50 protein-coding genes, 1 tRNA gene and 1 pseudogene (1 of these 52 running past the window's edge) are annotated in these 57,671 nt (G+C 72.9%); 22 read left to right on the top strand and 30 right to left on the bottom strand.

Annotated elements, in window-relative coordinates; all coding sequences use genetic code 11:
- A protein-coding gene (locus V6U82_RS21640; protein ID WP_334463978.1) for an ABC transporter ATP-binding protein crosses the window boundary here: on the bottom strand, window positions 1-707 show its 5' portion. The gene continues 10 nt to the left of window position 1, outside the view; 707 of the gene's 717 nt are visible here — the first part of the coding sequence; the start codon lies at window positions 705-707; the stop codon falls past the left edge of the window.
- Between the two features lie 132 nt (window positions 708-839).
- Here V6U82_RS21640 and V6U82_RS21635 point away from each other — a divergent pair, with 132 nt between their 5' ends.
- Both V6U82_RS21635 and V6U82_RS21630 read left to right on the top strand, forming a co-directional pair.
- Entirely contained in the window at window positions 840-1,694 is an 855-nt protein-coding gene (locus tag V6U82_RS21635) for a sensor histidine kinase (RefSeq protein ID WP_334463976.1), read from the top strand.
- Window positions 1,691-2,356 (top strand): response regulator, encoded by a 666-nt coding sequence (locus tag V6U82_RS21630; RefSeq protein ID WP_128137510.1) that lies wholly within the window; start codon window positions 1,691-1,693, stop codon window positions 2,354-2,356. Before V6U82_RS21635 ends, V6U82_RS21630 begins: the two co-directional genes overlap by 4 nt.
- Before the next feature lie 263 nt (window positions 2,357-2,619).
- Here V6U82_RS21630 and V6U82_RS21625 read toward each other — a convergent pair.
- Window positions 2,620-2,693, bottom strand: a tRNA-Thr gene (locus tag V6U82_RS21625).
- A 133-nt stretch (window positions 2,694-2,826) separates the two neighbouring features.
- On the opposite strand from V6U82_RS21625, the gene V6U82_RS21620 reads away from it, so the two are divergent.
- Window positions 2,827-4,557, top strand: coding sequence for a metallophosphoesterase family protein (locus V6U82_RS21620; protein WP_128137509.1), 1,731 nt, complete (start codon window positions 2,827-2,829; stop codon window positions 4,555-4,557).
- Window positions 4,558-4,674: 117 nt separating this feature from the next.
- Here the strand turns inward: V6U82_RS21620 and V6U82_RS21615 are convergent, their stop codons facing one another.
- From V6U82_RS21615 to tmk, 6 genes are all read right to left on the bottom strand, one after another.
- The gene (locus V6U82_RS21615; RefSeq protein ID WP_128139275.1) at window positions 4,675-5,517 is read right to left on the bottom strand and encodes a PSP1 domain-containing protein; all 843 of its coding nucleotides are present in this window, start codon (window positions 5,515-5,517) and stop codon (window positions 4,675-4,677) included.
- 260 nt (window positions 5,518-5,777) lie between these two features.
- A complete protein-coding gene (locus V6U82_RS21610; protein WP_334463974.1) occupies window positions 5,778-6,446 on the bottom strand; it encodes a hypothetical protein in 669 nt (222 codons plus the stop codon).
- Window positions 6,446-6,751 carry a hypothetical protein gene (locus tag V6U82_RS21605; protein WP_120572036.1) on the bottom strand — a complete coding sequence of 102 codons (306 nt, stop codon included), beginning with the start codon at window positions 6,749-6,751 and terminating at the stop codon, window positions 6,446-6,448. The genes V6U82_RS21610 and V6U82_RS21605 overlap by 1 nt, the downstream gene beginning before the upstream one ends.
- 1 nt (window position 6,752) lies before the next feature.
- Window positions 6,753-7,082 carry a YbaB/EbfC family nucleoid-associated protein gene (locus tag V6U82_RS21600; protein WP_013473591.1) on the bottom strand — a complete coding sequence of 110 codons (330 nt, stop codon included), beginning with the start codon at window positions 7,080-7,082 and terminating at the stop codon, window positions 6,753-6,755.
- A 133-nt stretch (window positions 7,083-7,215) separates the two neighbouring features.
- Complete coding sequence (locus V6U82_RS21595; RefSeq protein WP_334463971.1) at window positions 7,216-8,484, bottom strand: DNA polymerase III subunit delta'; 1,269 nt, start codon at window positions 8,482-8,484, stop codon at window positions 7,216-7,218.
- A complete protein-coding gene (gene tmk, locus V6U82_RS21590; RefSeq protein WP_334463968.1) occupies window positions 8,481-10,706 on the bottom strand; it encodes a dTMP kinase in 2,226 nt (741 codons plus the stop codon). Before tmk ends, V6U82_RS21595 begins: the two co-directional genes overlap by 4 nt.
- A 148-nt stretch (window positions 10,707-10,854) precedes the next feature.
- Between tmk and V6U82_RS21585 the strand changes: the two genes are divergently transcribed.
- The gene (locus V6U82_RS21585) at window positions 10,855-12,063 is read left to right on the top strand and encodes an amino acid deaminase/aldolase (RefSeq protein ID WP_334463966.1); all 1,209 of its coding nucleotides are present in this window, start codon (window positions 10,855-10,857) and stop codon (window positions 12,061-12,063) included.
- 80 nt (window positions 12,064-12,143) lie between these two features.
- Here V6U82_RS21585 and V6U82_RS21580 read toward each other — a convergent pair whose 3' ends face one another.
- Complete coding sequence (locus tag V6U82_RS21580) at window positions 12,144-12,719, bottom strand: TetR family transcriptional regulator (protein WP_030274442.1); 576 nt, start codon at window positions 12,717-12,719, stop codon at window positions 12,144-12,146.
- Between the two features lie 219 nt (window positions 12,720-12,938).
- On the opposite strand from V6U82_RS21580, the gene V6U82_RS21575 reads away from it, so the two are divergent.
- A complete protein-coding gene (locus V6U82_RS21575) occupies window positions 12,939-14,255 on the top strand; it encodes a D-arabinono-1,4-lactone oxidase (RefSeq protein ID WP_334463964.1) in 1,317 nt (438 codons plus the stop codon).
- A 60-nt stretch (window positions 14,256-14,315) separates the two neighbouring features.
- On the opposite strand, the gene V6U82_RS21570 is transcribed toward V6U82_RS21575, so the two are convergent.
- The 7 genes from V6U82_RS21570 to V6U82_RS21540 all read right to left on the bottom strand — a co-directional run bounded on the left by V6U82_RS21570 (window position 14,316) and on the right by V6U82_RS21540 (window position 23,169).
- A complete protein-coding gene (locus tag V6U82_RS21570) occupies window positions 14,316-15,269 on the bottom strand; it encodes an endonuclease domain-containing protein (RefSeq protein ID WP_334463962.1) in 954 nt (317 codons plus the stop codon).
- Between the two features lie 113 nt (window positions 15,270-15,382).
- Window positions 15,383-18,199 carry a type I DNA topoisomerase gene (gene topA, locus V6U82_RS21565; RefSeq protein ID WP_128137549.1) on the bottom strand — a complete coding sequence of 939 codons (2,817 nt, stop codon included), beginning with the start codon at window positions 18,197-18,199 and terminating at the stop codon, window positions 15,383-15,385.
- Window positions 18,200-18,465: 266 nt separating this feature from the next.
- The gene (locus V6U82_RS21560; protein ID WP_334463959.1) at window positions 18,466-19,074 is read right to left on the bottom strand and encodes a hypothetical protein; all 609 of its coding nucleotides are present in this window, start codon (window positions 19,072-19,074) and stop codon (window positions 18,466-18,468) included.
- The gene (locus V6U82_RS21555; protein WP_091414621.1) at window positions 19,065-19,607 is read right to left on the bottom strand and encodes a hypothetical protein; all 543 of its coding nucleotides are present in this window, start codon (window positions 19,605-19,607) and stop codon (window positions 19,065-19,067) included. Before V6U82_RS21555 ends, V6U82_RS21560 begins: the two co-directional genes overlap by 10 nt.
- 101 nt (window positions 19,608-19,708) lie before the next feature.
- A complete protein-coding gene (locus V6U82_RS21550; protein WP_334463957.1) occupies window positions 19,709-22,060 on the bottom strand; it encodes a sodium-translocating pyrophosphatase in 2,352 nt (783 codons plus the stop codon).
- 321 nt (window positions 22,061-22,381) lie between these two features.
- On the bottom strand, window positions 22,382-22,819 hold the full coding sequence (locus V6U82_RS21545) for an ATP-binding protein (RefSeq protein WP_128138513.1): 438 nt from the start codon (window positions 22,817-22,819) through the stop codon (window positions 22,382-22,384).
- Complete coding sequence (locus tag V6U82_RS21540; protein ID WP_334463954.1) at window positions 22,819-23,169, bottom strand: STAS domain-containing protein; 351 nt, start codon at window positions 23,167-23,169, stop codon at window positions 22,819-22,821. Before V6U82_RS21540 ends, V6U82_RS21545 begins: the two co-directional genes overlap by 1 nt.
- A gap of 91 nt (window positions 23,170-23,260) precedes the next feature.
- Between V6U82_RS21540 and V6U82_RS21535 the strand changes: the two genes are divergently transcribed.
- The 3 genes from V6U82_RS21535 to V6U82_RS21525 all read left to right on the top strand — a co-directional run bounded on the left by V6U82_RS21535 (window position 23,261) and on the right by V6U82_RS21525 (window position 26,782).
- Window positions 23,261-25,738, top strand: a complete 2,478-nt coding sequence (locus tag V6U82_RS21535) for a DEAD/DEAH box helicase (protein WP_442933454.1) — start codon at window positions 23,261-23,263, stop codon at window positions 25,736-25,738.
- A 143-nt stretch (window positions 25,739-25,881) separates the two neighbouring features.
- Entirely contained in the window at window positions 25,882-26,088 is a 207-nt protein-coding gene (locus tag V6U82_RS21530) for a hypothetical protein (RefSeq protein ID WP_013283647.1), read from the top strand.
- 115 nt (window positions 26,089-26,203) lie between these two features.
- Window positions 26,204-26,782, top strand: coding sequence for a hypothetical protein (locus V6U82_RS21525; protein ID WP_091414614.1), 579 nt, complete (start codon window positions 26,204-26,206; stop codon window positions 26,780-26,782).
- A 186-nt stretch (window positions 26,783-26,968) separates the two neighbouring features.
- Here V6U82_RS21525 and V6U82_RS21520 read toward each other — a convergent pair whose 3' ends face one another.
- From V6U82_RS21520 to ssd, 7 genes are all read right to left on the bottom strand, one after another.
- Window positions 26,969-27,355, bottom strand: a complete 387-nt coding sequence (locus V6U82_RS21520) for an Rv3654c family TadE-like protein (RefSeq protein WP_334463944.1) — start codon at window positions 27,353-27,355, stop codon at window positions 26,969-26,971.
- A 212-nt stretch (window positions 27,356-27,567) separates the two neighbouring features.
- Window positions 27,568-27,942 carry a TadE family type IV pilus minor pilin gene (locus V6U82_RS21515; protein WP_334464070.1) on the bottom strand — a complete coding sequence of 125 codons (375 nt, stop codon included), beginning with the start codon at window positions 27,940-27,942 and terminating at the stop codon, window positions 27,568-27,570.
- 116 nt (window positions 27,943-28,058) lie between these two features.
- Window positions 28,059-28,226, bottom strand: coding sequence for a DUF4244 domain-containing protein (locus tag V6U82_RS21510; RefSeq protein ID WP_013283643.1), 168 nt, complete (start codon window positions 28,224-28,226; stop codon window positions 28,059-28,061).
- A 22-nt stretch (window positions 28,227-28,248) separates the two neighbouring features.
- The gene (locus V6U82_RS21505; RefSeq protein WP_334463933.1) at window positions 28,249-28,977 is read right to left on the bottom strand and encodes a type II secretion system F family protein; all 729 of its coding nucleotides are present in this window, start codon (window positions 28,975-28,977) and stop codon (window positions 28,249-28,251) included.
- Window positions 28,977-29,960 (bottom strand): hypothetical protein, encoded by a 984-nt coding sequence (locus tag V6U82_RS21500; protein WP_334463931.1) that lies wholly within the window; start codon window positions 29,958-29,960, stop codon window positions 28,977-28,979. Before V6U82_RS21500 ends, V6U82_RS21505 begins: the two co-directional genes overlap by 1 nt.
- Entirely contained in the window at window positions 29,957-31,168 is a 1,212-nt protein-coding gene (locus V6U82_RS21495; RefSeq protein ID WP_128139163.1) for a TadA family conjugal transfer-associated ATPase, read from the bottom strand. The genes V6U82_RS21500 and V6U82_RS21495 overlap by 4 nt, the downstream gene beginning before the upstream one ends.
- Window positions 31,165-32,268, bottom strand: coding sequence for a septum site-determining protein Ssd (ssd, locus tag V6U82_RS21490; protein WP_334463929.1), 1,104 nt, complete (start codon window positions 32,266-32,268; stop codon window positions 31,165-31,167). The genes V6U82_RS21495 and ssd overlap by 4 nt, the downstream gene beginning before the upstream one ends.
- Window positions 32,269-32,514: 246 nt before the next feature.
- Here ssd and V6U82_RS21485 point away from each other — a divergent pair, with 246 nt between their 5' ends.
- The 3 genes from V6U82_RS21485 to V6U82_RS21475 all read left to right on the top strand — a co-directional run bounded on the left by V6U82_RS21485 (window position 32,515) and on the right by V6U82_RS21475 (window position 35,889).
- Window positions 32,515-33,210, top strand: a complete 696-nt coding sequence (locus V6U82_RS21485) for a VHL beta domain-containing protein (protein ID WP_334463927.1) — start codon at window positions 32,515-32,517, stop codon at window positions 33,208-33,210.
- A 42-nt stretch (window positions 33,211-33,252) separates the two neighbouring features.
- Window positions 33,253-34,221 (top strand): phosphotransferase enzyme family protein, encoded by a 969-nt coding sequence (locus tag V6U82_RS21480; RefSeq protein ID WP_334463925.1) that lies wholly within the window; start codon window positions 33,253-33,255, stop codon window positions 34,219-34,221.
- An 861-nt stretch (window positions 34,222-35,082) separates the two neighbouring features.
- Window positions 35,083-35,889, top strand: a complete 807-nt coding sequence (locus tag V6U82_RS21475) for an HAD family hydrolase (protein ID WP_120572053.1) — start codon at window positions 35,083-35,085, stop codon at window positions 35,887-35,889.
- A 12-nt stretch (window positions 35,890-35,901) separates the two neighbouring features.
- On the opposite strand, the gene V6U82_RS21470 is transcribed toward V6U82_RS21475, so the two are convergent.
- Window positions 35,902-36,648 (bottom strand): oxidoreductase, encoded by a 747-nt coding sequence (locus tag V6U82_RS21470; RefSeq protein ID WP_334463921.1) that lies wholly within the window; start codon window positions 36,646-36,648, stop codon window positions 35,902-35,904.
- Window positions 36,649-36,837: 189 nt separating this feature from the next.
- On the opposite strand from V6U82_RS21470, the gene acs reads away from it, so the two are divergent.
- The 5 genes from acs (at window position 36,838) to V6U82_RS21445 (ending at window position 46,180) form a co-directional block, all read left to right on the top strand.
- On the top strand, window positions 36,838-38,826 hold the full coding sequence (acs, locus tag V6U82_RS21465; protein ID WP_128136835.1) for an acetate--CoA ligase: 1,989 nt from the start codon (window positions 36,838-36,840) through the stop codon (window positions 38,824-38,826).
- A gap of 233 nt (window positions 38,827-39,059) precedes the next feature.
- Window positions 39,060-41,843, top strand: a complete 2,784-nt coding sequence (locus tag V6U82_RS21460; RefSeq protein ID WP_258544747.1) for an immune inhibitor A — start codon at window positions 39,060-39,062, stop codon at window positions 41,841-41,843.
- Window positions 41,844-42,199: 356 nt separating this feature from the next.
- The gene (locus tag V6U82_RS21455; protein ID WP_334464069.1) at window positions 42,200-44,602 is read left to right on the top strand and encodes an immune inhibitor A domain-containing protein; all 2,403 of its coding nucleotides are present in this window, start codon (window positions 42,200-42,202) and stop codon (window positions 44,600-44,602) included.
- Between the two features lie 175 nt (window positions 44,603-44,777).
- Window positions 44,778-45,119 (top strand): hypothetical protein, encoded by a 342-nt coding sequence (locus V6U82_RS21450; protein WP_128136833.1) that lies wholly within the window; start codon window positions 44,778-44,780, stop codon window positions 45,117-45,119.
- Between the two features lie 128 nt (window positions 45,120-45,247).
- A complete protein-coding gene (locus V6U82_RS21445) occupies window positions 45,248-46,180 on the top strand; it encodes an alpha/beta fold hydrolase (protein WP_128136832.1) in 933 nt (310 codons plus the stop codon).
- A gap of 1 nt (window position 46,181) precedes the next feature.
- Here the strand turns inward: V6U82_RS21445 and V6U82_RS21440 are convergent, their stop codons facing one another.
- Window positions 46,182-46,547 (bottom strand): hypothetical protein, encoded by a 366-nt coding sequence (locus V6U82_RS21440; RefSeq protein WP_128136831.1) that lies wholly within the window; start codon window positions 46,545-46,547, stop codon window positions 46,182-46,184.
- Window positions 46,544-49,771 (bottom strand): SseB family protein, encoded by a 3,228-nt coding sequence (locus tag V6U82_RS21435; protein WP_334463917.1) that lies wholly within the window; start codon window positions 49,769-49,771, stop codon window positions 46,544-46,546. Before V6U82_RS21435 ends, V6U82_RS21440 begins: the two co-directional genes overlap by 4 nt.
- Window positions 49,772-49,923: 152 nt before the next feature.
- On the opposite strand from V6U82_RS21435, the gene mycP reads away from it, so the two are divergent.
- On the top strand, window positions 49,924-51,147 hold the full coding sequence (mycP, locus tag V6U82_RS21430; RefSeq protein WP_334463916.1) for a type VII secretion-associated serine protease mycosin: 1,224 nt from the start codon (window positions 49,924-49,926) through the stop codon (window positions 51,145-51,147).
- Window positions 51,148-51,208: 61 nt separating this feature from the next.
- Here the strand turns inward: mycP and V6U82_RS21425 are convergent, their stop codons facing one another.
- On the bottom strand, window positions 51,209-51,502 hold the full coding sequence (locus V6U82_RS21425) for a WXG100 family type VII secretion target (RefSeq protein ID WP_013473567.1): 294 nt from the start codon (window positions 51,500-51,502) through the stop codon (window positions 51,209-51,211).
- A 20-nt stretch (window positions 51,503-51,522) separates the two neighbouring features.
- Window positions 51,523-51,840, bottom strand: a complete 318-nt coding sequence (locus tag V6U82_RS21420) for a WXG100 family type VII secretion target (RefSeq protein WP_091322065.1) — start codon at window positions 51,838-51,840, stop codon at window positions 51,523-51,525.
- 244 nt (window positions 51,841-52,084) lie between these two features.
- Between V6U82_RS21420 and eccE the strand changes: the two genes are divergently transcribed.
- The 4 genes from eccE (at window position 52,085) to rarD (ending at window position 55,877) form a co-directional block, all read left to right on the top strand.
- Window positions 52,085-53,887 carry a type VII secretion protein EccE gene (gene eccE / locus V6U82_RS21415; RefSeq protein WP_334463910.1) on the top strand — a complete coding sequence of 601 codons (1,803 nt, stop codon included), beginning with the start codon at window positions 52,085-52,087 and terminating at the stop codon, window positions 53,885-53,887.
- Window positions 53,888-53,974: 87 nt separating this feature from the next.
- A complete protein-coding gene (locus V6U82_RS21410; RefSeq protein WP_013283623.1) occupies window positions 53,975-54,361 on the top strand; it encodes a phage holin family protein in 387 nt (128 codons plus the stop codon).
- Window positions 54,362-54,465: 104 nt separating this feature from the next.
- Window positions 54,466-54,954: a GNAT family N-acetyltransferase gene (locus V6U82_RS21405; protein WP_128138946.1), complete on the top strand. Its 489-nt coding sequence runs from the start codon at window positions 54,466-54,468 to the stop codon at window positions 54,952-54,954.
- Entirely contained in the window at window positions 54,951-55,877 is a 927-nt protein-coding gene (rarD, locus tag V6U82_RS21400) for an EamA family transporter RarD (RefSeq protein WP_334463908.1), read from the top strand. The genes V6U82_RS21405 and rarD overlap by 4 nt, the downstream gene beginning before the upstream one ends.
- A gap of 105 nt (window positions 55,878-55,982) precedes the next feature.
- On the opposite strand, the gene V6U82_RS21395 is transcribed toward rarD, so the two are convergent.
- Together V6U82_RS21395 and V6U82_RS21390 are read right to left on the bottom strand one after the other, a co-directional pair.
- A complete protein-coding gene (locus V6U82_RS21395; RefSeq protein WP_013473563.1) occupies window positions 55,983-56,672 on the bottom strand; it encodes an anti-sigma factor family protein in 690 nt (229 codons plus the stop codon).
- A complete protein-coding gene (locus tag V6U82_RS21390; protein ID WP_013283619.1) occupies window positions 56,669-57,238 on the bottom strand; it encodes a sigma-70 family RNA polymerase sigma factor in 570 nt (189 codons plus the stop codon). The genes V6U82_RS21395 and V6U82_RS21390 overlap by 4 nt, the downstream gene beginning before the upstream one ends.
- A gap of 169 nt (window positions 57,239-57,407) precedes the next feature.
- On the opposite strand from V6U82_RS21390, the pseudogene V6U82_RS21385 reads away from it, so the two are divergent.
- A pseudogene (locus V6U82_RS21385) lies at window positions 57,408-57,671 on the top strand (phosphatase); the annotation flags it as partial.

Here is a 57,671-nt window from a genome sequence, read left to right as displayed (position 1 = left end):
TCCCCGTCTCGATCGGTTCCGGTGAGGGCGAAGAACGTGTCTTCCAGCGAGGCGTGGCCGGCGGTCACGTCAGCGATCGGGCCGTAGGCGACGATGCGGCCGCCGACGATGACGGCGATGTCATCGGCAATTTCCGAGACCTCACCCATCAGATGGCTGGACAGCAGGACGGTTCCCCCGTTGTCCGCATGAGAGCGAAGCAAACCGCGTATCCAGCGGATGCCCTCGGGATCGAGGCCGTTCACCGGCTCGTCCAGCACCAGTGCCTCCGGCTCGCCCAACAACGCGGCGGCAAGACCGAGACGTTGCCCCATCCCGAGCGAGAACCGGCCGACCCGTGTGCGGCCCGCCGTCGTGAGTCCGACCTGCTCGAGCACCTCGTCCGTCCGGCGCCGACCGATTCCGTTGCTGCGGGCGATCCACGCCAGATGGTTCCGCGCGGTGCGGGAACGGTGCGCACCGGAGCCGTCGAGCATCGCCCCGACTGTGTGCAGCGGGGCGCGCAGGCTCCGGTACGGGCGGTCGTTGATCAGGGCGGTACCCGCGGACGCGTGGTCCAGGCCGAGCAGGATGCGCAGGGTCGAGGACTTCCCGGCCCCGTTGGGTCCAAGGAACGCGGTCACCCGGCCCGGATGTGCCTGGAATGTGATGTCAGTGAGGACCGTGCGGCTCCCACGCCGCTTGGTGACGCCATCGAACGAGATCATGCCTCCATGCCAGCCCACCCCCCGTGGGCGGGGCATCGGGCTCCGGGCCGGTCTTCTTCCGGCTTCTCGGTCCCTGGTCTGTCGGACCCGGGACCGATGCCGCTCGGAACGGGTGTTCCTAGATTGGACGGGGTGGAGACCGACCGGCCGAGATGGCGTTCGCGCGACTGGATCATCGCGGTGAGCGTGCTCGTCGTTGCCGTGCTGATGTTGGTCGGCTTCGGCGTCGACTCGGGGCCAGGGCGCTGGATCGCGATTGTCCTGGACACCGCGGTCACCGTTTCGGTCCTGGTCTGGGCGCTGCGGCGCACGCGGGCACAGCGCAAGCGGTACGAGGACGACCTGACGGCCTGGGCCACGGAACGGGCGGCCGCTGCCGAACGCCTGCGGATCGCTGGCGACCTGCACGATCTGGTCTCTCACGGCCTCGGGTTGATCACCGTCCGTGCCGCCGCCGCCCGCGGAATGACCGGTGCCGACGCGGAGGCCGAACGCATTGACGCGCTGGCCGACATCGAACGCGTCGGACGAGACACGACAACCGAACTGCGTCGCATGCTCAACGTGCTGCGCACTTCGAACAGCGCACCCTTGCATCCGGCCGACACACTGGACGACCTCCCGGCGATCATCGACGCCGCGAATGCGGCCGGGCTCACCGCCAGCCTCGATGTCAGCAACCTGTCGGCCGTCTCGCCCGGCGTGCAACTGACCGTCTGCGCGGTCGTGCGCGAGGCGATGAACAACATCATCCGGCACGCCGGCCCCACCCGGGCCCACGTCTCGATACGACGGGACGGCGACGCCCTGCTGGTGGACATCGCCGACTCCGGGCCGACTACTCGGTGGAGACCGCACCCCGGCGCAGGACACGGCATCGCCGGGTTACGCGAACGCGTCACTGCCCTCGGCGGAACCCTCTCCACCCGATCAACAGTCGACGGGTTCCATCTCACCGCACTCATCCCGGATCGGATCGCGTCATGAGTCCGCACGCCCCAGGGCAACCGATCCGCGTCCTCATCGCCGATGACCAGTCCCTGCTGCGTCGCAGCCTTGCGATCATCATCGACGGGGCATCAGACCTCACGACCGTCGGAGAGGCAACCACCGGCAGCCAGGCCGTCAACCTTGCTCGCGAGCTCGTCCCCGACGTGATCCTGATGGACCTGCGCATGCCCGGCGGCGACGGCATCGAGGCGACCCGGGCCATCACCGCCGACCCGGGCCTCTCCACCTGCCGGGTGCTCGTGCTGACCATGTTCGAACTCGATGAGTACGTTCAGAATGCACTACGCGCTGGTGCCAGCGGCTTCCTGCTCAAAGACACCGCTCCCGATCAACTCCTCGATGCTATCCGTCGCACCCACATCGGTGAGTCGTTGTTCGCGCCAACGATCCTGACCCGCCTCATCGAGCACTACGTCCATCGACCGCCGCGTCAAACGCAGCGACTCGGCGCTCTCACCGAACGCGAAACCGAAGTGCTCGGCCTCGTCGGCCAGGGACTGTCGAACGACGAGATCGCCACGAACCTCACCATCTCGATCAAGACCGTGAAGACACACATCGGTAGCCTCCTGGCCAAACTCGGTGCCCGCGACCGAGCCCAACTCGTCATCACGGCATACGAGAACGGCCTGATCTAGGAGGACTGTAAACAGCTCCTCTGTCTCAAGGCTCGGGCAGGCAGTCGGTGCGTAGGCCCTGGTGAAAGACGTCGGACAGGCGTCGTTTCAGCACGCGGAGGGCTTCGAGGCCGCCGTCGCCGGAGTTCCTCCGGCGTGTGAGCGGCGCAGCCGGGATGGCGATGAGGGCTGGAACGTTGTGGGGGTTTCGGGGGCGATTCCGAACCACATCGACAAACATGAGGCCCTGGCCAGCTCTGATTGCTGGCCAGGGCCTCTCGTTGAGCCGCCTGACGGAATCGAACCGTCGACCTACGCATTACGAGTGCGTCGCTCTAGCCGACTGAGCTAAGGCGGCAACGATCGCCAAGTGTACGGCACGCCCCGCCGGAAGCCGAACCGGATCCCCCCGTCCACGGACCCGGACATCGGACCACATCCGCCCCACCACGGGAGAGACTTCCCGCCCGCTCCGGACTACCCTGCGGCGGGTGACCGACGAACCGCCGCGACCACCGGCTCCCGAGGCGCATCCCGGCGAGCGGGCCACCCGCCGCCCCCGCAGCATCGACCCCCGCGAGCTGGGTTTCACCCCGCGCCGGCCGGTGCCCTGGCTCGCGCCGCTGCTGCTGATCAGCACCGGCCTGCGGACGTTGCTGGCCATGCTGTTCGGGGCGTACCTGGACAAGCGCGAGTTGCAGAACGCCTTCAGTGACGGCACGTTCCGGCAGGTCGGGCCGGACGGCGGGCTCTGGCTCGACTACGTGGCCGACCTGGGTGACGGCTTCGACGCCACGTACTCGGTGGCGTACCTGCTCGCCCAGCCGGAGCTGACAGTGGACGGGCATCGCCTTCCCCGCGCGCAGACGCTGGTGATGGGCGGCGACCAGGTCTACCCGGCGGCGGGCTACGAGGCGTACGAGGACCGGTGCAAGGGCCCGTACCAGGCGGCGCTGCCGGTCGCCCCGCCGGAGAAGCCGACGCTGTTCGCGGTGCCGGGCAACCACGACTGGTACGACGGGCTGACCGCGTTCCTGCGCCTGTTCGTGCGTACCCGGGACCGGCACTTCGCCGGCTGGGGCACCGGCCAGTCCCGCTCGTACTTCGCGGTCGAGCTGCCGGCCGGCTGGTGGCTGCTCGGCCTCGACGACCAGTCCGGCTCGTACCTGGACGACCCGCAGCTCACCTACTTCGACGAGGTGGCCCGCAAGCTCACCCCGGAATCCAAGGTGATCCTGGCGGTGCCGGCGCCGACGTGGGTCAAGGCCGTCGACCACCCCAACGCGTACGACTCGATCGACTACTTCATCCGTACCCTCGTCGCGCCGACCGGCGCGCAGGTGCGGGTGCTGGTCTCCGGCGACCTGCACCACTACGCCCGCTACGCCGGGCCGGACCGGCAGCTCATCACGTGCGGCGGTGGCGGCGCCTACCTCTACCCCACGCACCGGCTGCCGGAGAAGCTGGAGGTCCCGCCGCGCGACACGCTGACCCGGCGGGCCAGCAACACCCGGGAGTACGACCTGGCCGCCCGTTACCCGGACAAGGCGCGCTCCCGCCGGTACGGCTGGGGGATCTTCCCTCGGCTGCCGTTCCGCAACCCGGGCTTCACCACGCTGCTCGGCACGCTGCACACGCTGCTGATGCTGGCGATGGCCGGGGTGGCGGTGCAGCGGGTGGGCACCATCGAGCAGCGGCTGTTCAGCGTGCCGCTGGCGATCATGCTGGTGGTGGCGATGATGGGTGCGGTGTTCTTCGCCAAGCCACCCACGGCGGGCGGGAAACGGCACGCCCGGCACTGGATCCTCGGGGTGGCGCACGGTCTGGCCCAGGTGGCTCTCGCCGCCGGCGGCACGTGGGTCTGGTTGCAGCTGCCGTTCTACGACTGGCCGTGGCCGCTGCCGGCGGTCGCCGCCGTGGTGCTCTACGGCCCGGTGAGCGGTCTGGTCGCCAGCCAGCTCGTGGCGCTCTACCTGCTGGTGGCGGGCGCTTTCGGGGTGAACCTCAACGAGCTGTTCGCGGGGCAGGGCATCGAGGACTCCAAGGCGTTCCTGCGATTCCGGATCGACCCGGACGGCACGCTGACGATCTACCCGATCGCCGTCGACAAGGTGTCCCACAACTGGCAGCTGAACCAGGACCAGTCCCCGACGGCCCCGTGGCTGACCCCGAAGACCCCCCTGACCCCCCGCCTGGCCGAACCCCCCATAGTCATCCGCTGATCCCACCCACCCCCACCCCGTTGATCATGAAGTTGGCGGCGAAGTCGATCACCATTTCGACCGCCAACTTCATGATCGACGGAGAGGGAAGGGGCGGGGGCGGGGAAGGCGCAGGGGTCAGGGCTGGGGGTAGTGCTGGTCGTGGGCCTGCCTCGGGCCGCACACCGACGCGCGGGAGCACATCGAGCGGGAGCCGTCGGCGTCCAGCCGGACCGTGACCGCGTCGCGCGGGACACTGTGGCCGACCACCTTGCCCTCGCCCTGCGGCGTGGACACCCGGCTGCCGACCGCCGGGGCCGACTCCTGGAACTTCTGATACAGCGGGTGCTCGTACTTGAGGCAGCACATCAGCCGCCCGCACGCCCCGGAGATGCGCAGCGGGTTGAGCGGCAGGTCCTGGTCCTTCGCCATCCGGATGGTCACCGGCTCGAAGTCGGTCAGGAACGTGGCGCAGCACAGGTCACGCCCGCAGGAGCCGATGCCGCCCTGCACCCGGGCCGAGTCTCGGGCCGACAGCTGCCGCAGCTCCACCCGGCAGTGCAGCGTGGCGCCCAGGTCGCGGACCAGCGAGCGGAAGTCGACGCGGTGCGGCGCGGTGAAGTAGATGGTGGTGCGGTCACTGCCGTTCTCCGGAGTGGCCAGGACGTGGTCGACGGCGACCACCTTCATCGGCAGGCCGTGTTCGCGGATCAGCCGCTTGGCGGCCACCTTCGCCTCGGCCTTGCGCCGGCGCAGCATCTCGTCGCGGCGCAGGTCGTCGTCGCCGGCGATCGCGACGAGTTTCGGGAAGCCGTCGGTGTCCTCGCTGACCCACTGCGCGGCCCACACGCACTCGGCCACCTCGGGCCCGTCGTCGGTGGGCACCAGCACCCGGTCGCCCACCTGCGGACGCAGCTCGCCCGGGTCGAGGTAGTAGAGGCGCCCGTACCGGTTGAAGCTGACCGCGCAGAGCATGCCCATACGCCACACCCTACGCGGATCGACGCCCGCCGCACGGCGCACCTGTCGCCGCCCGGTCACCCACCGCAGCGATCATCGTCGTCGTCCCGGCCGAACCGGCCCCATCACCTCGCCCGGACGGCTGAATCTGCGGCGGGCCCCTGACAAACACCGCCCGGGCGCGTTGAGTGAAGGCATACCTGCGGGGGGTGCAGGGGAAGGCCACGGCGCCGCCGCCGTCGCCCGGCCACGGCCGGTCCGGCGCGCGGCGCCGTGGACCGTCAGTAGCCGATCCGGGTGGTGCCGCCGTAGCGCGGGGCGGTGGTGGCGCGGTCCCGCCACGGCGTCTCGGCCAGGCTCGGCCCCCACTGGCGCAACAGCGTCTCGGCCCCGTCGTAGGCCACCCCGAGCACACCCAGGATCCTCGTGGCGATCTCGGCCGCGGCCGACGACCCGGCCCGTCCGGCCTCGACGCCGGGTCTCGTCGCCGCGTGCACCGCGACCGCCTCGGCCGAGCCCAGCACCTCGGCGAGCGCGCGAGCCAGCGCGGCCCGGCTGCCCTCCACCCAGCCGGCCAGCGCGTCGGCGTAGCCCGCTGTCGACTCCAGCCGCCCGACCAGGCTGTCCGGCCCCTCGTCCAAATGCCGCAGCAGGGCGGCACGTGCCTCGTCGTACGCCGACGCGGCAGTCCCGGACCAGGCGACCTGGTCGGCCAGCAGGGCGGACGTGTCGTCGTACCCCCGGACTAGCCGGCGCACGGCGTGGCCGGCGCCGGTCAGCGGCGCGGGATGCAGGTCGAGGAACTCGCGCACGGCCGCGCCGGGAAGCACCTGCATGCGGCGCAGCAGCGGCCAGAGCCGGTGCCCCTCGGGCGCGCCGGCGGCCAGCAGCGTGTCGACGCGGGCGAGCAGGTCGAGGCCCGGCTCGGCGAGGCGGTCGAGCGCGTCCATCAGGCCTCCCGGGCCAGCCGCCGGGCGACCGCGTCGTCGGCTGCGGCGTAACGGTCGGCGGCACTGCGCAGCGCCGCCGCGGCGGCGGCCATCCGGACGGCGGCGGCCTGCGCCTCGCGCGCCCGGTCGGCGGTGGCAAGGGTCCACTGGCGGTGCAGCGCACGGCCCACCTCGCCGGGGCGGCCGGTGGCGTGCGCGCCGAACGCGGGGTGCGGCGGGTCGGTGGCGGTCACCGTGCGGGAGAGGGTGGCGAGGGTCGCGCCGGCCTCGTCGAGACGGGCGGCCAGGGCACGCAGCGTCTCCATGTCAGGCCCCCGCCAGCGGCCGGTAGGCCGCGAACGTCTCGTTGTGCAGCTTCTCCCGCGCCCACTGCGCCGCGTCGGCGGCGGCGGTGACCGCGGCCTGCACCGAGCCGGCCACGTCGCGCGGGCTGCGGTGGTGCAGCGGGCCGAGGAAACGCACGTCGGTGATCCGCCCGCCGGCGGTCACGACCACCTCGACGAGCCCGTCGGGTGAGCGGACGGTGACCTCGACCGTCGCGACCGCCTGGTCGAACTCGGCCTGCAGGTTCTCGATCCGGCGGTAACGCCGCACCGCCTCCTCGATCCAGGCCTCGTCGATCTCGCCCCGCGGCATCGGCGGACTCCTCCCGGCCGGTCGGCCCGACCCTCACTGAGCGTGCCGCCTCGGTCACCGCGGCATCACCGGACCGTACCGCACGTCAATTGCGCGTGTCGATGCCCTGTGGACAATGCGGGGAGGCCCCGGCTCAGCCGCGCCAGAGCGCCAGCATCATCGCCTCCACAGCGATCCGCGGCTTGACGTTCGCCTCGATCGCCGCGCGGCACTCCAGCACCGCCTCCAGTCGGCGCAGCGAGCCCTCGGCGTCCCACTTCTGCGCGCCCGCCCCGGCGAGCGACGCGGTGTCGGTGTGCACCGGGGCGACCGGCGCCCGCAACGCCATGACGATCGCGTCCCGGTAGAACCCGGCCAGGTCGACCAGGGCCCGGTCGAGCGCGTCCCGCTGGGCGCGGGTGGCCCGCGACTTCTGCCGCTTCTCCAGGTCCTTGAGCTGACCGGCCGCACCGCGCATGGCGCCGGCCGCGCCCCGGCCGGTGCCGCCCGCGCCGAGCGCCGTCTGCAACGCCGTACGCTCCGCCTCGTCGATCTCCGCGACGGAGGCGGCGGCCTCCGCCTCGGCGGCCTCGATCAGCGCCGAGGCCGCGTCGAACGCCGCGCCCACGCCGGTCAGCCGGCGCGGCACGGCGAGCACCGCGTCACGCCGCTGCCGGGCCTCCGGGTCGCGGGCCAGCCGCCGGGCCCGGCCCACGTGCCCCTGCGCCGCCGCGGCGGCCCACTCGGCCACGTCCGGCGCGATGCCGTCGCGGCGGACCAGCACCTCGGCCACCGCGGCCGGCGGCGGCTGCCGCAGCGGTACGACCCGGCAGCGCGACCGGATGGTCACGGAGATGTCGTCCGGGTGGGTGGACGGGGCGCAGAGCAGGAAGACGGTACGCGGCGGCGGCTCCTCGATCGCCTTGAGCAGCGCGTTGCCGGCGGCCTCGGTGAGCCGGTCGGCGTCCTCGATGATCACGATCTGCCACCGGCCGCCGGAGGGCGCGCTGGCCGCCCGCAGCACCAGCGCGCGCATCTCGTTGACGCCGATGGACAGGCCCTCGGGCACCACGAGGCGGACGTCCGCGTGGGTGCCGGTGAGCGTGGTGTGGCAGCCGGGACAGCTCCCGCACCCGGTGCCGTGCACGCACTCGAGGGCGGCGGCGAACGCGCGGGCGGCCACCGAACGGCCCGATCCGGGCGGGCCGGTGAAGATCCAGGCGTGGGTCATGCCGGCGCCGGGATCGGCCGGCGCCGGAGCCGGGTCGTCGTCGTGCTCCTCGGCGAGCGCGTCGAGGTCGTCGTGCCCGCCCACGGGTGCCGTCACCGGCGCGCGCAGCAGGGCGGCGGCCGAGGCGGCGGCCCGCCGCAGCACGGCCACCGCCTCGTCCTGCCCGACCAGATCGCCGAAGACGTCGGTCATCGTCGGGGTTGCTCCATCGTCACCAGCTCCGCGTCGGATAACTCGGGCTGGACCGAGGTGTCCGGGCCCTGCGCCGGACGGGGATGAACGATGCCGCCCGGATCGGCCAGCAGCTCACCCACCCGGCGGGCGACCGCGTCGGCGGTCTCGTCGATCGGGCGGGACGCGTCGAGCACCAGGTAGCGCTTCGGGTCGCCGGCGGCCAGGTCGAGGAAGGCGTACCGGACCCGTTCGTGGAACGTCAGCGACTCGGCCTCCAGCCGGTCGGTGCCCTCGTTGCGGTCCTCGACCCGGCTCAGGCCGGTCCGCGGCTCGACGTCGAGCAGCACCACCAGGTCGGGCTTGAGACCGCCGGTGGCCCAGGAGGAGAGCCAGGAGACCTCATCCACCGGCAGCGTCCGGCCGGCGCCCTGGTAGGCGAGCGACGAGTCGACGTACCGGTCGCTGATCACCACCGCGCCGCGCACCAGCGCCGGACGGACGACAGTGGCCACGTGGTGCGCCCGGTCGGCGGCGTAGAGCAGCGCCTCGGCGCGCGGCGACGGCGCCTCGTCGGGTGCGGTGCCGAGCACCAGGGAGCGGATCCGCTCGCCGACCGGCGTGGCGCCCGGCTCGCGGGTGACCACCACGTCGCGGCCCTGCGCGCGCAGCCGCTCGGCGAGCGCGGCGAGCTGGGTGGACTTGCCGGCGCCCTCGCCGCCCTCGAAGACCACGAACAGGCCGCTGGAGACGAACGGCTCGGCCGGCATCAACGGGCGGCCCCGGATCGAGCCCCACAGGTCGGCGAGGACCGGTACGCCCTTCTTGTCGTCCATCTGGCCGAACGCGCTGATGCCGGCGATGATGCCGGCCGCGCCGGCGGCGAGCAGCAGCAAGCGGGTGGAGGAGATGGAGATGCCCAGGTCGGCGATGGTGAGCTGGCGGGAGCCGCCGACGCCGACCAGGAGGCTGCTGAGCGCGATGGCCAGGATCAGCACCAGCCGGGTGCCGATCTGCACCACCGCGAACACCCGGCCGCGCACCTCGTCGGCCACCTCGCCGCCGAGCAGCGTGGTGCCGGCCAGGAACGCCATGCCGGCGCCCGCGCCGACCAGGATCGCGCCGAGGATGGCCATGGACAGGTGGATGGCGAAGGCGAGCACCAGCACCGAGGCGCTGGCGAGCACGATGCTCATGCCGAACCAGCGGCGGCGGGACATGTCCCGCACGATCATCGGCCCGAGCCCGATGCCGAGCGCCAGACCGACGAAGATCGCGCCGAAGAGCAGCGAGAACGCGGCGTCACCGGCGCCGAGCGAGTTGGCGAAGAACTTGCCCGTGCCGACCACGATCCCGCCGCCGGCGAACGCGCCGAAGATGCCCAGCACCAGGCCGCGGACGAGCGGGGTCTGGCCGATGTATTTCCAGCCCTCGGAGAACTGCCGGAACATGCTCTGCTCGGTGCGCTCCGCCTCGCCGCGCTGGGCCTCGCTGATCTCCTTGATCCCGAACGCCACCACGAGCGCGGTGGCCAGCCGGGAGAAGGCGTTGAACCAGAGCGCGAGCTGGGCCGGTTCGGCCCAGTTCGGCAGGTCGCCGCCGAACGCGCCGGGCAGGCCGCGGGTCAGCACGGCCAGGGCGACGGCCGCCGCGACCGGCGTCAGGCCGTACGTGGTGATCAGCGTGAGCTGGTTCGCCGCCTCCAGCCGGGTACGCGGGATGAGGTTGGGGACCGCCGCCTCCTTGGCCGGGATCCACAGCAGGGTGATCGACTCGATCAGGAACGTGGCGATCAGCGCCCAGCCGACCACCAGCCCGCCCGCGGCGCCGGTGAGCGCGTACAGCGGGATCGAGGCGAACAGCACGAAGCGCAGCAGGTCGCAGATGACCATGGTCCACCGGCGGTCGAACCGGTCGGCGAGCACGCCCGCCACCGGGCCGAGCACCAGCGCCGGGAGCAGCCGGATCGCGGTCACGCCACCGAACGCGGCGCCCTGGGCGGTGCTGCCGGAGACCTGGGAGGCGGCGAACAGCGCGGTGGCGAGCAGGCCGAGCCAGTCACCGAAGGAGGCGGCACTGAGCACGATCCACAGCCGGCGGAACGGCCGGATGCGCAGCACCGACCGGATGGCGGCGGCACCGGAGTGGTCGGCGGCTGTCCCGGGCGACGACACGCCGGGCGACTCGCCGTTGTTCTGGCTTTCGATGGCCGTACCTCCACGTGCCGGCCCAGGTCTGGGCATCCCCGGTGGAACACTCTAGTCGCGCAGGAAGGGTCGTCCCCCGCGACATTCACCTGCTCGCCGAGCCTAGGCCGCCGGGACCACCGCCCGCAGCCCGGACAGACGCGAGGGTATTTCGCATTGCCGTCCAGACAGTTAGCGTGCAGACGTGGCCATCGACCGTGACAAACTTCGCGAGCGTCTCGACCGGGCGACCGCTCACCTCGACCCGCCGTACGCCGTGGTCGACCTCACCGCGTTCGACGCCAACGCCGAGGCGCTCGCCGGCCGGTCCGGCGGCAAGCCGCTGCGCGTGGCGAGCAAGTCGGTACGCGTCCGTGAGCTGCTGACCCGGGCACTCAAGCGGCCCGGGTGGCACGGCGTGATGGCCTTCACGCTCCCCGAGGCGGTCTGGCTGGTCCGCTCCGGGGTCAGCGACGACGTGCTCGTGGCGTACCCGACGGCCCACCGGGGCGGCCTCGCCGACCTGGCCGCCGACCCGGCGCTCGCCGACGCGGTGACGCTGATGATCGACGACACCGCGCAGCTCGACCTGATCGACCGGGTGTACCCGCCCGCGCGCCGGCCCGCGCTGCGGATCTGCCTCGACCTGGACGCCTCCTGGCGCCCGCTGGGAGGCCGGGTGCACGTCGGCGTGCGCCGCTCCCCGGTGCACAGCGCCACGGCGGCCGGCGCGCTCGCCGCCGCCGTCGCCGGGCGGCCGGGCTTCCGGCTGGTCGGCCTGATGTCGTACGAGGCACAGATCGCCGGCCTGGGCGACGCGCCGCCCGGACAGGCGGTGCTCGGCTCGGCGATCCGGGTCGCGCAGCGCGGGTCGTACCGGGAACTGCTGGCCCGCCGCTTCGCCGCGGTCAGCGCGGTCCGGGAGCACGCCGACCTGGAGTTCGTCAACGGCGGTGGCACCGGCAGCGTGGCCGCCACCAGCGCGGACCCCGCCGTCACCGAGGTCACCGCGGGCTCCGGCCTGTACGGTCCGACGCTGTTCGACGCGTACCGTGCCTGGCGGCCGACCCCGGCGGCGTTCTTCGCCTGCGCGGTGGTCCGGCGCCCGGCGCCGGGGCTGGCGACGGTGCTCGGCGGCGGCTGGATCGCCTCCGGTCAGGCGGCGAACAGCCGGCTGCCGCGGCCCTGGCTGCCGGACGGGCTGAAGCTGCTCGGCGCGGAGGGCGCCGGCGAGGTGCAGACCCCGCTGGCCGGGACGGCCGCGGACACCCTGCGCGTCGGCGACCGGGTGTGGTTCCGTCACGCCAAAGCGGGCGAGCTGTGCGAGCACGTCAACGAGGTGCACCTGGTCGAGGGGGACGCGGTGGTCGCCACCGTGCCGACCTACCGGGGCGAGGGGCACGCCTTCCTCTGACGTGCCCCGCGGCTCTGCCCTACGGCGTGACGACGGCGGGCCCCGGCGCACTCTCGGGAACCCGCCGCTCGGCGTGCCGCTCAGCCCTGGTGGACGGCCTCCGTGGGGGCGTTCACCTGCCGGTGCAGGTACTCCCGGATGAGCGCCTTGGCCTCGACCAGCACCCGCTCGTCGCCGTCGGTGCGGCGGCGGAAGGCCAGCTTGATCAGGGCGTCGGCGGCCTCCACCGCGACCTCCAGGTGGAACCGCAGGTCGGGCACCCCGGCCAGGCCGAAACGCTCGGTGAGTACGCGGGCGAGCTGCTCCGCGATGACGCCGTTGTTGTCCCGCTGGTCGTCCAGCAGGTGCAGGTCGACCACGTCGCCGAAGTGCAGGGTACGGAAGCCGGGAACGGTGCGGTGCATCGAGATGTACTCGTCGATCGCCGCGTCGACCCCGTCCCACCAGTGGGTCAGGTCGTCCGAGGAGAACCGCTCGTCGAGCCGCTGGAGGTAGGACTCCATGGTGCGCAGGGTCAGCGCCTGCACGATCGCCCGCTTGTCCGGAAAGAACTGGTAGACCGACCCGATCGCCACCTCGGCGCGCTCGGCGAGCAGGGTCGTGGTCAGCCCTTCGTACCCCACCTCGTCGACGAGCTCGGCGCAGGCGTCCAGCATCCGCTGGACCCGCGCGACACTTCGACCCTGCACCGGTACCCGACGCAGCGGCCCGGTCGTGGCGGCTGGTGTGGACACTCGGCGCCACCCCCCTTCGACGGATGAACATATCTGCACGTCACGAGTCTGTGACTACCGGTACAACGAGCCGGGCTCGATTGCGGTATTTACCAGGCACAACGTTCCTGATATGAATTCAGTTCATATTCATGTCGAGGAGTGGCCGCGATGACCGGTACCACCGCCACCTGGTCCAACTGGGCCGGCAACCAGCACAGCACCGCGCTCCTCACCGTGCGCCCGCGTAGCGTCTCCGACGTCGTCGAGGCGGTCCGCCAGGCCGCCGCGGCGGGCCGGACCGTCCGGGCCACCGGCAGCGGCCACTCCTTCACCGCCACCGCCGTCGCCGACGGGCACCGGATCGACCTCGCCGAGCTGGAGACGGACGTCACGGTCGATGTGGCGCGCCGCCTGGTCACCGTACCGGCCGGGATGACGTTGCACACGCTCAACGAACTGCTCGCCGGGCACGGCCTCGCGATGCCGAACCTGGGCGACATCGACGCCCAGACCATCGCCGGCGCGCTCTCCACCGGCACCCACGGCACCGGGGCGAAGCTGGGCTGCCTGTCCACCTTCGTGGCCGGGCTGACGCTGGTCACCGGCACCGGCGAGGTGCTGCGCTGCTCGGCCGAGGAGAACCGCGACGTCTTCGACGCCGCCCGGGTCGGGCTCGGCGCGGTGGGCGTGCTGGTCGAGGTCACGTTGCGCTGCGTGGACGCCTTCGTGCTGCGCGCGCACGAACGCCCGGCCCCGCTCGCCGAGGTGCTCGACGACCTGCCCGGCCTGTACGAGGCACACGACCACGCCGAGTTCTACTGGTTCCCGTACACCGACCGGGTACAGGTCAAGACCAACGACCGGGTACCCGCCGACGACCAGCCGCTGCCCGGCTGGCGCGGCTGGCTGGACGACGAGTTCCTCTCCAACACCGTCTTCGCCGGCGCCTGCCGCCTCGGCCGCGCCGTACCCGCCCTCGCACCCCGGATCAGCGCCGTATCCGCCCGCGCGCTCACCGAACGCACCTACACCGGCCGCTCCGACCGCGTGTTCTGCACGCCGCGCCGGGTCCGCTTCGTGGAGATGGAGTACGGCCTGCCGCGCGAGGTGCTACCCACCGCGCTGGCCGAGCTGCGCCGGATCGTGGACCGGCTGCCGTTCAAGGTGCTGTTCCCGGTCGAGGTGCGCTTCACCGCCGCCGACGACATCTGGCTGTCCCACTCCTACGGGCGCGACTCCGCGTACATCGCCGTGCACCAGTACGTGGGCATGCCGTACGAGCCGTACTTCCGCGCGTTCGAGCAGGTGGCGACCGAGCTGGGCGGCCGGCCGCACTGGGGCAAGCTGCACTGGCGCGACGCGGAGTCCCTGGCCACCGCCTACCCGAGATTCGCCGACTTCCAGTCCGTCCGCACCCGCCTGGACCCGTCGAGCATCTTCCAGAACCCCTACTTGACCCAGGTCCTGGGCGCCTGAAGATCTTGGAAGGAAAGGGCCCTCATGGGGGCCCTTTCCTTCCAAGATCTCGGAGGGCGGTCACCCCGGCCAGCCAGCCGACCGCAGCGCGGCGCGGAGTTGGGCGATCACCTCTTCCGGATGGGCGCGCAGGACCCAGGCGGGGAACCGGAGAATCCGGTCGCCCTCGACCCACAGGTCGTTCTGCCGCCGCATGTCCGCCCACGCGTGCGCCGGATCCAGATGCTGGCCGCCGTCCACCTCGACGTGCACGCGCCACTGCTCGAAGTACGCGTCGAGGTAGCGCCGCCGCCCCGCGGAATCCCGGCGGACCACCTGTCGGGTCGGCTCGGGCAGCCCGGCGTCGCGTACGAGTTTGAGCAGGTCCAACTCGCTCAGGGAGTGCGCACCGCCGGCCGCATCGGTGGCGGTGGACAGGATCAGCTGTCGACGGCGGATCCGGGGCATCCGCTCCACCACCTCGTGCAGGTCGTCGCCGCCGACCAGCCGTTGCTGGAAGGCAGCCGCGACGATCGCGCGGGCCTGGATGTCGGTCGGCGCCCACTGCGCGGCGTCGACGATCGACCGGGCCGCCGTCGTCCGGGGCGGCGCCGCCACCGGCACCACGTCGGAGTCGGGCAGGTGGGTCGTCCGGTGCGCCAGCACGGCGGGCGGAAGCGGGGATCGACGGCTCGCGGCGGGCAGGAGGAGGTGGACCACCCGGTCCGGGAACCCCCGCAGCCCGCCCGCCTGAGCAGCGGTCACGCCACCCAGGAGCGCGGTGGGACCGGCCGCCAGCACCGCGATCCACCGGAGTTGCGCGGGACCGACCGGGCCGTTGTGCGCGACGAGAACCGCACGATGCGCCTGCCGCCACCGGCCGGTCGTCACCCGGTGACGGATCGCCTTACGCGTGAGGTGCGCCCGTGCCTGCTGAAGGCTGAGCACGTCCTCCTGCCGGAAGAGCAGCCAGGTCAGTTCGTCCGCGTCATCCGACGGCAGAGCCCGCCGCATCACCGCCCAGGAGTTCCCCACCTACCCACGGTGGCCCCCGACCCGGCTCCTTCGCCGCCCCTGTGGACAACGGCCAGATCTTGGAAGAAAAGGGCCCTCGTAGGGGCCGTTTCCTTCCAAGATCTCGGGAGGGATCACTCCTTCGGGGTCGAGGTCGCCTTCTTCGGAGTCGTCTTCTTCGCGGGGGCCTTCTTCGCGGCCGTGGCCTTGGCGGCCGTCGTCTTCTTCGCCGCCGTCGTCTTCTTCGCGGCCGTCGTCTTCTTGGCCGGGGCGGCCTTCTTCGCGGCCTTCTTCTTCGGCGCCGGGCCCTTCGCGCGCTTCTCGGCCAGCATCTCCGACGCCTGTTCCAGCGTCAGCTCCTCCGGCGTCTGCCCGCGCCGCAGCGACGCGTTGAACTCGCCGTCGGTCACGTACGGCCCGAAGCGCCCGTCCTTGATCACCAGCGGCTTCTCGGTGAGCGGGTCGTTGCCCATCTCCCGCAGCGGTGGCGCGGCGGCCCGGCGCTGGCGCGTCTTCGGGGCGGCCAGCAACGCCAGTGCCTCGTCCAGCGTGACGGTGAACATCTTGTCTTCCGAGTCCAGCGAGCGGAACTCGTCACCGCGCTTGACGTACGGGCCGTAACGGCCGTTGTTGGCGAACACCTCGGCGCCGTCCGGGGCCACGCCGATCAGCCGGGGCAGGCGCAGCAGCTGCAACGCCTGTTCCAGGGTGAGGCTGTCCGGCGACTGCGAGCGCAGCAGCGAGGACTTGCGCTCGCCGCTCGCCACGTACGGGCCGAACCGGCCGGACTTGAGCAGGATCGGCTCGCCCGTCGACGGGTCGTCGCCGAGCTTGCGCTCACCGCCGCCGCCGAGGAACAGCTCGTGCACCTTTTCCGGGGTCAGCTCGTCCGGCGCCAGGCCCTCCGGGATCGGCGCCCGGTCACCCTGCGAGCCGCCCTCCTCGCCCTCACCGGAGGGCGCGGCCTGCTCGCCGCCCGGCAGTTCGCGCTGAAGGTACGGCCCGTACCGGCCGACCCGGACGACGACCTCGCGGCCCTCGTCGTCGGTGAACAGCGGGATGGAGTTGACGCTGCGCGCGTCGATCTCGCTGAGGTTCTCGGTGACCAGCTTCTTCAGGCCACCGGCGTGCGCGATGGCCTGGTCGCCGGTGCCGTTGGTGCTGCCGAAGTAGAAGGAGGTGAGGAAGTCGACGGCGGCGTGGTCACCACCGGCGATCTCGTCCAGCTCGTTCTCCATGCTGGCGGTGAAGTCGTAGTCGATCAGGCGCGGGTAGTGCCGCTCCATCAGCCCGATCACCGCGAACGCCAGGAACGACGGGATCATCGCCTGGCCGCGCTTCACCACGTACCCGCGGTCCTGGATCGTCTGCATGATCGACGCGTACGTGGAGGGCCGGCCGATGCCCAGCTCCTCCAGCGCCTTGACCAACGACGCCTCGGTGTAGCGGGAGGGCGGCTGGGTGTGGTGGCCCTGCGCGGCCAGCTCGTCGGCGGTGAGCGGCTGGTCCTTGACGAGCGTGGGCAGCCGCCGCTCGGCGTCCTCGGCCTCGGCGTTCTCGTCGTCGCTGGACTCGACGTACGCGCGCAGGAAGCCCGGGTCGGTGATGGTCTTGCCGGTCGCGCCGAAGTCGGCCTCCTCCTGGGCGGAGGAGACGGCACGGATGCGCACCGACACGCTGGAGCCGACCGCGTCGGTCATCTGCGAGGCGATGGTGCGCCGCCAGATCAGCTCGTAGAGCTTGAACTCCTCGGCGGACAGCTCCTTGGCCACCTCGCCCGGGGTGCGGAAGTTGTCGCCCGCGGGGCGGATCGCCTCGTGCGCCTCCTGCGCGTTCTTCACCTTGCCGGTGTAGCGGCGCGGCTCCGGGGGCACGCTGCGCTCGCCGTACAGCTCGACGATCTGCCGGCGGGCCGCCGCGATGGCCGTCTCGGACAGGTTCACCGAGTCGGTACGCATGTAGGTGATGTAGCCGTTCTCGTACAGGCGCTGCGCGGTGCGCATCGTCTGCTGCGACGAGAACCGCAGCTTGCGGGCCGCCTCCTGCTGGAGCGTGGAGGTGATGAACGGCGCGTACGGGCGGCGCCGGTAGGGCTTCTCCTCGACCCGGGTGACGGTGAACGGCCGGTCGGCCAGGCGCGCGGCGAGCCCCCGGGCCCCGCCCTCGTCGAGGTGGACGACACCCGCACCGGCGCGAACACGACCAGTGGTCGGCTCGAAGTCCTTGCCGGTGGCGATCCGGTCACCGTTCAGCGCGACGAGCGTGGCGTTGAACGTCCGCGGGCCCTCGCCCGGCTTCGCCACCGCGAGCGTGGCCAGGATGTCCCAGTACTCGGCGGTGCGGAACGCCATCCGCTGGCGCTCCCGCTCGACCACGATCCTGGTCGCCACGGACTGCACCCGGCCCGCCGACAGCTTCGGCATGACCTTCTTCCACAGCACCGGCGAGACCTCGTACCCGTAGAGGCGGTCGAGGATGCGCCGCGCCTCCTGGGCGTCGACCAGGTCGCGGTCGATCTCCCGGGGGTTCGCCACAGCGGCCTGGATGGCCGGCTTGGTGATCTCGTGGAAGACCATCCGCTTGACCGGCACCTTGGGCTTGAGCGTCTCCACCAGGTGCCAGGCGATGGCCTCGCCCTCGCGGTCCTCGTCCGTCGCCAGGAAGATCTCGTCGACCTCCTTGGCCAGCTTCACCAGCTTGCTGATCTGCTGCTTGCGGTCGGGCGAGACCACGTAGAGCGCGTGGAAGCCGTTGTCGACGTCGACGCCGAGGCGCGCCCACGGCTCACCCTTGTACTTCGCCGGCACGTCGGCGGCGTTGCGGGGCAGGTCCCGGACGTGGCCGAAGCTGGCCTCCACGACGTACCCCGGGCCGAGGTAGCCCGAGATCGTCTTGGCCTTCGCCGGTGACTCGACGATGACCAGACGGGTGGTTCCAGCGTTGCTCGGCACGTCTCTCCCCGACCTCACTCCTACGCCATGCCCGCTTCGGGCCGTGTTGCACCACCCGGACCACAGGCGGTCCGGATGTCCAACGTAACGCGCCGTCCGCGTTCCGGGTTTCGTGGGCGGCAAACGGGCCGCCCTCCCGGTGACCGCCGGCCGCACCCTGCCGGACGGCGTCACGGTACACCGTGGGTAGGGCGGCAGGCGGGTCACTGTGACGATCGCGTACACCCGGCGGAGCCTCGCACGTGTCCGGCTTCGGACAGCGGCGGTCAGCCCCGCGACCCCGGCCAGTCCGCCACCGGCGCCGCCGCCGGCCGTTCCCCCACCAGCTCCGCGAGCCGCGACATCCGCCGTCCGCCGATCCGGAACGCGGGCCCGCCCTCGTCCGGCTCCACGAACGCGGCCGGCAGGCCCACCGCCGCCAGCGCGGCGCGGACCACCGGCCAGGACGACTCGTCGGCGGGCCCGAGGCGCAGCCGGAACCCGGCCGGTTCGGCCGTGCCGGCGGCCGCCACCCAGAGCCGCAGCCGCCGCCCGTCGAGGTGGAAGCGGGCCGGCGGCCGCTTCGCCGCGCCGCGCAGCCAGGCCCGCGCGAGCGGCGCCAGCATGCTCGTGTACGCGGTGCGCACCCGGTGCCGCCCGTCCTCGGTCGGCTCCCAGCTCGCCGGCACGCCCCGGGCGCCCAGCTCGGCCACCAGCACGTGCACCCGCCAGGCGGCGTCGACCACCACGGAGATCCGGGCCGTGCCACCCATCCGCCCCACCTCACCCGGCCCGGCGAGCAGGCCGGCGAGGTCCGCCAGCGCGGGATCGGCCGCCTCGGTGGAGAACAGCGAGGGCTGGCGGGCCGGTTTCGGGGCAGGAGGGGTCAGCGACACTCCGGGACCTCGTCGAAGGCCTCTTTCAGCTCGGTCGAGTTGAGTTTGCTGGTGTCCAGCGCGCTCGCGTCGTACTCCTTGTTGAGCGTGTCCACGGCGGCGCGCACGCCGTCGTAGAACGGACCGGCCTGGGCGGTGTCGAGCCGGTCGACGGTGTCCCGGGCCCGCCCGTACGCGTCGCGCATCTTGCTCAGCGACCCCAGGAACCCGGCGGACACCTCTTCGCCGCGCTCGGCCTCGGGCACGCCCGCCTCCTCGACCTTGCGCCGCGCCGTCTCGCTGGCCTGTTCGGCGCCGGCGAAGAGCCGGACCAGGTTCTCCTTGGCCTGCGGCGGAGTGGTCTGCGCGGTCATCTGCTGCTGGGTGCTGCTGGTCAGCTTGGAGATCTCCGCGCGCCACGGGGTGAGCGCCTGGCACACCGACGCGGCCCAGACCCGAGGGCTGGGACCGCCGCCGCACCCGGTGACGACGAGGACCAGCGTGGCCAGGACCACCGTGAGCTTTCCGGCGGTTGCCGCCCGGCGCGTACGCATGCGAAGCAGCGTACGACCTCCGGGCGGAACCGCCACCGGTCAGGTTTGCCGGGCACGGGGTTCCCGGCCGGCCGGGGCCGGCCGGGAACCGTCGCGTGCGATCAGGCGTTCACCGTCTCCGGACGCTGGTCCGGGGTGCCGGCCCCGCTGTCCGAGTCGGACATCGCCACGCCCTTGCGCTTGCTGAACACCACGGCCGCCGCGATGATCAATGCGGCCACCACGGCGATCGTGATGCGCAGCGGGTTGTTCTTGTCGTCGCCCACGCTCCAGGCCACCACGGCCGGGGCGATCAGCAGCGACACCAGGTTCATCACCTTGAGCAGCGGGTTGATCGCCGGGCCGGCGGTGTCCTTGAACGGGTCGCCGACGGTGTCGCCGATGACGGTGGCGGCGTGCGCGTCGGAGCCCTTGCCGCCGTACGCGCCGTCCTCCACCAGCTTCTTGCCGTTGTCCCAGGCGCCACCGGAGTTGGCCAGGAACACCGCCATCAGCGTGCCCGCGCCGATCGCGCCGGCGAGGTACGCGGCGAGCGCACCCGCGCCGAGGCCGAAGCCGACGGCGATCGGGGCCAGGATGGCCAGCAGGCCGGGGGTCATCAGCTCGCGCTGCGCGTCCCGGGTGCAGATGTCCACGACCTTGCCGTACTCGGGCCGCTGGGTGCGGTCCATGATGCCGGGCAGCTCGCGGAACTGGCGGCGGACCTCCATCACCACGGCCCCGGCCGAACGGGAGACCGCGTTGATGGCCAGGCCGGAGAAGAGGAAGACCACGGCGGCGCCGATGATCAGGCCGACCAGGTTGCGCGGGTTGGCGACGTTGAGCAGCTCGTCGATCAGCGCGGTGGTGTCCTGAGTCCCCGTCGCGTCCTCGTACGCCGTCTTGAGCGTGTCGGTGTACGAGCCGAACAGCGCGGTCGCGGCCAGCACCGCCGTGGCGATCGCGATGCCCTTGGTGATCGCCTTGGTGGTGTTGCCGACGGCGTCCAGCTCGGTCAGCGTCCGCGCGCCGTGCTCGTCGATGTCGCCGGACATCTCGGCCACGCCCTGCGCGTTGTCGGAGATCGGGCCGAACGTGTCCATCGCGACGATGACGCCGACGGTGGTGAGCAGGCCGGTACCGGCCAGCGCGACGGCGAACAGCGACAGCGTGAGCGAGCTGCCGCCGAGCAGGAACGCGCCGAACACGCCGGCGCCGATCAGCAGCGCCGAGTAGACGGCCGACTCCAGGCCGATGCTGATGCCGGCGAGGATGACGGTGGCCGCGCCGGTCTGCGAGCTCTTGCCGATGTCCTGCACCGGGCGCCGGTTGGTCTCGGTGAAGTAGCCGGTCAGCGCCTGGATCGCGGCGGCCAGCACGATACCGATCACGACCGCGCCGATGGCCACCAGCCGCGGGTTGCGGTCGACGTCGGGCAGCCCGCCCTCCAGCTCGGCGAACGTGGCCGGCAGGTACGCGAACGCGGCGATCGCGACGAGCACGGCGGCGATCAGCGCCGACAGGTAGAAGGCCCGGTTGATCGCGGTGAGGCCGTTGCGGTCGCTGGCGCGCAGCCGGGTGATGAAGACGCCGACGATCGCGACCAGCACGCCGATGGTGGAGATGATCAGCGGGAAGACCAGGCCGGTCTCGCCGAACGCGGCCCGGCCGAGGATGAGCGCCGCGACGAGCGTGACCGCGTACGACTCGAACAGGTCGGCGGCCATGCCGGCGCAGTCGCCGACGTTGTCGCCCACGTTGTCGGCGATGGTGGCGGCGTTGCGCGGGTCGTCCTCCGGGATGCCCTGCTCGACCTTGCCGACCAGGTCGGCACCGACGTCGGCGGCCTTGGTGAAGATGCCGCCGCCGACCCGCATGAACATGGCGAGCAGCGCGGCACCGAAGCCGAAGCCCTCCAGCACGGTCGGGGCGTCGCCCCGGAAGATCAGCACGACCAGCGCCGCACCGAACAGGCCGAGGCCGACGGTGAGGAAGCCGACCACGCCGCCCGTACGGAAGGCGATCTTCATGGCGCCCTCACGGCCGCCTTCTCGCTCCCGCGCGGCCGCCGCCACCCGCAGGTTGGCGCGGGTGGCCAGCCACATGCCGGCGCCGCCGATGAACGCGCTGAACAGCGCACCCACCACGAAGAACGCCGAGCGGCCGACCTTCACGAGCGTTTCGTTGCCGTCGGTGTCGTGCACCGGCAGCAGGAAGAGCAGCACGACGGCGATCACCACGAAGATCGCCAGCGTGCGGAACTGCCGCAGCAGGTACGCCGACGCGCCCTCCTGCACCGCGCCGGAGATCTCCTGCATGTTGGTGGTTCCCTTACCGGCCGCCAGGACCGCCCTGGTGAGGGCGGCCGCGAAGACGAGCGCCACCAGCGCGATGACCGCGGCGATGACGACGTACGTCACGTTGGCTCCGGTAAGGGACAGTGCGCCGCCGTCGGCGGCCAAGGTCCCGGACATCTATGTCCTCCTGTACCGAACAACTCGCGCCGGCTCGTGGAGACGCACGGGCCGACGCCTGGATGCGGACTCGCAAGCGCGCGCCAACCCACCCCGGCGGACCAGCGATGAACTCCCGTTCCCGCTGGCTACGGGATGGGATCACTTGCTGACAACCCGCGTACTGTAGCCCTCCGGGGTGGCGAGGGTCACACCGAGGGGGCACCGTGTCTCGATGATCTTCGTAACTGTGTTATGCGAAGAAATCTGATATATGGCGCGGCCAATACGACGAGGCCGCGCTCCCCCTTCGGGGAACGCGGCCTGCGTGTGCGAATCGGGTCAGGCGCGGCCGGCCGGCCAGGACATCCGTACCTCGGTGCCGACGCCCTCGTCGACCGGACGGACCTGGAGATCCTCCACGAAACCGGCGAGCAGCGCGAAGCCCACCCCCGTGGTGAGCGCGTCCTCGCTGAGCGACTCCTTGGCCAGCTCGTCCGGGCCGAGCGCGGCCAGGCCGAGGCCCGCCTCGATCGGGGCCCGGTCCACCACCCGGACCGTGTAGCCGCCGCCGTCGGACATCTCCACGTACACCGGGTCGGCCAGGCCGTACTGCCGGTGCAGCGCGACCGCCCGCGTGCACGCCTCACCGATGGCCAGGCGCACCTCGTCCAGCAGGTCCTCGCGCACGCCGGCCCGCCGGGCCACCGCGACGCCGACCAGACGGGCGGTGCGCACGTGCACCGGGGCCGGAGAGAAGGACAGCTTGACGGTGGCCATCACGCGCCGGTGGAGTCGGCGGCGATAGCCGCGTCGACCGTCGGATGCAGCGGGAAGACCTGGTCCAGGGCGGTGATCCGGAAGATCTTGAGCAGCGGCTCCTTGTCGCAGACCAGCGCGAAGGAACCACCCGCCGAGCGCAGCCGCTTGAGCGCGCCCACGAGCACACCCAGCCCGGTCGAGTCGAGGAAGTCGACCCGGCCGAGGTCGACCAGCACGTGCCGCGCCCCGCCGTCGATCAGCTCCAGAAGCCGTTCCCGCAGGCGAGGGGCGGTGTAGACGTCCACCTCACCACCGACCTCGAGCACCGTGTGCTCCCCCACGGCGCGGGTCGCCAGCGACAGCTCCATCGGCCCCTCCTCGGTAAACTCTCCTGGGCATCTAACCATCTCCCCGTGCGGCCCCCTCGGTCACCGGCCACGCCCTCCCCATACCCCCACCCTGCGGTTCCCAATTCCGAACACCAGTGCGAGAGTGCAGGACGTGACCGACCACAGCCCCGGCCCGCGACGTGCTCCGGGCGAGCTGCTGCGCCGGCTGCGGCTGCGTCACGCCACCGACCCGGTCACCCACGTCGAACGCGTCCCGGCCCGCGCCGGCGAGCCCGTCGGGTGGCCCGGCTGGGCGCCGGAGGAACTACGGGCGGCGTTCGCGCGGCGCGGCGTCACCGCCCCGTGGCGGCACCAGGCCGAGGCCGCCGAGCTGGCGTACGCGGGACAACACGTGGTGGTCGCCACCGGCACGGCGTCCGGCAAGTCCCTGGCGTACCAGCTTCCCGCGCTGAGCACGCTGCTCGCCGACCCGCGCGCCACGGTGCTCTACCTGGCGCCGACCAAGGCGCTCGCCGCCGACCAGCTCCGCGCCGTCGCCGGTCTCGAACTCGACGGGGTACGCCCCGCCACCTACGACGGCGACACACCGCGCGCCGAGCGGGAGTGGATCCGCCGGCACTCCCGGTTCGTGCTGACCAACCCGGACATGCTGCACCACGGCATCCTGCCCGGGCACGCCCACTGGTCCGGGTTCCTGCGCCGTCTCGCGTACGTGGTGGTCGACGAGTGCCACACCTACCGGGGCGTCTTCGGCTCACACGTCGCGCACGTCCTGCGGCGGTTGCGCCGGCAGTGCGCCCGCTTCGGGCGTACCCCCGTGTTCTTGCTGGCCTCCGCCACGTCGGGTGACCCGGCGACGGCGGCCGGGCGGCTCACCGGCCTGCCCGTCACCGCCGTCACCGAGGACACCTCGCCGCGCGGCGGGGTGACGTTCGCGCTCTGGGAGCCGCCGCTGCTGCCGCCCACCGACACGGCTGCCGACGCCGACCTCGTCCAGGTCCGGCGCTCCGCGCTGCGGGAGACCGCCGACCTGCTCGCCGACAGCGTGGTCGAGGGGGTACGCACGCTCGCGTTCGTGCGGTCCCGCCGGGGCGCCGAGGTGGTGGCCGCCAACGCCCGGCGGTCGCTCGACGAGGCGGTGCCCGGGCTGGGCGACCGGGTGGCCGCCTACCGGGCCGGCTACCTGCGCGAGGAGCGCCGCGAGCTGGAACGGGCACTGCTGCACGGCGACCTGCTCGGGCTGGCCTCCACCAACGCGCTCGAACTCGGCGTCGACCTGGTCGGGCTGGACGCGGTGCTGATCTGCGGCTGGCCCGGCACCCGCGCGTCGCTGTGGCAGCAGGCCGGACGGGCCGGGCGCTCCGGCGACGAGGCGCTCGCCGTGCTGGTGGCGCGGGACGACCCGCTCGACACCTACCTGGTGCACCACCCGGAGGCGCTGTTCGGGCGGCCGGTCGAGGCGACGGTGCTCGACCCGGCCAACCCGTACGTGCTCGCACCGCAACTCGCCTGCGCCGCCCACGAGTCCCCGCTCACCCCGGCCGACCTGGACCTGTTCGGCGAGGGCGCCAAGGAGGCGGTGGACTCGCTGGTCGAGGCGGGGGCACTGCGGCAGCGGCCCACCGGCTGGTACTGGCGGCACCGGGAACGCCCCGAGGTCGACCTGCGCGGCGAGGGCGGCGCCCCGGTGTGCGTGGTGGAGGAGTCCACCGGCCGGCTGCTCGGCACCGTCGACGGCGGGTCGGCGCACTTCCTGCTGCACACCGGCGCGGTCTACCTGCACCAGGGCGTCTCGTACGTGGTCGACTCACTCGACCTGTCCGACGGGTGTGCGCTCGTGCACGCCGAGGAGCCGGACTGGTCCACCCACGCCCGCGACGTCACCTCGCTGTCGGTGGTGTCGGTCCGCTCGTACGCGGACGCCGGACCGGTCGGGCTGTTCCTCGGCGAGGTGGACGTGACCAGCCAGGTGGTGTCGTACCAACGGCGGCGCATCGCCACCGGCGAGGTGATCGACACCCGCCCGCTGGACCTGCCGGCCCGGGAACTGCGCACGGTAGCCGTGTGGTTCACGCTCTCCCCCGAATCGCTGACCGCCGCCGGTGTCGAGGCGGCGGACGTGCCGGGCGCGCTGCACGCCGCCGAGCACGCCGCGATCGGCCTGCTGCCGCTGATGGCGACCTGCGACAGGTGGGACATCGGCGGCCTGTCCACCGCGCTGCACCCGGACACCGAGGCGCCCACCGTCTTCGTCTACGACGGGCATCCCGGCGGCGCGGGTTTCGCCGAGCGGGCGTACGGCACCGCCGCCGCCTGGCTGCGCGCCACCCGGGACGCGATCGCCGAGTGCGGCTGCGAGACCGGCTGCCCGTCCTGCGTCCAGTCCCCGAAGTGCGGCAACGGCAACAACCCGCTGGCCAAGGCGGAGGCGGTGAAGGTCCTCGACGTGGTGCTGACCAACCTCGCCACGGCCGGGTACGCGGGCGCCGTCCCGTCCCCGGACGCGGATCTGGAACCCGAGGCGGCGAGCGGCGGGGCGCTGCCCCGGCAAGGCGACCGGGTGGCCCACCCGGCCCCGGCGCCCTGACCTTCTCGGCGCCCTGGTGTCTGGCTGGTGGGACGGGTGCATGAGGGTAGGGCCGTCGGGGCATTGATGTATGGGAGCGCTTCCATGCATCACTTCCGGTAGCGCACAGGTGACCCGAGACCCGTCCCGCCGGAGGTGCCGCCGTGGCCGACACGATCGCCGAGACCGTCGAGCTGCTCTACACCATCGACCAGGAGAACCTCACCCCCGACCAGCAGATTGCGCTGGGCACCGCGATGGCCACGCTGGCCCAGGCGGAACGGCTGGAGCAGATCAACGAGCGTCTGCGCGGCATCCATCAGGTGCTGAACAGCTGGGCGATGAAGGCCACGGTCGACGGCGGCCGCTGACCCGTACCGACCGTGCGCCTCGCCGGCGCGCCGACGTCGCGGCGTGCGGGTGCGCTCGGGCGAGCGGCCGTCGGCCTGCTGTGCAAGACTCCGGCGACCCCTCGAAGGAGAGCCCATGTCGCCCGACAACCTGCAGGCCCAGCACCGGTTCATCATCCGTCAGCGACTTCGGATGATGGTCAACCAGTACGAGGTGCACTCGGTCGCGCCCGACGGCTCCGAGGGTGGGCTGCTCGCGTTCGCGCAGCAGAAGCGGCTCGCCTTCAAGGAGCAGGTGACCATCTACACCGACGACTCCAAGCAGTACCCCCTTCTCGGCTTCAAGGCCCGTCAGCGGCTCGACCTCGGCGCCACCTACGACGTGACCGATCACGCGGGCAACCCCATCGGGCTGTTCCGCAAGGACTTCGCCCAGTCGCTGCTGCGCTCGACGTGGCACGTCGAGCAGCCCGGTCTGCCGCCCGCCACCGGACAGGAGCGCAGCCTGCCGGTCGCGCTGCTGCGCCGGTTCGTCGACTCGCTCTCCTGGCTGCCGTACCACTTCGACTTCATGGCCGGCGGCCAGCCGGTGTTCTCGGTCGACCGGAAGTGGGGCCTGCGGGACCGGTACTCCGTGGAGATTCAGCACCCGCAGATCGACCGCCGGCTGGTGATCGCCATGGCGGTCGGGCTGGACGCCCTCCAGTCCCGCTGACCTCGCTCGACGGTTTACCCGTTGAGCCGGGCCGGGTCCTCGGCCTGCTCCCGGCTCGGCTCGGCGCGGCTCTCGATCTCGGCACGGCTCTCGGCCTGGCACAGCTCTCGAACCACGCCGGGTTCTCGGTTCCGATACTGCCCCGGCCCCCGGCCCGGCTCTCGCCTCATGCAGGGGTTTCGCCTGTCAGGACCGGGCCGGGCCGGCCCGGGATGTCGCGGTGGCGTCCCGGGTCAGTCCCGGCAGCGGCGCGACGCGGACCTGCGCCGTGACGATCAGGTCCGGTCCGTCGGCTCGGCACCCGGTCATCCGGCCGCCGTTGGCCGAGACCAGGTCGGCGGCGCGAGCGCAGGCGGCGTCCGCTCCGTCGAGCACCTGCCCGGCACCGGCCAGCGCCCCGAAGTCCGCCGCGTTGCGGGCCTGATGCCGCGCGCACCGGGCTGCCCCGAGCGCGGCACCGAACACCCCGACCAGCACGAAGACCAGCCCGACCGCGAGCAGGCAGACGGTCGCGCCTCCCCGGTCGGCCGAGGACGTACTACTGACGGGCTCCCTGCACTCCCCTCTCCCCACTGGCCCGCCCGCCGTCCCGAGCCTGCTCGCCCCAGATCTGCAGGCTCCGGGCCCGCTCGCCACAGGCCCGCTCGCTCTGGATCTGCTTGCCCCGGACCTGCTGGTGCCCGGATCGCCTGCGCTGGACCCGCTTGCCTTGAGCATTCTCGTGTTGGCCCGTCCTTCCACGGCGGGCCGACGTAAGGACAGGACCGCCGGAGGGCCGCCCGCTCTCACGACACCGGGCCCGGCGCACCCGGTTCCACGGCGGCCACGGCCTCCCCCGACACGACCAGCCGGGGCAGCCGCGCACCGAACGTCCGGACCGGCGCCCGCACCGTCGCCGTGACCCGATCACCGGTCACCGTCACAGCCACCTCGGCGCCGTCCGGGGCGTACCGGGTCGCAGCGACTGTGCCGGGCTCGCCCCGGGCCGCGGCGAGAGCCGCCTCCCGGGCCGCGTCGACACAGGCGATCCGGGTTCCCACCGCATTGACCGCGGTCAGCCCGGCGACGAGAAGCAGCATGAGCGCCGGCAGGCCGGCCGCCAACTCGGCGGTGAAGGAGCCCCGATCGCACGCGACCCGCGAGCGCCACCGGCGCCACACCGCCCCGGCCCGGGTGCCGACGGCGGTCCGGGTCGGGCCGGGCTCGGCGGACACGTCGAGTGGGACCGCTGGCTCGTGGAGCCGCCGACCACGACGGCCGGCCCGCCGGCGCGCGGTCACTTCAGGGCCCGGTCGATGACAGCGGTCAGCGCGGACTGCACGTTGCCGGAGGTGAGCACCTTCAGCAGGATCCCGGCGAAGGCGACCGCGGCGAGTGTGCCCACGGCGTACTCGGCGGTGTTCATGCCGGCGTCACCCCGCAGGCGGGTGAGGAGTTTGCGCATTCGTACGTCCCTTCTCGATGGTTCACAGCACGTCGCCGAGGACGGCGACGATCACCGGCACCAGACCGGCGAGAATGAAGGCGGGCAGGAAGCACAGCCCGAGCGGCAGCACGATGAGCACGCCCGCGCGGCGGGCCGCCGCCTCGGCCGCGGTCGACCGTTCGGCACGCAGGTCGTCGGCCAGCCGGGTCAGCGCGCGAGCCAGTGCGGCGCCGCTGTTCGACGAGCGGACCGCCGCCGCGACCACGGGCTCGGCCCCGGTGACGCCGCCCAGGTGCGCCCACGCTTCCCCGGGGCTGCCACCGAGCCGGAGCGTCCGGCCGACCCGGCCGAGCCGGTCCGCGAGTGGCCCGCCGAGCGCCTCGGCGACGGCGAGCACCGAGCGGTCGACCGGCGCGCCCGCCCGCAGCGCGGCGGCCAGCAGATCCGCGGCCAGCGGCAGGTCGGCGGTCTCCCGCAGCCGCCGTTCCCGGGCGGCGCGCGGCTCGATCCGGCGCAGCAGGCGGTCGGCGGCGACACCGGCCAGCAGCCCGAGGAACACGCCCGTCACACCGCCGACGACAACCGCCACCGCGATCCCGGCCAGCGCCGCGCCGAGGCGTACCCGGTCCGGGAACCACGCCGGGCGGTCCGGCCGCGGCGCCGGGACGAGCCGGCGCAGCCGCCGGGCCGGGCGGACGGCCGTACCGGCGACGACCAGGAGCGACGCGGCGCCGCCGAGACAGACGGCGGCCAGCACCTGCCGTGACATCAGGCGGCCCGCCCGGGCGTGACACCGAGCCGCTCGGCCCAGAGCAACCCGCCGACCTGCAACGCGACAGCAGCCACCGCGCTACCGGCACCCACCGGCGTGTGCAGGAGCACCGCCACCGGGTCCACCCCGATGCCGTAGCCGAGACCGATCCCGCCGAGTGGCAGCGCGGCGAGCAGCCAGGCGGTCGCCCGCGCCCCGGCGGCCTGGGCGGCGGCAGCGGCGAGGCCCCGGTCGGCGGCGCGGGCGTCGGCCTCGATCCGTTCCAGCAGATCGGCCAGCGGCGCACCCGTCTGGTCGGCCAGCCTCCCGGCCGCCCGGGCCAGGCGCGCGACGCGTCCCGGGCCGTCGTCGACACCGTTGTCGGCGGGCAGCCCGGCCCGCAGGTCGGCGGCCACGGCGGCGAGGTGGTCGAGGTCGCGGCGGTGCGCGAGGGTGGCCATCCGGTGGGTACGCCGGCGCAGCACCGCCCGGGCCGCGAGCCCGCCGTAGGTGGCGAGCAGCACGGCTGCCACCGGACCGCCGAGCAGCGCCCCGGTCACCGCACCGCCCAGCGCCGCCACCGGCAGCACGCGTCCGACGGAGAGCGCCGACGCGCCGGTCGAGTGGCCGGCCGATCGATGCGAGTCCACGCCGAGGCCGGCCCACCGCCGGATCCGCTGCGCCGTCCCGGGAGCCGGTGCCGGCGACCCGGAAGCCGCAGCCGGTCCGAGGTCCGTCCCTCGCCGTACCTGGTGTCCGGCTCCGGGGCGACGCCGTTCCCTGCCTCGGCCGGGCGGACGGGCGGACGCCCTCGGCCCGGAGTCGAGCGGCCGCCGTGACGGGTCCGGCGGTGCTGAAAGCGAGCCCTTCGCCCGCTCGGCCGGGGTGCCCGCCTCACCGAGGACCGCCAGGCGCCGGGCGCGACCGGCCCGGACCGGCCAGGCGACGGCGATTGCCGCGGCGGCCAGGAGCAGGACCGCCGGCCAGAGGTGGCCGGTCACGACGGTTCCGCCGGGGTGGGCCACGCCGCCTGGAGGATCGGCGGCACCGGCGTTCCCCGCTCCCGCAGCAGGCCGGCGAGCAGCTGGGCCGCCGGGGCAAGACCACGGCCGCGCGCCCAGGCCGGAACCACCGTCACCACCCGATCGGGTCCGTCGGGCAGCAGCAGGCCGATGGAGTCCAGTACGCGTCCCTCGCCGGTACGGCGAAGCTGGAGAACGACCTGCAACGCGGCGGCTACCTGGGCGTGCAACGCGAGCCGGGGCAGGCCGCCGAGCATCCCCAGCGCCTCCAGCCGGGCCGGAACGTCGGCCGGGGCGTTCGCGTGCAGCGTTCCCGCCCCGCCGTCGTGGCCGGTGTTCAACGCGGCGAGCAGGTCGACCACCTCGGCGCCCCGGCACTCGCCCACGACCAGCCGGTCCGGCCGCATCCGCAGGGCCTGCCGGACCAGGTCGCCGAGCCCGACGGCACCGGCGCCCTCGACGTTCGCCGTCCGCGCCTGCAAGCCGATCACATGCGGGTGCACCGGGCGCAGTTCGGCGGCGTCCTCCACCAGCACGATCCGCTCGGTGCCGGGAACCAGCCCGAGCAGCGTGTTGAGCAGCGTCGTCTTGCCGGAGCCCGTGCCGCCGCTGACCAGGTATGCGAGGCGGGCCGCCACGAGCGCGGCGAGCAGCGGCGCGATCGGCCGGGGCACTGTGCCCCGCTCGACGAGTTCGTCGAGGGTGAACGGCCGCTGCCGGAAGGTGCGCAGCGACAGGTAGGGCCCGTCGGTCGCCACCGGAGGCAGCACCGCGTGCAGCCGGGTGCCGTCGGGCAGCCGCGCGTCGGCGTACGGGGAGGCGTCGTCGAGCCGGCGACCGGCCGCCGCGGTGAGGCGCTGCGCCAACCGGCGTACGTCGTCGAGCGTGCCCAGCGGCACGGCGACCTGACGCAGTCCCCGCCCCCGGTCGACCCAGACCCGCACCCCGTTCACCAGTACGTCGGTGACCTGCGGGTCGGCGAGCAGCGGAGCCAGTGGACCGGCGCCGACCAGGTCGTCGTGCACCCGGTCGGCGATCCGCAGCAGCGTGGTGTCACCGAGTACCGCGGTCGCCGGCTCGGCGCGTACCGCGGAGACGATCGCCGCCGGTGTGACCGGGGTGGCCTCGGCGGCGAACCGGTGCCGGACCCGCGCGGCCAGTTCCCCCGGGTCGGCAGACGCGGTCACGCCGCACCCGCAGCCGACGAGCCGACCAGCTCGTCCACGATCCGCTGACACAGCACGGCGAGCGGCCCCTTTCCGCTCGCGCCCGGCGCCTCGCCCCGCTCCAGCCCACGGCACAGCCCCGGCTCGGGTCGCAACGTGCCGGCGAGCGGCAGCCCCAGCGCCCGGGACACCTCGGCCGCGCGCAGCCTTCCGGGCGCCGGACCGCGCACGACGACCGACATGTCGACGCAGTGCGGTGCGGCGACGGCGGCGACCCGGGCCGCGGCGGCCGCCGCACGCAACTCGGCCGGTACGACGAGCAGCGCGCGGTCGGCGGCCTGGAGCGCGACCACCGCCGCGTCGTCGAGGTACCGGGGCAGGTCGAGCACGACCAGGTCCCGCCCTCGCCGCCCGGCGTCCACTGTGGCGGCCATCGCCTCGGCCGGCAGGTGCCGAAGGTCGCCCCGGTCCCAGGAGAGCACCACCAGGTCGCCTCGGCTGGGCAGGGCGCGGATCAGCGACGGCGGGTCGACGCGCCCGTCCGTGCCGGCCAGTTCGGGCCAGCGCAGCCCGTCGAGCTGCTCCCACCCGAGCACCAGGTCGAGACCGCCGCCGAGCGGGTCGGCGTCGACGAGCAGCGTCCGCAGCCGGGACCGGGCCGCGCTGACGGCGAGCCCACCGGCCAGCACGCTGGCTCCGGCGCCGCCCCGGCCGCCGAGCACCGCCACCACCCGGCCCTGACCCGGGCCGGCCGGACCGGCCACGCACTCGGCGAACCGGTCGACCAGCCAGGGCTCGGCCGCCGGCAACGTCGCGACGTGCTCCGCGCCGATGAGTTCGGCCAGCTCCGTACCCGGATCGAGCTCTCCGGAGCGACCGACCAGGACCGTGCGGGCGCGGCGGGGAAGGCGTGCCCGCAGGCAGGCCGCCGCCTGGTCGGCGCCGATGAGCACCAGCGGCGCCGGCGCCCACCGGGCCCGGGCGGCTGCCGGATCGGCCGCCAGCTCGACCTCGGTGCCGCCGGCCGCCGCGAGTCGCAACAGCTCGTCGAGAAGGTCGCCGTCGGAGGTGACGAGCAGGGGCAGGCGACGGTACGGCGGGAGCGGGGTACGGGGCGGCATGGCGGCCTCCATCGGTCGGACTCGGACGTGCCGGGGTGAGCCTGCCGGGCCGGGGGATGCGAGACCGGTGCCCTGTGGACAACCGAGGGCGTTGTGGACAGACCTCGGTGACCCGGTTGATCTGCTATGTGCCGGAGGTGAGGCAACGAATGGACGGTCGGGCATTGACGACGGGGACGATCAGTAACGGATAATCGGGGCCCCCTCGCCGCCCGATGGACGGCACCGGCTTGCGGAACCGAGGCCATGACCGATTCGCCGCATCCCCTCGCGATCCCCCCGGATGGACGCCACTCGCGATCCGGCCGGAGGACCGGAGACCAGGTCTGGCTTCGCGATCCGTCGCCGACGCTGCTCGCCGCGATCGCCGTCGGCCTCGTGGTCGTGGTGCTGGCGAGCATCGTGGGCGTCTTCGCCACGCCACGTCGACCCGACCTCCCGCCGCCGATCGAGGGCCAGGCGATCCTGGCGTCCCCGACGAAGGCGGGGTTGGTGACGGAGGCGCCCCCCGAGTCCTACGCACCGCCGTCGGTGTCGTTCTCCAACCGCGCCGTGGCGCCGACCCGCACCGCCGCACCGACCCGCCGCCCCACCCCGAGCAGCCGGCCGACCTCACCGAAGCCCACGCCTCCCCGGCCGAAGCCGCCGGTGGTCGGACCCGGGGAACTGGCCCCGCTGCCGGCCTCACGCGAATCGCGGCTGCGTTCACACGGCGGCGGGCCGTCGACGTTCATCGACTTCGTCAACAGCCGCGGATCGACAGTCGTGGTCCACTGGATCAACTACGACGGCCGTCGGCAGCAGTACGCGGTGCTCCGGCCCGGGCAGTCCTACCGGCAGCAGACGTACGTCGGTCATCCGTGGGTCGTGGCCGATGAGCGGGGCCGAGGGCTGGTGTGCTTCGAGCCGGGCCGGCAGACGCTGCGCGCGGTGATCCGGTAACTCCCTTGCCGGGCCCGACTGTCGGCTGCCACGCTCCGTCGAGTGATCGACAAGCCGGACATCGGCGAGCGGTTGCTGGTGGCCGAGGTCGCCGCCGCCTGGTCGGTGGACGTCACCGGGCTGGTGTTCATGCCGGTCGGGCTCGACGGGCACGCGTGGGCGTACCGGGTGGAGACGTCCGACGGCAGGCGCTACTTCCTCAAGGTGCGCCGCGGCGACTTCACCCCGGCCGCCGTCGTTCTGCCCCGTTTTCTACGCGGGCAGGGCCTTCGGCAGGTGGTCGCGCCGCTGGACCTCCGCCTCGCTGGCGGGGTTGCACGTCGGTTCGGGGACTATCGGCTACTGCTCTACCCGTTCCACGACGGCGGTAGCCTGTGGGGTCGCGGCCTCACCGACCGCCAGTGGATCGAGTACGGCGATTTCCTGGGCCGGCTGCACCGGGTCACGCCGAGCGCGGAGGTCGCCGCCGTCCTGCCGGCCGAGACGTACCGGTCGAGCGCGGGCGAGCGGTTGCGGACCCTCGGCGGGCAGGCCGCGACGAGCGAGATCCTGGGCACCTTCTGGAAGCGGTACGGCGCCGCGCTGCACCGGTTGGCGGAGACTGTCGACGAGCTGGCGTCGCGCGTGACGCGGGGGCGGCACGTCATCTGTCACGCCGACATCCATCCGGGCAACCTGATCGCCGACGGCGACGGTCCCCTGCACGTCGTGGACTGGGACGCGCCGATCCTCGCGCCGCGCGAGCGGGACCTGATGTTCGTCCACAGCGCCGACTTCGGCGAGCACCCGGTCAACGCGCATCGGGCCGAACTCTTCCGCGAGGGCTATGGGGCGCTGGAGCCGGACCCGGTCCTGCTGAGCTACTACCGCGGCGAGCGGCATCTCGACGATGTCGCCGTGTTTCTGGGCAGCATCCTCAGTCCCGGGGCCAGTGCGGAGGCCCGGGCCAACGACCTGCACTGGCTCACCCGGATCGCCGAGGCGGTCGCCGACCCCGGATACGCGCCCTGAGCTGGACATGGAACGTCCGTCCGGCAGAGGGACGACCCCGTCGACGCGGCCTCAAGCTGTCGGCTTCTGCTGACTGGTTGCGTCCTCGTCACCGCCGGCGACAACCCTCACCGCCTGCGCTCCGAAGCCCTTTTCGCCCGGCTCTGCGGCGTCCGGGGAGGCCTGAGCTTCCTCCAGCCGTTTTCCTAGGGCCAAGGCTCCCAAGCCACTGCATCTCGCCACCCCGGTCGGCCGGAAGCCCAGGCTGCGAGGATCTTCGCGACCGGCTCGACTCCGATCATTTCGGGTTGGGCCGGTACATGTGCTTGGAAGTGCCTGTCCTCCCCGCGGTTGCTCAGGTTCATGTCGGCGAGAGCGTCGTGCAGTGTCGTCTCAGACGGATCGTCCCAAACCTGCCCGCCAGCCTCACTCGCCCTTACCACCGGCCCGGCCACGCCCCGACTCTACCGCCACGTCGAAGACCGCCTGCCGAAGCGACCAGTCGACAGAAACAGGAGCGTCCACTCAGCCGGCAGTCGGGGCTGTGACCTGAGGCGGAACGCTCGTCGCGCAAAGGGACGACCCCCGTCGGGGGGAGACGGGGGTCGTCTTGTGGTTCGGCTCCGGGGGGGGTCGAGCCGAACCGACTCAGCGGTTACGGGGGGTGCAACCGCCGAGGCCCATCGACGCCGGGTATGCGAACTCCCGTCGCGAGCACAAGCATGCCGCAGTCGACCCTTATACGTCGAGTGTTGTTCACTCCACGCAAAGCTAAATTCATCGATATTCGCCTGTGACCGCCGTCACTCCACCGGGTGCTCATCGGCTTTCGCGACCCGGGCGGACGCCTCCACGCCTCCCGTCGGGCTAGACTTTCGCGCCGTGGGCCGCAGCGCCGCTTTCTTCGATCTCGACAAGACCGTCATCGCCAAGTCGAGCGCCCTGGCGTTCGGTCGGCCGTTCTACCGGGACGGGCTGATCACCCGGCGTGACGTGGTCAAGTCGGCGTACGCGCAGCTGATGTTCCGGCTGGGCGGCACCGACGAGCAGACCATGGCCCGCACCCGGGACTACCTGGCCACACTCTGCAAGGGCTGGCCGGTGGAACAGGTCCGCCAGATCGTCGCGGAGACGCTGCACGAGCTGATCAACCCTTATGTGTACGCCGAGGCGGCGGCCCTCATCGAGGAGCACCAGGCCGCCGGGCGGGACGTGGTGCTGGTCTCCGCGTCGGGTGACGAGATGGTCCGGCCGATCGGCGAGCTGCTCGGGATCACCGACGTGATCGCCACCCGGATGGGCGTGGTGGACGGCCGCTACAGCGGTGAGGTCGAGTTCTACGCGGCCGGTCCGAGCAAGGTCGAGGCGGTCAGCGAACTGGCTCTTGAACGCGACTACGACCTGGCCGACTCGTACGCGTACTCCGACTCGTACTCCGATCGGCCGCTGCTGGAGTGCGTGGGGCATCCGACGGTGGTCAACCCGGACCGGGCGCTGCGCAAGCTGGCGGTGGAGAACGCGTGGCCGGTGCTGGAGTTCCGGCACCCGATCCCGCTGGGCCGCCGGCTGCGCGAGCGGCCGGCGGTGCCGGTCGCGGCGGCGGCGCTCGGCGTGGGCGTCGGCGTGGCCATCGGCATCGCCTGGTACGGCCGCCACCGGCGCACCCGCACCGCCGCACCCACCGCCTGACACCCGCAACCGTCAGGACGCGGCGAGGATCTCGTCGCCGATCAGCGTGATCTGGTCGGCGCCGACCTCCACCGCGCTCATGTAGTGCCGCAGCCAGGAGCGCAGGCCGTCGGGCGTGCCGGTGGCGAACGCGCCGGCCGCGCCCACGTACTCCGGTTCGCGCTCGCGGTGACCGACGTCCACCGCGACCAGCCCGCGGGGGTCGAACCCGGTGGAGATCAGCACCAGCCGGGCGGCGGCGCGGGCCACCACCCCGGACGGGCCCGGGAACGGGCGCAGGTTCAGCAGCTCGCCGTGTACGACGGCGGCCAGCACCAGCGGTGGCACCTTGGTGCCGCCGGCGACCAGGGCGGCCAGGCCGTCGAGGCGGGCCGCGACCACCGGGTCGGTGACCGGCCGGCCCAGTTCTTCCTCGGTCACCACGTCGCGGGCGGCGAGCACGTGCAGCCGGGCCATCACCTGCCGGGGTGCCTTGGGCCAGAGGTCGCTCAGTCCGGGCAGCGCCCCGGCGACCCGTAGCGCGCCCTGGAGCACCGGGTCGGTGACGGTGCCGGCGCGTACCTCCTCGCGGTCGTGGTCGTGGCCCTCCAGCGCGGCGCTGGCGACTGCGGAGCGGAGGCTGACCTCGGCGGCGACCTGGCCGCCCTGGCGGCGCAGCGCGCGGTGCCGGTGGGCCAGGTCGACCCGCTCGCGGGCCCGCTCGACGGCGGGGGCGACGTCGGCGAGCGCGAGCAGCGGGGCGAGCGGATCGGTGGTCACCCCGTCACGCTAGCGACCGCCGGGTCCGTCGCACGCCGAGGGCTGTCAGAAAGGCCCTTCCTTACACCTCGGCGCGGGGACGGGGCCGCTCGGCGCGCGGTGAGGGGCCGGGCGGTCGCGACGAAGGTACGGCGGGACTAACCTTCCCCGGAGTAGGAGACGCAGGTCACGCGACGAAGGAGTCACCGCATGAGCGAGGCATTGGCCAACTTGCTGAACGAGACGCGCCAGTTCCCGCCGCCGGCTGAACTCGCCGCGAACGCCAACGTGACCGCCGAGGCGTACGAGGAGGCGGCCGGGGACCGGCTGGCCTTCTGGGAGCGCCAGGCCGGCCGGCTGGCCTGGGCCCAGCCGTGGGAGCAGGTGCTCGACTGGTCGAACGCCCCGTTCGCGAAGTGGTTCACCGGGGGCAGGCTCAACGTGGCGTACAACTGCCTGGACCGGCACGTCGAGGCGGGCCTCGGCGACAAGGTGGCGATCCACTGGGAGGGCGAGCCGGGCGACACCCGCACCGTCACCTACGCCGACCTGCACAAGCTCACCTGCCAGGCGGCGAACGCGCTGACCGAGCTGGGCGTGACCGCCGGTGACCGGGTGGCGATCTACCTGCCGATGATCCCGGAGGCGGCGGTGGCGATGCTCGCCTGCGCCCGGATCGGCGCCACGCACAGCGTGGTGTTCGGCGGCTTCTCCGCCGACGCGCTGACCAACCGGATCCAGGACGCCAGCGCCAAGGTGGTGATCACCGCGGACGGCGGCTTCCGCCGGGGCAAGCCGTCGGCGCTCAAGCCGACCGTGGACGAGGCGGTGGCGAACTGCCCGTCGGTGGAGCACGTGCTGGTGGTGCGGCGGACCGGTGAGGAGGTCGCCTGGTCGGGCAAGGACCACTGGTGGCACGAGACGGTGGAGACCGCGTCGCCGGAGCACGAGGCGCAGGCGTTCGACGCCGAGCACCCGCTGTTCATCCTCTACACCAGCGGCACGACCGCCCGGCCGAAGGGCATCCTGCACACCACCGGCGGCTACCTGACCCAGGCGTCGTACACCACGCACGCGGTGTTCGACCTGAAGCCGGAGACGGACGTCTACTGGTGCACCGCCGACATCGGCTGGGTGACCGGGCACTCCTACATCGTGTACGGCCCGCTCTCCAACGGCGCCACCCAGGTCATGTACGAGGGCACCCCGGACACCCCGCACAAGGGCCGGTTCTGGGAGGTCGTCGACAAGTACAAGGTGACCATCCTGTACACCGCGCCGACGCTGATCCGCACCATGATGAAGTGGGGCGAGGACATCCCCGCCGGGTACGACCTGTCGTCGCTGCGCCTGCTCGGCAGCGTCGGTGAGCCGATCAACCCGGAGGCGTGGATCTGGTACCGCCAGCACGTCGGCCGCGGCGAGCTGCCGGTGGTGGACACCTGGTGGCAGACCGAGACCGGGGCCATCATGATCTCGCCGCTGCCCGGCGTGACCGAGGCGAAGCCGGGCTCGGCGATGAGTCCGCTGCCCGGCATCGTCGCCGACGTGGTCGACGACCAGGGCCAGTCGGTGCCCAACGGCGGCGGCGGATACCTGGTGCTGAAGGAGCCGTGGCCGTCGATGCTGCGGACCATCTGGGGCGACGACAACCGGTTCCTGGAGACGTACTGGTCCCGGTTCGGCGCGGGCGCCAACACCGGCGACGAGTGGGTCTACTTCGCCGGTGACGGCGCGAAGAAGGACGACGACGGGCACATCTGGCTGCTCGGCCGGGTGGACGACGTGATGCTGGTGTCCGGCCACAACATCTCCACCACCGAGGTGGAGTCGGCGCTGGTGAGCCACCCGTCGGTGGCGGAGGCGGCGGTGGTCGGCGCGACCGACCCGACCACCGGCCAGGCGATCGTCGCGTTCGCCATCCCGCGCGGCAGCGCGGAGATCTCCGGTGACGCGGGCGAGCAGCTCATCGCCGAGCTGCGCAACCACGTGGCGAAGACGCTCGGCCCGATCGCCAAGCCGCGGCAGATCATGCTGGTGCCGGAGCTGCCGAAGACCCGCTCCGGCAAGATCATGCGCCGGCTGCTGCGGGACGTGGCGGAGAACCGGTCGCTCGGCGACGTGACCACGCTCCAGGACTCCTCGGTGATGGAGTTGATCTCGTCGGGGATGAGCGGCGGGAAGTCCGACGAGGACTGACGCCGACCGACGACGAGGGGGCGGGCCGCCGGGCGGTCCGCCCCCTCGTCGCATCCGGGATCCGCGCCGGTCGATCGGGGGATCCGGGACTGACCTGATCGGCCAGAGGGCCTGATCAACTCTGTCGATGTCGCTCGTCGTCGGTTACGTTCAGCCGACCGGCGGATTTCGACGAGCGTCACTGAGACGGCCGGTCCCTCACCATTCCCTACGAACGGAGTGGCATGCTCCCCATGTCGCAGCACAGGGCACGGCGACGCCTACTCGTCGCGCTGCCCGCCATCGCGCTCGCGGCCACGTCGCTGACCGTGACGGGCAGCGCGGCGGCCCAGCCGGCCCGGTCCGCACCGGTCACGATCGGGGCGGACGAGCACTACATCAACTACGCCGAGCCCGAGGTTCAGCCGGACACCGGCGGCAAGGAGGTAAAGGGCCGCGACGGCATCTTCTCCTCGCCGGCGGACGAGGCCCGCGCCTACGACCGCAAGTACGCCGGGGGCAACCCGATCGCGGCCCGCGAGCTGGCCAAGCTGGAGGCCAAGTCGATCCGGACCGGCCAGAGCCCTCGGAAGATCAAGAAGGCCAAGAGTACGCAGACCGCCAAGCTGCTGACGCTGCTCGTCGAGTTCAACGACAAGGCCAACGACGACTTCACGAACGTGATGGTCCCGAAGACGGTGTTCGAGGACCGGACCTGTGTTCCCGGCACCGTGCAGAACGGGCCGCGGCACAACACGATTCCGAACCCGGCCACGCTGCCGCACAAGGACAACAACTCGATGTGGGTGCCGGACTTCTCCCCGGCCCACTACGACAAGATGCTGTACAGCAAGAAGGGCATCACCGAGCGGGTCCGCAAGGACCTGAAGGGGCCGGACGGCAAGCCGGGCATCAGCCTCGCCGGGCGGACCATGCACAACATGTACCTGGAGATGTCCAAGGGCGCGTACACCGTGGACGGGCAGGCCAGCCCGTGGATCACGGTGCCGCACTCGGAGGGCTGGTACGCCGCCTCGCGCTGCTTCCAGGACGAGAACGGCAACTGGGTCGCCGGGCGTGAGCAGTCGATGAACGGCCACCCGGACAACCCGCAGGGCGCCGGCCGGCTCGCCACCGACGCGATCGACGCGCTGGCCGCCGCCGACCCGGACTTCCCGTGGGCCGACTACGACATCGAGGACCAGAGCGACCGCGACGGCGACGGCAACTACCACGAGCCGGACGGCGTGATCGACCACCTGGTGCTGGTGCACGCCAACCAGGGCAAGTCGCGCGGCGGCGGCGACGTCGGCATCTACTCGGTCTGGGCGCACTCCTCGACCGTGGCCGGTGGTTACACGATCCCGGGCACCAACCTCAAGGTGTCCAACTACATCGTGCAGCCGGAGGACGCCGGCGTCGGCGTCTTCGCCCACGAGTTCGGGCACGACCTGGGCCTGCCGGACCTCTACGACACCTCCGGCAACGCCGACTCGGACGTGGACTTCTGGGACCTGATGGCGTCCGGCTCGCACTCCGGCGAGATCTTCCAGGCGCTGCCCACCCACATGGGCCTCTGGGACAAGTGGGTGCTGGGCTGGGCCGAGCCGAAGACGTTCGGGCCGGGTGACCGGTCCAAGCTGGTCAAGCTCGGGCAGACCTCGCGTACGCCGGTCGGCACCGAGGACGGCATCAAGATCGACCTGCCGGACAAGGTGATCTCGCTGGCGACGCCGCACAGCGGCGGCAACATGTGGTACTCCGGCGCCGACCAGAACTGGGCCGACGTCAAGCTCAGCCGCACGGTGACCGTCCCGAACGCCGCGGACGCGAAGTTCTGGATGTGGAACAACTACGTCATCGAGGCGGACTGGGACTTCGGCTTCGTCGAGGTCTCCACCGACGGCGGGGCCACCTGGTCCGAGCAGAAGGTGTACGCCGAGGGCGGCGCGCTGGTCTCCACGAACGACGGTTACGCCGACCCGAACGGCCGCATGGTCGACTTCGGCAACAAGAAGTACGGCCTGACCGGCAGCACGAACGGCTGGCGGCACGACTACGTCGACCTGTCGTCATACGCCGGGCAGACCGTGCAGGTGCGGCTGCGCTACGCCACCGACGAGGCGTTCGTGGAGCGCGGCTGGTTCGCCGACGACTTCTCGGTGACCGGCGGCGGCGCCACCACGTGGAGTGACGACGTGGAGAGCGGCGCGGCGGGCTGGACCCAGACCGGTGGCACCTTCACCGACACCAGCGGCGCGGGTTGGTACATCGACTCGGGCACCCAGGTGAAGTCGCACTACTACCTGGCCGAGTGGCGTAACTTCGACGGCTTCGACAAGGGTCTGAAGTACACCTACGACACCGTCTACTCGCACGAGGCGTGGAAGGTCGACCGGATCGCGTACAACGCGCCGGGCATGCTGGTCTGGTACCGGGACACCCAGCTCGGCGACGTCAACCACGTCACCGCGCAGATGACCGCGCTGCCCAGCTACGGCGCCAAGGGCGGTCTGCTGATCGTCGACTCGCACAACGACCCGCTGCGCCGCAAGGGCGTCGCGGCCGAGAAGGACCCGTCGGTGCTGAAGAACCTGCCCAGCCGGCCGCAGTCCTCCAACGCCGCGTTCGGCCTGAAGCCGACGTACCCGTTCAAGGAGTGCCTGGAGGCGGCGGACGAGCCGTACAGCGAGTACTGCACGAAGTTCGGCCCGCAGGCTCCGGTGCGTGGCTTCACCGACGCCAAGGGCTGGTACCCGGGCATCGAGATCCGCGACGGTGCCGCGTACTCGCGGGACAACGACGCCTCGGTGGTCATCCCGTCGCGGGGCAACCAGCAGTACACGACCCGGGTGGTGAACCCGGACGGCACCCCGGCGACCGACTACTACGGTTCGACGCTGGGTGGCGGGGCGATCGTGCTCGGCACCGGCAACCCGGGTGACGCGGGCGTCCAGTACGGCGTCTCGATCATCATCAAGCGGGCCGCGAAGGACAACTCGTACGCCCAGGTGTACGTGGTTCCGCCGCGGAGCTGAACCGTACGTTCAAACCGGAACCGGAATGACCGGAAAATGAGCTGAAGAGGCTCGATGGGGGAAGGGTCGGGAGCGCGAGCGTTCCCGGCCCTTCCGCGCATCCGCTTAATCCATGACTGTCACTGCACCGCATGATCCATACATCGCCGCTGGTCAACGGCTCGGTGACGGGCCGACATGTGACGGTGAAAAGCATCCCCAACAAAAAGTTGCTACAAATCGACGCACACATCTTCCCACCAGTCGCAGCAGTGTCTATGTTCACCATTGGTCCCACTAGTGGGACGTTCCACCGGCCCGTACCCCCAGTTGGGCCGGTTCCCTCACACCGGAGGTACCACGTGCGCAAAGTCGCAGTGGGTCTGCTCGGGCTTTCGCTGACCGCGACGGGACTGGTGGCAGGCACGTCCGCCAGCGCCGCGCCGACGCCGAAGTTGCCGGCCGCCGCCCCGTCGGTGGCCGAGCCTGCGCAGGCTGAGCACGACCTGCCCAACCCGCTCGAGGAGAAGCGGCGCGCGCTGCGCCAGGAGGGCCTCAGCGAGGTCCTGTCCGGCAGGGCGAAGGCCCAGAAGATCAACGGCAGCAAGGTCGTCAAGGTCGGCGAGCAGGCTGTCGCCGGTCCCGCGGCGGGCAAGGCAGCCAAGAGCACCAAGGGCGGCAAGGGTCCGACCAAGGACCAGTACGTCGAACTCTCCCGCGAGCGGACCGACAAGATCTTCGTCATCCTCGCGGAGTTCGGCGACGAGCGGCACCCGAACTACCCGGACCAGGACACCGACCCGGACACCCCGGGCCCGACCCGGTTCGACGGTCCGCTCCGCAACCAGATCCCCCAGCCCAACCGGGCGGTGGACAACTCCACGGTGTGGCAGGCCGACTACAGCGCCGACCACTACCGGAAGCTGTACTTCGGCACCGCCCCCGGTGACGAGTCGCTGAAGCAGTACTACGAGGCCCAGTCCTCGGGTCGGTACAGCGTCGACGGCGAGGTCACCAACTGGGTGAAGGTGCGGTACAACGAGGCCCGCTACGGCCGTTCCGACGGCTACCCGTGCGCCTCGAACGTCTGCACCAACACCTGGGCGCTGGTCCGCGACGCCGCCAACCAGTGGGTCGCCGACCAGAAGGCGCAGGGCCGCTCCGACGCGGAGATCGCCGCGGACGTCAAGGCGATGGACGAGTGGGACCGGTACGACTTCGACGGCGACGGCGACTTCAACGAGCCGGACGGCTACATCGACCACTTCCAGATCGTGCACGCCGGCGGCGACCAGGCCGACGGTGACCCGTACCAGGGTGAGGACGCCATCTGGAGCCACCGGTGGTACGCCTTCGCCAGCGACCAGGGCAACACCGGCCCGGAGAACTTCCCGGCCGGCGGCACCCAGATCGGCAACACCGGCGTCTGGATCGGTGACTACACCATCCAGCCGGAGAACGGTGGCCGGAGCGTCTTCTACCACGAGTACGGCCACGACCTCGGTCTGCCGGACGACTACAACGTGGTCAGCGGTGGGGACAACAACAACGAGCACTGGACCCTGATGGCCCAGAGCCGGCTCGGCGCCAAGAACGACGGCGGCATCGGCGAGCGCGGTGGCGACCTCGGCGCGTGGAACAAGCTCCAGCTCGGCTGGCTCGACTACGAGGTGGTCGTCGCCGGTCAGAAGCGCACCCTGGAGCTGGGCCCGCAGGAGTACAACTCCAACAAGGCCCAGGCCGCCGTGGTGGTGCTGCCGCAGCGGGAGTACACGTTCCAGAACGGCGCGCCGTTCGAGGGTACGAAGCAGTTCTTCTCGGGCAACGAGGACGACCTGAACACCACGATGACGCGGACCGTCGACCTCACCGGGAAGACCAGCGCCGCGCTGTCGATGAAGGGTCGCTACAGCATCGAGGCGGACTACGACTACCTGTTCTTCGAGGCGTCCACCGACGGTGGCCAGACCTGGTCCTCGCTGCCCGGTACGGCCAACGGCAACCCGCTGAAGGAGATCTCCCCCGGGCGCTACGCCCTGGACGGCTCCAGCAACGACCAGTGGGTCGACGTCAACATCCCGATGGACGCGGTCGCCGGCAACGTCGTGCAGTTCCGGCTCCGCTACCAGACGGACGGCGGTGTCTCCGAGGGCGGCTTCTACGGTGACGCGATCACCGTGACCGCCGACGGCCAGACGCTCCTCACCGACGGCGCCGAGGCCGGTGCGAACGGCTGGACCCTCAGCGGCTTCAGCATCGTCGAGGAGACCTACACCCGTAAGTTCGACAACTACTACATCGCCGGCAACCGGTCATACGTCTCGTACGACAAGTACCTCAAGACCGGCCCGTACTTCTTCGGCTACGCGAACACCCGCCCGGACTACGTGGACCACTACGCGTACCAGGAGGGTCTGCTGATCTCCTACTGGAACCTCCGGTTCGCGGACAACGACACGTTCGCGCACCCGGGTGAGGGTCGGAACATGATCATCGACGCGCACCCGCGGCCGATCTACAACCTGACCGGGCAGCCCTGGCGGGCCCGCGTCCAGGTCTACGACGCGCCGTTCAGCCTGAAGAAGGCCGACTCGTTCACGCTGCACCTCAACAGCCAGCCGCAGTACATCCGCGGCCAGGCGGCGCAGCCGCTGTTCGACGACACCAAGCAGTACTGGTACCCGGAGCTGCCGAACCACGGCGTCAAGCTCCCGGCCACCGGCACCAAGATCAAGGTTCTGGAGCAGAACGGCACCTCGCTGAAGGTCCGCTTCTCCTGATCCACGGATCGACGCACCACGCGATGCCCGGGCGGTGAACCGCCCGGGCATCGCCCTTTCCGGGAACCCGGCGCACCCCGACCGCGTCCCATCCGGGTGACGCCCCGCACCACGCTGCGGCCGCCCTCGCGGAGCGCTGCTCGCCGGCGCGGGCCGCGGCCGAGACGGAGGATCCGTGCCCGACGACCACCAGCACCCGGCCACGAGCGGAGCGGCCGCGCCCGCCGATCGCCCCACGCCGCTGTCCGCCACCGACCTGCCGACCCTTCGGCGGCCGGCCGGCCCGCCGAAGAAGCCCACCGACGACCGGCCGGTCGGCGTCGTCGCGGGCTGGATCACCCGGGGCGGGTCCGGGCCGTGCTACGGGCTGATGGACGAGAACGGCACGGAGTACGCGGTGTACGGCCCGAACGCCGGTGAGCTGCGCAAGGGCGACCTGGTCACGTTGCGGCTCACCGCGCGGGACCGTTCCGTCGACTGCGGACCCGGCATCCCGATGCGGATCATCGAGGAGTGACGTGCGGTAGCGGCACACGCACGCGAACGCGGAGCCGGGGTGCGCGTTCCGGGTGACCGCCCGGAGAAATCCCTGATCCTCGTCACCTGCGGGGCCGGTGGGCGACCGGCGGCCCTAGGCTGTGCCCCATGACCGACCAGCGCGGCGGACCCGTCGACGAGTCCTGCGTCCTGCCCGAAGGGCCGTGGACGCACCGGTTCGTCGGCGCCAACGGCAGCCGGTTCCACGTCGTCGAGGCGGGCACCGGCCCGATGGTGCTCTTCCTGCACGGCTTCCCCGAATACTGGTACGCCTGGCACGAGATGCTGCCGGCGGTCGCCGACGCGGGCTTCCGCGCGGTCGCGGTCGACCTGCGCGGTTACGGCGCGAGCGACAAGCCACCCCGGGGGTACGACGGCTACACGCTCGCCGCCGACGTCGCCGGCCTGATCCGGGCGCTCGGTGAGCGGTCGGCCACCGTCGTCGGCACCGGCGCGGGCGGGCTGATCGGCTGGACCGCCGCCTCCTTCCACCCGACCCTGGTCCGGCGGCTCGTGGTGCTCGGCGCGCCACACCCGCTGCGGCTGCGGGCGGCCATCTTCGCCGACCCGCGTGGCCAGTTCACCTCGGCCACCGCGACGCTGAAGTTCCAGCTCCCCCGCTACGAACACGTCCTGACCCGGGACGACGCCACCGAGGTGGAGGAGATCCTGCGCCGGTGGGGCGGCCCGCGCTGGGTGTCCGGCCCGGACTTCGCCGACTACGCCCACTGCTGCCGAGTGGCGATGCAGATCCCGCAGGCCGCGTTCTGCGCGATGGAGGGCTACCGCTGGGCGTTCCGCTCGGTGCTGCGGCTGCACGGCTACCGCTTCGTGAAGCTGATGCAGAAGCCGCTGGTCACGCCGACCCTGCAACTGCACGGCGCGCTCGACCGGGCCTCGCTTCCCCGTACCGCCCAGGGCTCCGGCCGCTACGTCACCGCCCCGTACGAGTGGCGGCTGCTCGACGACGTGGGCCACTTCCCGCACGTGGAGGCCCGGGACGTGGTGCTCGGCGAGATCCTGCGCTGGGCGAAGTCCTGACTCAGACCCGCTGCTCGCCCAGGTCGGCCACCTCGGCCGCCGGCGCCCAGCCCTGGTAGACGCCGAAGTCGAACGCCTCCAGCCCCATCGCCTCGGCCACCGGCCAGCGCCCACCGGTGTACTCGACCCGCAGCCAGCCCTCGTGTTCGGCCAGCACGATGAACGGCTGTCCCTGCCAGGTGCAGGTGGTCCGCACGTACGCCAGATCGTCGACCTCGGCGGCCGGCACCACCCGGACGTGCCGGCCGGGGCGTACCTCGGTGAAACCCTCGCCGGGTCCGGGCTGGTAGAGGCGGATGTCGTCGCCGTCGGGACTGGCCTGGTACTCCCGGCCCCGCCAGCGGGCCACGTAGCCGTCGCGGCTCACGTCTCGTCCGCCTTCCGCCACAGCAGCTCGTCGGTGTCCAGGACCGCGACCAGCTTGCTGTCGCCGTCCGCACCGACCCGCCACAGCTCGGCGCCGTGCGGGAGGCGGGCACTGTCCACCTTGAACTCGGCGATCACGTCGCTGCTCTCCCCCGGCGCGAAGCCGTTGCCGCGGAACGGGGGCCGCTCGATCACCCAGCCCTCCATCGCCCGCATCGCCGCCTCGTTCGGGCCGCCGTACGGGATCCGGTAGAGGCTCGGCCGGAAGGCGGGCCAGCGCAGCAGGTAGATCTCCTCGTCGTCCGGGGAGAACGGCGAACCGGGGTGGCCGAGGCCGAGCGCGCGGTACAGCTCCGCCGGGGTACGCAGGTGCGCCAGTTCCCCGGCCCGGTGCACGAATCCGGAGACCCGGTCGTAGCCACGCTCCAGGTAGTACGCGAGCTGGCTCGCCGCGATCGCCTTCTGCATGGTCACCGGCAGGTTCGCGGCGATCGTGGGCGCCTCCGGGCGCTGTCGTTCCGCCGGCTGCGGCGCGGTGGCCGGCTCCGGGTCGTCGCCGAGGCCCACCTCGGCCGCCCAGTTGGCGAGCGCGAGGACCTGCTCCCCCGGGTACGTCGCGCCGACCGGGCTGCCCGGGTTGACCCGGAACGACCACGCCACGTCCGGCCACCTGCGGATGAGCTGGACGAACTTGACCCGTACCGTCTCGACCCGGCCCTCGGTGTGCTCGGCCAGGCGTTCCGGCGAGGTGTAGACCGAGACGCACCTCTCGCCGTCGACCTGATCGGCGTGCCAGACGAAGCCGGGGTCGCCCGGCCGGCTGCCGACGGCCGAGTCGGGCGCGACCGGCAGCAGCACCCGGGCCAGCAGCAGGGTGGTGAGGAAACCGTCGGTGCTACCGCTGCCCGCGGCGGCCAGCAGGTCCTCCTCGACGTCGTTCGCCGGTACGAACTCGGCGGCCGACCCGTCGCCGGACGGCGGAACGCCTGTCGTGGCAGGTGCGGCGGGCTCCGCTGTGGCCGGCGCCGGTGTGGACAGCGCCACGGTCGGCTCACCGGGAGCGAACAGCGACACGGTGACCGGTTCGTCGCCGGTCGCCGGCTCGAAGAGGGAGGCGGTCGGCTGCTCCGCCGACACGGGGTCGGACAGCGAGACGGTCGGCTCAGCCGATGCCGGGCCGGTCAGTGGCGCGGTCGGGTCGTCCGGCGCGGAGTTCGACAGCGACGTCGTCGACTCGGACGGCGCCGGATCGAACAACGAAACGGTCGGCTCGGCCGGTGCCGGGTCGAACAGCGAGACCGTCGGCTCGGCCGACGGCGACGGCGCGGTGGCGTCCGCTGCGGGAGCCGGCGGCTCGAACAGCGACGCCGTGGGCTCGGACTCCGTCGTGAGCGACATCGTCGGCTCGGCCTCACCCGGGCCGGCCGGCGGCGCGGTCGGCCCGGTCGGCACCCGGTCGAACAACGAGACAGTCGGCTCGGCCGGGGCCGACGGCGTGAACAGCGGCGCGGTGGCCTCGCCTGCCGGGGACGGCGGCTCGAACAGCGACCTCGTGGGCTCGGACTCCGACGCGAGCGACACGGCCGGCTCGTCGCGCGGCGTACTCCGGTCCGTGGCGCCGGTGGCCCCGGCATGGGCCGGCGTCGGCTCGGTGAGGTTCACCGTGTCGTCGGCGACCGGCGGGTCCACGGGAAGCGGCACCGTCGGGTCGGTGGTGCCGGCCAACGGCGTGGCCGCCCTCTCGGCCGGTTCCGCGCGCACCGGACCGGTCGGCTGCGCCGACCAGGGCGGCGCGGGCTCGGTCAGGTCGCGGGCCTCGATGACGGTGCCCTCGATGACGATGGGTGTGAAGTCGCGGCGTGAGGCGGGCGGCGCGGAGACCGGTTCGGCGATCGACGGAGGCAGCTCCTCCACCGGCTCGTCGATCGTCTCCCACCGCGTCGTCTCGCCCTCGGTGCCGCCCGGGGCGGTCTCCCATCCGTCAGCAGCGGCGGCGGTAGCGGGGCCGGCGTCCGCCGCGGTGGCCGGTCCGGCGTGCCGCCGGGGCAGCGCCTCGGTGGCGTCCTCGGACGGGCGGGTCGGCCGGAACGCCTGAGTCGCCTCCTCCGACCGAGGCACTCGCGACGGCTCGTCCGTCCGGGTCGGGAAGGCGTGGGTCGGGCCCTCGCGTACCGGCTCGTTCAGCGGCCGTCGGCGCGGAAACGGCTGCCCGCCGGCGAACCGCGTCGGCGGGGTGGCCCGGTCGCCGGCCCGGCGCGACGGGTCCAGCGGCGACGGGCGCCGGGCCGAGCGGCCACCGGACGAGGGTTCGAAGAAGGAGCGGGACGGCGGCGGCGCGGAGGCATCCGGTGGCTCGTCGACGGGTGCCGCCGGGGCGGTGGCGAACGGGTCCGGCTCGTCCGGCCGGCGGCGCAGATCGGTGAGCCAGCCGTCGAGGGCGTCCGTATCCGACTCGGTGCCGGGGGCGGTCCGGCTCGGGACGTCGCCGTCCGGCGCCCGGCGGCGGGGCGGCACGGTGGGCATCCGCCGCCCCAGGACCGAGGCGGCCCGCATCGGCACCGTGGGCGGCTCGTCGGTCTTCATCAGCCGCTCGTCCCGGCCGGGCGCGCCGGCAACCGTCGGCACGACCGGAGGCGGAACAGCCGGAGGCGGCACCGCGGGCGGCGGCACGAGCGGAGGCGGCACAGCGGCCGGCGGGACGGCGGCGGAAGGCACCGGAGCAGGCGTGACAGCAGCCGGCGGGACGGGCACGGCCGCCGGACGGGGCGCGGCCTCGGGCACCGCGTTCCGGGCTCCCCGGGTGGCGTTCTCCACCCGTTCCAGCCGGGCACGGGCGCCCATGGTGCGGCCGGGCAGCCGGACGTCGCCCCGGGACAGCTGAGCCACGTACCAGGCGGGCAGGTAGCCCTCGATCGGCAGGCCGGGATTGACCGCCAGCCACCACTCGGGGTTGGGCCAGCCGGCCGCCAGATCCGGGTAGGGGACGCGGCGGGTGGGCCCCGCGTTCTCCCCGAGGCTCGCGCGCAGCGCGGCGACGGAGGTGAAGGCCAGCACGTGGGTGCGACCCCCGGAGGTCCAGGTGCCCCATCCGGCTGTCGGTCCGCTCGCGACCGGCAGCAGGAGATCGACGCGGGTCAGCACCCGGAAGTACTGCTGCTGGTCCTGCGCGCGCAGCGCGTCCCGCATCGCCACCTCGGCCTCGGTGGCCGGCTCCCATCCGGTCACGGCCACCTCTCCTTCCGCGAACAGGCCACAGGCATCGCCTACAACCTACAAGGTGGCAGCAAGATCAGGACTTCTGGCCATCGACGGTCGGCCCCGACGTCAGCGAGCCGCTAACATCCCGTTCCGGAGCCGACACGTTACGGAGGTCGTCGATGTCCCGGTCGGTCGCGTACCCCGCCGTGGCCGCTCTGGCGACACTCCTCGTCGCAGCGGTTCCGGCCGCTCCGGCGGCGGCACACGCGCCCGCCGGCTGCCCCTCGCCGCCTGCGCCGGCCCGGCCGGTGGCCGACCAGCCGTGGCCGCAGCAGCGGTACGCCCCGGACCGGCTCACCCCGCTCGCGACGGGCGCCGGGGTCGTGGTCGCGGTCGTCGACTCGGGAGTGGACCGGTCCCACCCGCAGTTGGCCGGCCGGGTTCTCGACGGCGCCGACTTCCTCGACCGGGGCGGGGACGGCACCCGGGACTGCGCCGGCCACGGCACCGGGGTGGCGAGCATCATCGCCGCCGCTCCGCAGCCGGGCGTCGCGTTCCGCGGTCTCGCGCCGGACGCGCACATCCTGCCGGTACGGGTGAGTGAGCAGCAGGTCGTCGAGGGGCGGGAGTCGGGGCGCACGGTCGACGCGGCCGGGTTCGCCCGGGCCATCCGCTGGGCCGTGGACCACGACGCCGACGTGCTCAACCTCTCCGTCGTGCTGTACGCGGACGACCCGGCCGTACGCGCCGCCGTCGCCTACGCGGTGCGGCGGGACGTGGTCGTGGTGGCCGCCGCCGGGAATCTGCACGACAACGGTGATCCCCGGCCCTACCCGGCGGCGTACGACGGGGTGCTCGGCGTCGGCGCGATCGGGCGGGACGGGACACGTTCGGCGTTCTCCCAGACCGGCTCGTACGTGGACGTGGTCGCCCCGGGTAGCGAGGTGTTGATGGCGGCGCCCCGGTCGGGACACCAGCGGGCGGAGGGGACCAGCTACGCCGCTCCGTTCGTGGCGGGTACGGCGGCGTTGCTGCGCCAGTACCGGCCCCGGCTGAGCGCGGACGAGGTGGCCGGGCGGATCGTGGCCGCCGCCGACCCGGCGCCGGGGCGGGACGCGGGCTACGGCGCGGGGGTGCTCAACCCCTACCGGGCGGTGACCGAGTCGGCCGGCGCGACGGACTCGCGAACCCGGCCGGGCGCGGCGCTTCCCGCCGACCGGCCGGATCCGGCCGCCCTGGCCCGCCAGACTCGCCGGGACACGGCCCGGGACCGGGCGCTCCTGGCCGCCGCCGTCGCGGGCGGGGCGGTGGCACTCGTGGCGGCGCTCGCCCTGGTGCTGCCGCGCGGCGCGCGCAGACGCTGGCGGGCGGCCGACCCGGCCGGCCCGGCAGCTCAGCGATGACCGCCGGTCACGCGCGAAGCCGCGCGGCCCGGGTCACCTGCCCGGGCCGCGCGGCGCCGGTTCACTGGAACAGGTTGGCGTTGCGCTTCTCGGTGTCGAGGTAGTCGGTCGCGGAGTCCTCGACCGCGAGCTTGATGTCACGCAGCATCGCCTGGAGATCCTGGGAGGCGGCCCGCCACCGGGACTGCCGCACCTCGTACGCCTCGCGGGCCTCGCCGTTCCAGCTCGCCACCAGCGGAGCGGCGTCGCGTTCGAGCTGGCCGAGCTGGCTCTCCAGGGTGGACAACGCGCGTTGGATGTCGGCGCCCGCCTGTTGCAGGGCGGCGAAGTTGACGACCAGCACACCGTGCTCCATGGATTCGATCCTTCCGGTTGTCAGAGCGGCAGCTGGATGCCGCGGTTGGTGCCCGCCACCCGGCCGGCGGCCTCGGTGTCGGAGACGTCGTACTGCCGGCCCGCGGTGCGGATCGCGGTGGCGGTCTCGCGCAGTGCCCGCTGCAAGGCGGCCTGGTCCTGCGCCCACTGCTGCTTGACCTGCGCGAACGAACGCCCACCGGCGCCCCGCCAGGCCTGCTGCAACACCTCCAGCTCGGCCATCAGGCCGCTGAGCATGGTCTGGAGCGACTGGTCGACCTGCTCGAACTTCGCGGCGGTCTGCTGCATCACTGCGGCTTCTGCCTGGGTCTGGGACATCCCGGACGTCACCTCGTCTCCTCGGTCGTGGCTGGCCACCGTGTGACCACCGTGGACTCGTCGGCGGGGGTCCGGGGCCGGCGGAGGGGAAGCCTGGCGGCGGCGGACACGCAACTCGACGATTTCGTCGCTGACGGTAGCCGTCCGACTCCGGTTCTGCTACCCCTTCGGGCTCCCCTGTGGACAACTCGCCCATTACGATGAGCCACGGCGGCGTCACACGGAGGCCCGGCGAGGAGGTGCGGTGACCGCGAGCACGTCCGAGCGGCCCGCGCCCGTCGTGGTCCGCACGCCACAGTGGACGAGCCGTCCGACCGCGCGGCTGCGCGCCGGCCAGATCGTGGCGACCCAGGTCGCGGCGGCAGTGCTGATCGCGGCCGTCGGGCGGGGTGTCGTGCCGACGGCCGTCGCGCTGCTGTCGGCGGCCCTGCTGCTGCCCGCCGCGTGGGTACGGGTGCGCGGCCGCTGGCTGCACGAGTGGCTCGTCACCGCCGCCGCCTACCTGACCCGGCGGCGCGCCCTGCCACCGACGGCCGACCCGGCGGCGCTGCTGGAGCTGCTCCGGCCGGGCGCGGTGGTCGGCACGACGGAGGCGTCCGGCGGCGCGGCCGTGCTGCACGACGCCGCCGGGCTGACCGCGTTGCTGGAGCTGGGCGACCCGGACGACCTGCTCGGCGACCACACGTACGAGCTGCCCACGCCGTTCGACCTGCTTCCGCCGGCCGGCCCGGACGCCCCCGCGATCCGGTTGCAACTGGTGTTCTCGTCCTCGCCCGCACCCGCGCCCGCTGTCGCCGGTGGTCCGGCCGGGACGTCGTACCGCCAGCTCACCGACGGGCGGGTGGCCGGGCGGGCGCGCGTGGTGCTGGCCGTCCAGGTGCTGCGCGCCGACGGCCGGCCGGATCAGGAGCTGCTGCGGGCGCTGTCCGGCACTCTGCGACGGCTCGTCCGCCGGCTCACCCCGCTCACCGCCCGGCCCCTGGGTGGCGACGCGGCGCTGCGGGTGATCGCCGAGCTGGCCCACCACGAGCCCGGCGCCCCGGTGCGGGAGACCTGGCCGCTGCTGACCGTGGGTGGCCTGGCCCAGGCCACCTGGCGACTGCGCCGGTGGCCGGATCCGCGCGGCGAGGCGGCGCGAGGGCTGGTGGGCCGGTTGCTCGCGCTGCCGGCCACCGCCACCACCGTCGCGCTCACGGTCGGTCCGCGCACCGGCACCGGGCCGGTCCCGGCAGAGCTGACGGTGCGGGTGGCGGCCGGAAGTGCGGCCGAACTGTCGACGGCGGAACGCACGTTGCGCCGGGTCGCCGGTGACGTCGGCGGTGAGTTGCGCCGGCTCGACGGTGAGCACCTGGCCGGGCTGGCCGCCACGCTGCCGTTCGCGGTGAGCGCTGGGGCCGCGCCACCGGCCGGGTCGCCCCCGCCCGCGCTGGATCTGCCCCCGGCCGCCGCCGGCCTGATGGTGGGCGCGAACCGGCACGGCGCCGCGCTCACCGTCCGCCTGTTCCGGCCGGCCACGACCCGGGTGCTGCTCGTCGGTGGCGTGGCCGCGGCGCAACTGCTCGTGCTGCGGGCACTGGCGCTCGGCGCGCGCGTGGTGGTGCAGACCGGCCGACCCCGGTTCTGGGAACCGTTCGTGCGGGGTGTCGGGACGGTCGGTGGCGGCGTACCGCTGCTCCCACCGGGTCGTCCGGCCGGTGGCGCGCCCGGCTCGCCGCTGCACCCGCTGCTGGTGGTGGTGGACGCCGGCCCGGTGCCGCCGGAGGCCGGACCGGCAGCCGCCTGGCAGTCGGTGCTGGTGGTCCGCGACGAGCTGACCGCGGCCGACACAGCCGCGCTGGCCCGCGCGGACCTGGCGATCCTTCAGCCGCTCGACCCGGACGAGGCCGCTCTCGCGGGCGCGGCGCTGGGCCTGGGCGGTTCCGCGCAGTGGCTGACCCGGATCCGCGACGACATGGTGGCGGTGGTCAACCGGCGGGCCCTGCGCTGGGCGCTGCTCTCGCCCACACCTGTCGAGTCGCAACTGGTCGGTCGCCCGGCCCGCCACTGAGGCGCGATCCCCGCGCGCGCCCAGCAGGCCCGACAGTCCCGGCACGGCAGCTTCCCCTGGTGGTACGGCCGTGGCACGATCCCGGCCATGGATTTCCTGAAGGGCCTTCTGATTCGCGTGGGTTCGACGGCGGTGGCGTTCTGGCTCGCCACCCTGCTCATCCCGGGCATCTCGCTCGACTCCGACTCGGCCACCGAGACGGTGATCACGCTGGTGCTCGTCGCGGTCATCTTCGGCGTGGTGAACGCGGTGCTCCAGCCGATCATCAAGACCGTGGGGTGCGGCTTCTACCTGCTGACCCTCGGCCTGATCGCGCTGGTGGTGAACGGCCTGCTCTTCCTGCTCACCAGTTGGATCGCCGGTGAGGCCGGGCTGCCGTTCCACGTGGACGGGTTCTGGCCGGAGGCGGTGCTGGGCGCGCTCTTCGTCGGCATCGTCACCTGGATCCTCGGCGCCGTCCTCGACCGCGACTGACACCGGGCTCCGGCGGGTCGCCGCGGCGACCCGCCGGGGCCACCAGGCCAGCAGGAGGGAATTGGCTGGCGAGAGGGCCGGGTGGCGGTACTAGCCTCGGCCGCGTGTTCACCCTGACCCGCGTAGACGGCTACGAGATCAGCACCGACCCCGACCGGATCGACCTGGACCGGGTGCACGTCTGGCTCGCCACCGACGCGTACTGGGCGCTGGGGCGGGAGCGGGAGACGGTGGCGCGCGCGTTCGCCGGCTCCATCGGTTTCGGCGTCTACCGGCCGGGCGACGGACGGCAGGTGGCGGTCGCCCGGGTGGTCACCGACGGGGCCACGTTCGCCTGGCTCTGCGACGTCTACGTGGACCCGGCCGAGCGGGGCCGCGGGCTGGGCACCTGGCTGGCCGGCGCGGTCCGCGACCACTTGGGCGAGCTGGGCGTACGCCGGATCCTGCTGGCCACGCTCGACGCGCACGGGGTCTACGCGAAGATCGGCTTCCGGCCGGTCGCGCCGGATCGGTGGATGGAGCTGGATCAGCGGGTGACGCCGGTCACCGATAAGGACCAGGAAAGCGATCCACCACTTACGGTGGAGCGGTGAACCAGCTCCGGCTCGGCTACCTGTACGGCGTCGGCGCGTACCTGATCTGGGGTTTCTTCCCGATCTACCTGAAGCTGCTGCGCCCGGCCGGGCCGGTGGAGATCCTCGCGCACCGGATCCTCTGGTCGGTGGCGTTCGTGGCGTTGCTGCTGGCCGCCTCGCGGCACGCCGGCTTCCTGCGCAAGCTGGCCCGGCGTCCCCGGGCGCTCGCCGGCATCGGGCTCGCCGCCGCGCTGATCGCCGTCAACTGGGGCACGTACATCTACGGCGTGAACTCCGACCGGGTGGTGGAGACGGCGCTCGGTTACTTCATCAATCCGCTGGTGTCGGTGCTGTTCGGCGTCCTGGTGCTGCGGGAACGGCTGCGCCGGGCACAGTGGGCCGCACTCGGTGTCGGCGCGCTCGCGGTGGCGGTGCTCACCGTCGACTACGGCCGCCTGCCCTGGCTGGCGCTCACACTGGCGTTCAGCTTCGCCGGGTACGGCCTGGTCAAGAAGCGGCTCGCGCTGCCCGCCACGGAGGGGCTGTTCGTCGAGTCGGCGGTGCTGGCGCTGCCCGCACTGGCGTACCTGGGGTGGCTGTCGGCGCGCGGCGACTCGACGTTCGGGCACGTCTCGGCCGGGCACACCGCGCTGCTGGTGCTGGCGGGTGCCGCCACCGCGATCCCGCTGCTGCTGTTCGCCGGTGCGGCGAACCGGCTGCCGCTGTCCACTGTCGGCATGTTGCAGTACCTCGCGCCGATCCTCCAGCTCGGCTGCGGCGTGCTGATCTTCCACGAGCCGATGCCACCGGCCCGGCTGGCCGGCTTCGCCCTGGTCTGGCTCGCCCTGGTCGTCTTCACCGCCGACGCCCTGCGCCACTCCCACCGAACCCGCGCAGCCGCCCGCACCCCGGCCGCCCCCACCCCCGCCCCGTCTCGCTGATCTTGCACTTGCTGCCCCGGCGAAAGGGGCGAACCACCCGCGCCGAGGGCCGAAAGTGCAAGATCAACGGGGAGAGGAAGGGCGGGAGAGGAAGGGTGGGCGGGGTCAGCGGAGGTCGTAGGCCAGGACGGGGGCGTTTGTTCCTCGGAGCAGCTCCAGGCGGACCAGCTCACCCTTGGTGAAGCGGGTGACGCCGGAGAAGCGCAGGTCGTCGCCGGGGGCGGCGAGCCAGGAGCCGATCTGCTCCGTCGCGCCGTCCGGGCCGTGCGCCACCAGCCGGAACGTGTACGCCTCCCGGTGCCCGGCCCGTCTGTCGTACCCGCAGTGCATGGTGACCTCGGTGCCCCACGGCGTCTCGGTCAGCCCCACCTCGGCGTGCACCGGCACCGTCCCGGCCACCGGCCGCATCGAGGCCAGCGCCACCGGCGGCTTCGACGGCTCGGCCGGCGACTGCACGAGCCCCACCCCGACGCCCGCCAGCACCGCGAGCGCGGCGGCGGCGAGCGCGGTCAGCGCGTACCGTCGGCGGGAGCGGGACCGCTCGCGGCGCTTGCGCTCGCGCGCGGCGTCGAGCAGCGCGGGCACCCGCGACGTCTCCGGCCCGACCTCCAGGAACTGCTCCAGCCCGGCGGGGTCGAGCCGGCCCAGCAGGCCGGGCAGCACGGCGATCTCCGCCACCGCCTCCCGGCACTGCGCACACCCGGCCAGGTGCCGCTCGTAGGCGACCCGGTCCGCCGGGGCGAGGGCGCCGAGCACGTACGCCCCGTCGTCGTGCGCGAACTCGCAGCGTGTCACCCGGTCACCCCCATCTCGGCCAGCGCCAACCGTAGTGAGCGCAGCGCGTAGTGGGTACGCGACTTCACCGTGCCCGGTGGTACGCCCAGCCGCGCCGCCGCCTCCGCCACCGAACGTCCCTGGTAGAAGCACTCGACCAGCACCTCCCGGTGGGTCGGGCTGAGCCGGTTGAGCGCCTCGGCGACGGTCCACGCCTCCACCGCGCGCTCGGTCTCGTCGACCGTCTCGGCGGTCTCCGGCAGTTCGTCCGTGTACACCTCGCCGACCCGGGCCGAGCGCCGCCGCCAGGCGTCGATCGCGAGGTTCCGCGCGGTGGTGAACAGCCAGGCGCGTACCGAGCCGCGTCGCGGATCCAGCGACTCGGGGTGCCGCCAGGCGCGCAGCAGCGTCTCCTGCACGAGATCCTCGGCCCGGGGCCGATCGCCGTTGACCAGCCGCAGGGCGTGCGCGTACAGCGCGTCGGCATGCTCGTCGTGCAGCGCGCGCAGCAGTTGGGCGTCGTGGTCGCTGATGGCGGTACCTCGCTTCCGGCGGCGGGGAAACCGGCGATGCGTTCGCCCTTCCATACGTGCCGTGACGCCGAACGGTTCATCCGCAGGTCAGCGCGGAGCTGTTCACGTCCGGTTCAGGTCCGGGCCGATCGCCGCTCACCGTGCCCTGGCAGCGTCCGGCGGGTGAGCGCGCGAGCCGATCCCCCGCGCGCCTTCCGACGTTGAGATCAGGAGGCTCCACCACATGAGCGACCGGCCTCGCCTGCTTCCGCTGCTGGGTGGCACCCGCCACGGCAGCCGCGACGCGATGACCTGTCTGTACCGGTGCGGCAACGCGTGCGACCACCCGGTGCCGAACCCGACCGACAACCCGTACTTCGGGGACGTGGTCGACACCGAGATCTCCCGGCGCGGCGTGGTCCGGGCCGGTGCGGTCGGCGCGCTGGTGCTCGGTTTCGGCGGCGCCGCCGCGGGCGCGCTCGCCGGCGCCGCGCCGGCCGCCGCTGCC

It is taken from the genome of Micromonospora sp. CPCC 205554, assembly GCF_036902745.1.
Lineage (GTDB): Bacteria > Actinomycetota > Actinomycetes > Mycobacteriales > Micromonosporaceae > Micromonospora > Micromonospora tulbaghiae.
Note: the sequence above shows the minus strand (reverse complement) of the source record. Positions and strands in the feature narration are given on the sequence as shown.

Coding starts and splice junctions, on each gene's coding strand:
- V6U82_RS21505 (WP_334463933.1), bottom strand. CDS start 28,977: ATGTCACGGCAGGTGCTGGCCGCCGTCTGTCTCGGCGGCGCCGCGTCG.
- V6U82_RS21420 (WP_091322065.1), bottom strand. CDS start 51,840: ATGTCCCAGACCCAGGCAGAAGCCGCAGTGATGCAGCAGACCGCCGCG.
- V6U82_RS21510 (WP_013283643.1), bottom strand. CDS start 28,226: ATGCGCAAACTCCTCACCCGCCTGCGGGGTGACGCCGGCATGAACACC.
- V6U82_RS21605 (WP_120572036.1), bottom strand. CDS start 6,751: ATGGAGACGCTGCGTGCCCTGGCCGCCCGTCTCGACGAGGCCGGCGCG.
- V6U82_RS21600 (WP_013473591.1), bottom strand. CDS start 7,082: ATGCCGCGGGGCGAGATCGACGAGGCCTGGATCGAGGAGGCGGTGCGG.
- V6U82_RS21445 (WP_128136832.1), top strand. CDS start 45,248: ATGACCGACCAGCGCGGCGGACCCGTCGACGAGTCCTGCGTCCTGCCC.
- V6U82_RS21540 (WP_334463954.1), bottom strand. CDS start 23,169: ATGGAGCTGTCGCTGGCGACCCGCGCCGTGGGGGAGCACACGGTGCTC.
- tmk (WP_334463968.1), bottom strand. CDS start 10,706: ATGCCCAGACCTGGGCCGGCACGTGGAGGTACGGCCATCGAAAGCCAG.
- V6U82_RS21410 (WP_013283623.1), top strand. CDS start 53,975: ATGGATTTCCTGAAGGGCCTTCTGATTCGCGTGGGTTCGACGGCGGTG.
- V6U82_RS21580 (WP_030274442.1), bottom strand. CDS start 12,719: ATGCTGGACGCCTGCGCCGAGCTCGTCGACGAGGTGGGGTACGAAGGG.
- V6U82_RS21610 (WP_334463974.1), bottom strand. CDS start 6,446: ATGGACGCGCTCGACCGCCTCGCCGAGCCGGGCCTCGACCTGCTCGCC.
- V6U82_RS21555 (WP_091414621.1), bottom strand. CDS start 19,607: ATGCGTACGCGCCGGGCGGCAACCGCCGGAAAGCTCACGGTGGTCCTG.
- mycP (WP_334463916.1), top strand. CDS start 49,924: ATGTCCCGGTCGGTCGCGTACCCCGCCGTGGCCGCTCTGGCGACACTC.
- V6U82_RS21615 (WP_128139275.1), bottom strand. CDS start 5,517: ATGGGCATGCTCTGCGCGGTCAGCTTCAACCGGTACGGGCGCCTCTAC.
- V6U82_RS21460 (WP_258544747.1), top strand. CDS start 39,060: ATGTCGCAGCACAGGGCACGGCGACGCCTACTCGTCGCGCTGCCCGCC.
- V6U82_RS21525 (WP_091414614.1), top strand. CDS start 26,204: ATGTCGCCCGACAACCTGCAGGCCCAGCACCGGTTCATCATCCGTCAG.
- V6U82_RS21595 (WP_334463971.1), bottom strand. CDS start 8,484: ATGACCGACGTCTTCGGCGATCTGGTCGGGCAGGACGAGGCGGTGGCC.
- V6U82_RS21545 (WP_128138513.1), bottom strand. CDS start 22,819: ATGGCCACCGTCAAGCTGTCCTTCTCTCCGGCCCCGGTGCACGTGCGC.
- ssd (WP_334463929.1), bottom strand. CDS start 32,268: ATGCCGCCCCGTACCCCGCTCCCGCCGTACCGTCGCCTGCCCCTGCTC.
- V6U82_RS21485 (WP_334463927.1), top strand. CDS start 32,515: ATGACCGATTCGCCGCATCCCCTCGCGATCCCCCCGGATGGACGCCAC.
- V6U82_RS21390 (WP_013283619.1), bottom strand. CDS start 57,238: ATGGAAGGGCGAACGCATCGCCGGTTTCCCCGCCGCCGGAAGCGAGGT.
- V6U82_RS21550 (WP_334463957.1), bottom strand. CDS start 22,060: ATGTCCGGGACCTTGGCCGCCGACGGCGGCGCACTGTCCCTTACCGGA.
- V6U82_RS21630 (WP_128137510.1), top strand. CDS start 1,691: ATGAGTCCGCACGCCCCAGGGCAACCGATCCGCGTCCTCATCGCCGAT.
- acs (WP_128136835.1), top strand. CDS start 36,838: ATGAGCGAGGCATTGGCCAACTTGCTGAACGAGACGCGCCAGTTCCCG.
- V6U82_RS21425 (WP_013473567.1), bottom strand. CDS start 51,502: ATGGAGCACGGTGTGCTGGTCGTCAACTTCGCCGCCCTGCAACAGGCG.